Raw genomic sequence first — 57,671 nt, 5'->3', positions numbered from 1 at the left:
TACACCTACCAGTTTAATTACGGAAATGGAGGAGCTGGAAACCATACTTTCCCGGCGTGCAGAAACCCTGGGCGTTGAAATTAAACGAGGTTTTGCCTTTACGGGCTTCCATCAAAGCAGCGAAGGTGTAACGGTACAAACTGCTGGTCAATCTTTCGAAAGTAAATGGCTTGTGGGTTGCGACGGAAGCCGAAGCGTGGTGCGTAAGACTGGCGGTTTTGAATTCGCGGGTACTGAACCCGAATTTACCGGTTACTCAGCTAAAATAGACCTCGCCAATCCAGAGTTGCTTAAACCCGGACGAAACGTAACGCCAACAGGCATGTACATGCAATCGCAGCCGGGTTACCTGGCCATACAGGATTTTGATGGCGGTGCATTTCATGGTTCGGCCAAGGCCATTACGCGCGAACATTTGCAAGAGGTACTGCGCCGTGTTTCAAACACCGATGTTACCATCAGTAAGCTCCATATTGCCAGCACCTGGACCGACCGGGCAAGGCAAGCTACAAGCTACCGAAACGGACGCGTACTTTTAGCTGGCGATGCTGCGCACATTCACGCGCCTTTAGGCGGACAGGGGCTTAACCTGGGTTTGGGTGATGCCATGAACCTGGGCTGGAAACTCGCAGCCACTATCCACGGGAAAGCGCCTGAAGGTTTACTGGATAGTTATGGCACAGAACGACATCCCATTGGTGCGCAAGTACTCGATTGGTCGCGCGCCCAGGCAGCCATTATGAAACCTGAACCTAATGCCCGCGCTTTGCATGCCATTATTACTGACCTGATCAATACCACTGATGGTGCCACTTATTTTGCCGGCAGGGTGTGGGGCGTTTCTACCCAAATTAATCTCGATGGGAAGCATCAACTAATTGGCTGCAGTGTTCCTAATTTTGAATTTGAAGATGGGAGAACCATTGGTGAATTGATGCACAGTGGCCGGGGCATATTGCTCGATTTTGACCAAAATATTTCACTCAAAAAGTTGGTTAATGAATACAACGACCAGATCGATTATATTTCGGCAACTGCAAAAAATCAACTGGACCTTTGCGCGGTATTGATCCGGCCCGATGGGATTGTTGCATGGGCTACTGATCATGATATTGATTACAGCGAACTGCAAAAAGCAATGGAACAATGGTTTGTATAAAAAATCAGCATTTTGGCTAACATAAAAAGAGGACGATCATAAGTTCTAAATCTCGTCTATACTGTCACGTTGAGAATGTCGAAACGCCTTGTAAAACATTTACGCAAGTCCTTCGACAGGCTCAGGATGACAATTCATTTTCTTTGGGATATTTCAACAATCCTATTCCATCTTAAGCCAGGTATAGCCTTCTGCCTTGATTTTGATTTTAAGTTGAATTTTATTTGCCGCGTCTACTATATGGCTTGTTTTCTTTCCGGCTTCATCGGTTACAAGCACATTACGGGTTAAACCTGCATAATACAAAGGAACTGATATTACCCTTTCGATATCCTGATCTAAAGGATTATAAAGCATTAACAAACCCTTTGTTTTCAGACTTGGGTTTACATGTAAAATGCCATCCCAGTCTCTGCCATCGGCCCTGCGTAAGTGGATAATGTCGCTATTGAGAATATCACGGTATTGTTTGTACCAATTGATTACACCTTTTACAGTTTCTTTGGTGGCTTCGGTATCATACAAACGAGGCCCACGATAACAGGCCTGCACCCCTGCCCCATAATATTGCATCATCAATTGTTTATAGTCTTTCAGGTGATCGGCGAGTGGCTCGAGCACGGCTTCAGCTCCTCCTCCCTGATAGGCCGTTAGTGGCACAAAACCCCAGCCCATGCTTGGTGTTTTCTCCCAGGTACCGTCAAAAATATTCTGTCGGTTCAGGATCATCTGGTTAGCCCTTGGCAAAGAAAAGTTCACCTCACGATAGCCAATTGCAATTTTATTGGTACCGTCTAAAAAGTACCAGTCGGGTGCATTGATGTAAATTCCCCTTTCGCTTAACCAGTGGTAAAGTTCTTTTTGGATTTCCATTTGTGTCCATTGGCTATCGGCCAGCCCCTTGTGTCCCGGATGCGTGGTCGAAGCACATACATCACCAGGGTAAGGCCCGTCGTTTTCCCAGATATCGAATCCTGTTTTTTGAAAAAAGTATTTGATTTTATCGCGGTAGCTCAACCCCCATTTACTGCCAAAACATGGTGCATGACCAAAAAATGCACCTCCGGGTTTTCCCGTCAGCGGACTAATCACATCATCTTCATCACTAATTCTTCTGGAACTAAAAAGCGAATAACCGCCAATCTTTATATTTTTAGCATGGGCATATTCGGTCAGGTTTTTCCACTTTTGGATATTCGCCGCAGTAGAATCTTCCATATTCAGGTGGCTTCCAAAACTTAAAATCAGCGCTTCGTACCCGGTTGCCGCACATTGATCAATGGCGCTCTTTACCTGCTGATCGTTCTTGCTCACCAGGTGCATAAATATTGGATTTTGAGTTGTCCAGGGTGCAATCATTCTATACATTTTACGAATGGCTAAACCTCGTCTTTCCCGATCATAACCATCCATTAAAAGCTCATTGCTGCGGATAGAGCTGAAAATTTCGCCTGCGGCCAGTTCAACATTCACCCCTTTATCTGGGTATACTTCCAATAAACAAGGGGTAGTTTTATCGTAATTCACCTGGGAGGTATAAAGGCTATCGGCCTTCCAATGCGTGCTCTGGTCACTCAAACTGTACTTCATGGCGTTGTTAAAGGCAAAATTACTCTCAATATAAATACCATGTGGTGTTTTCATTTTATCGGTACTGCCCACAACAGCGCTTTCCTCTTCCACCACACCCAGGATCTCATTTACCACCTGATCAACCTTAATAGCAGCATTCGTTTTATTCTCTACGGTAATCCATTTGGTCATCAGCGGAATTCCGTCGTACAACGCATAATTTACCTTAACCAGCACACCGTTTAGTTTAGCATCTGCACTTTTATAGGTAAAAGTTAGTGTTTTGCCTGTTGGATTTTTCTGATTGGCCGTCCACATGGAGCCCGGTTTCCATTTGATAAACTGGGGCAATGCCGTGATTTTATAATCCTGGAACTGAAAATCACCTTCACTAGCTTTCAAACTTCCAAGCATGCCCGTGGTGATGTAGGCATTCTCTTTCTGGCCATATAAACCACCGATATTGTATTTTTTACCATTAATGCTTACCTGGGCTTCGGGCTTAACTGACCGGAGTAACTGCTCGCCGGTACTCAGATTGCGAAGATCGGTACAGGCCACATTTGGCGATAAACGGAATACCCGTTTAAGGAGCCCATTGCTTAAAATAAGGTCCTTTTGATCTGCACTTTTAAAAACAGCAGCAGCGTGGCCTTCCCCATGCACCAGCCAATCAACCGTGCTTAAATGATCCTGGCTGCTTTTCCAAACCGGGATCTGCTGGGCGAAGATTTCGGTACATCCAACAGTTAAAATGAATGCAAACAGCAAAATAATGGCTTTAGAAAATGTATTGGTGCTGCCCGTAGGCAATTTGGTTAGTTTTCGGGCCGTTATACTTTTCAGCCCCCTTAGTTTCAGCATATTCTTTGTTTCGGTTGTGCTAAAATATGGAAATTTTATGAGCGTTTAATGTCTGATCAACAGATCGATTGAAACGCCCAAAAGCACTAACAAAATTCCAAATATGAACATGCCCAGGCAATAAGCAATCATTGCCTTTACATAGTTTACTACTTTTTTCCCATTAAAAAACTGTGCAATAGCCCAGGTACTGTAAGCTGCCGCGGTAATACCCGAAACTTTCATTAAACTGATTTTGCTAAGTCCTTCGGCAATGGCAAAAACAGAAATGATTAACATGCCAATGCCCATTACAAAACACAGGAGGATTAATATTTCGAAAAAGTTGTAGTTATATTTTTTAAAAAACAGTTTTAACCACAGGGAAATACAAACACCCATTAAAATATTGGCATAACCATAATGGCCCTGCACCCAATCGTAAATTAAACCAATACTTGTTTTTTTTACCTCTTTAAATTCAACATAACCTTCTTCAATATGGAAGAAATGACTAATTACCGTATAAATTAACGAGCAGACAATGATAAATATAACAGGTTTCACCAATCGGCTCCGGTTATCGGCAATAAATGTCCTGATGTTTTGTCCGGGCCTGATCAGCAGTTCTTTTACCGTGAACAATATTCCTTTTTCGAAATGTAAGATATGTTGAATTTCATGCAGGATATAATGTGCATCTACCCTTTTAATTTGCATTGGCTGACCGCAATGGCCGCAAAAATTAGTGTTAACGGTTTGGTTACAATTTTTACAGTTCATGGTATTGGGTATCATAAAAAACTACTGATTGATATGTGGCATAATTTGATTTTTAAAGAAATAAATACCTGTCCAGGCGATAAACGGCTCCATTTCCGGAATAAATAAAATAAAATTTTGCCTTAAGCAGAACCAATGTGAATACGAAAACCAAACCCAATATGACGAGCACGATTAAAGCGCTCTTTAAAGCCAGTTTACACTTGTTTAGTTCTACAAGGTTTAATTCGGGGTATTTTTTCATGTTCAAAAAATGTTCACTGTAAAAGTGAGTACAAAAATATTTTCAAAGGCTACACTTTAGTGTAAATTTGCGATTAAGCCATCCCCAAAATGAAAGATCCGATTACCTCCGCTTTGCTGACTAAGAATAAGGTTGAAAAAGTATCAGCCGAAGACCTTCTCCAGCAGCAAAATTACATGGAAGCGATAAAGGCTTTTGCGCGTTTAACCTACGAAAGCGTATATGTGATCGATTACGAAAAAATGGCATTTGAGTATGTTTCAGAAAACCCCTTGTTTTTAGGTGGTTATTCGCCCGAAGAAGTATTGGGTCTGGGTTATGAATTTTATTTTAAAAATGTTCCTGAAAAGGATCTCACCTTATTGAGCCTGATTAACGAAGCCGGATTCGATTTTTTCGCAAAACTGCCTGGCGGAGAAAAAAAACACTATAGCATTACTTACGATTTTCATCTGAAAAACCAGGAAGGTAAATCCACGCTGATTAACCATAAACTGACCCCCTTATTTTTAACCAGTGAAGGGAAGTTGTGGAAAGCGATGTGTATTGTCTCCATCTCGCACCATCAGCAGGCGGGTAATATCTGTATTTACAAACAGGGTACCGATGAGCTGTGGGAACTCAATATCGAAAATAAAATCTGGCAGAAATCAGCGAAACCAAAACTAAGCCAAAGGGAAATCGAAATTTTGCAACTGCACGCCCAGGGCTTAACCATTAATCAAATTGCCGAAAAAATATTTGTTGCCCCCGATACCGTAAAATATTACAGGCGAAGGATTTTTGAACGGCTGGAAGTGAGTAATATGGTTGAAGCGCTTTCACGGGCGGTTAACAGCAAGATGATTTAATTAAGTGGCAAAGCAAACAATAATGCCTTAACCTAAAAATGCGCCCAGCAATTTAACCTGAACGCATTAATATTTAACAACGCTAAAATAATTTTAAAGATCCAGGATCGCCAGCGTTTCGCCCTTAGGAAGCTCCCTGGCTGTATATTGAAGGCTCAATTCGCGGTTGGCATTTTTCTTTTCTAATTGCAGCAGTTCTTTTACGGCTATCGTCATATTCAGATCTGAGCCGGTAGCATTGGCAAAAGCCCATTTTTTCAGGGTATTTCCTTTATCATCTTTTAAAAAGATAATCCGATCGGTACCTACACCCTTTCCGGTACAATGCCTGTAATTGATCCGCAACTGATCGCTTTCTTTAGCCGCATCCAGTTTAAGCATTCTTAAACTCAGGGGCTGGTTTACAGCCTGCTTTAAAATGAGTTTGTTGTTGAGGAAAATTTCGTAACTGTCTAACCCAAATTTAGCGGTAAAACCAAGGGTGGTAAAACACAGGGTAATCAGCGCAAACATCTTAATAAACGCCTGATTGAATTTGATTTGTTTCATGTGACACGTTTTTAGTGAAAAATTGATTCTTTCTACACAATATTAAGTTATTGGGAAGGGCAAGAGAAAAATAATAGACGAACAACCAGAATAATAGATATCAGTCTTTTTATGATTATATTCATCTACTATTTATGTCGTTTGTCGATATAATTTTGCGGGCTAAATACTTTTCGTTTCCTTTATCATCAACGGCATTAACCGTACCAACAACAGATCATTAACTAAAAAATGGACTCACTGGACAAACCGCTTAAACTGCCGTTTTCTAAACGCAGCGTTTCATTAAAATATGTTTTGATTCATGTTGCGTATTGGTTGCTCATTACAGGATTCTTTATTTATGAGAAAAAGTACCTCATCTATAAAGCCAGCATGCCCTACTTTGTGGCCTGCGTAAGTGGTAGGATTGTATTGCTGATGATCATCGCGTACCTTAATCTCCATTACTTTTTACCCAGATTTTTGCTTAAAAAACGATACTTCGCCTATTTTGGATGGGTACTCATTTCGGTAATAGGGTATTTAACCGCTCAGAGTCTGTTCGATTATTATTTATATGGCTATGTGGTAGGTCCCATGCGCAACAGCCACCTCATGGAGAGCTTATCATACAATTTTTTTAGTACACTATGGTATTTGGGTTTAATGCTCGCCCTTAAGCTAAGTATCGACTGGTATGGCCAGCAGCTTATTATCCAGCAGATAACCGTAGAGAAACTAAACGCAGAGCTTAACTTTCTCCGTGCACAGGTCAACCCGCATTTCCTGTTTAATGTATTGAATAACCTCTATGCACTAACCCTTAAAAAATCGGAGCTTGCCCCGGATGTTGTACTTAAACTATCAGAAATGATGGAATATATGTTGTACGACAGTAATGACGAAAAGGTATTGTTAGAAAAAGAGATCAGTTATCTTCATAACTATATCGAACTCGAGCGGTTAAGGTTTAGTGGAGCGGCCAATATTGTGCTGAACAGCGATGCTACCCTTAATGGAGATGAGATTGCACCACTGCTACTCCTTCCTCTCGTAGAAAATGCCTTTAAACATGGGCTCAGCAAACAAACTGAAAGCAGCTGGTTAAAGATAAATATCGGATTGACAGGGTCAACATTGTCTTTCCTGATCGAAAATGCCAAACCATCTTCAATAAGCGACAAGAGGAATGGAGGTATAGGCCTGATCAATTTGCGAAACCGGCTCGAACTACTTTACCCCAACCGACACCAACTGGAGATTGAAGATAAAAACAACATTTTCAGCGTCAAATTGATCATTGAACTGTAGATTAAACCATTGAAAAGCATGCTAAATGTTATTGTTATAGATGATGAACCTCTTGCCCTCGAAATATTAGAGGGTTATCTGAAAAGAACTGAAAATCTGTATTCGGTATCGTTATTTAGCCATGCTGGTGAAGCTTTACATTACCTGGAAAATAATAAGGCCGATGTATTGTTGCTTGATATCGAAATGCCCGAAATGACAGGAATTGAGTTCCTAAAACGTTTATCAGAGCCGCCGCTTACTATTTTTACAACTGCCTACCGCAACTATGCCTTTGAAGGATTTGAGCTTGGCGTTATCGACTTTTTACTTAAACCGATTTCCTTCCCCAGGTTTTCGGCTGCAATGGATAAAGTAAAAGATTTTCTTGCGCTTAAATTACAAGATCACAAATTGGATACGGATGCACCTGAGCCCGGATTTATCTTTGTTAAAAGCGGGGTAAAAAGGATTAAACTTTATTTCGATCAGATTACACATATTCAGGGTTTAAAAGATTATGCTATTATTCACACACCAGTAGAAAGGATTGTGATTAAAGGCTCGATAAAGATGGTACAAGAAATGTTCCCTGCTCCGCTTTTTATTCGCGTACACAAATCCTTTCTAGTTGCCCATAAGGCAATTAAACGGATAGAGCACAACAGGATCATGATCGGCACTCACCAGATCCCGATCGGGCGGAACTACCGCGAAACACTGGAGCAAAAGATTAACTTAAACAAATAAAACTTTGGCCGGGATTTGCCATCCCAACCAAAGCCTCGTTTTATTGGAAATCGCATTAAGCGTTCAATCCGCCGTCGATTGTTAAAAACGAACCAGTAATGTATCTCGCTTCTTCACTTGCAATAAAGCTCACAAATGAGGCAATATCTTCTACCGTACCATAATCTGGCAGTGCCATACGGGTTCTCAGAAAATCGGCCAATGGTGCATCAGCTGGATTCATATCCGTATTAATTGGCCCGGGCTGAACCAGGTTTACCGTAATTTTTCTGGCACCAAGGTCGCGGGCTAAACCGCGTGTAAAACCCTGAAGTGCCGATTTGCTCATGGTATACAAAGTGGTTTCAGGACCAACAGCATTATCGCCCATGTTGCTGCCAATGGTAATAATGCGACCACCTTCGGGCATAGCTTTTACGGCGGCCAAAGCAGCTACAAAAACCGCCTGTACATTAACGGCCATAATTTCGTTATAATCTTCAAGGGTATGTTCTTCAAAGGCTTTGCCAATGTAAATACCGGCATTGTTAACCAGCACATCGATACGGCCAAAATCGACAATGGTTTTAGCCACTGCACCCCTTACTTCATCAGCTATGGTACTACTTGCTTTTAATGCAACCGCAACTCCCCCGGCAGCTTCAACCTCAGCCACTACCGCCAACGCTTTTTCGGCTGAATGGGCATAAGTAAATACCACTTTAGCACCTTCTGCGGCTAACCTTTTTACAATCGCTGCGCCAATGCCACGACTTCCTCCTGTTACCAGCGCAATTTTATCTGTTAATTTTTTCATGTGTATTTTTTAATTTTTCTGCTAAAGTAAAAGAGATACTTTACATTTGCAGGTAAGCATCAAATTGTTAGGTACTAACAAAAAAGTAAGAAATGAGAAAAGAAACATCAACCAATGCTTTGAACGAAAAAATGATGATCGACAGCTGTGGCATGTCTTCATCGCTGGCCGTAATTGGCGGAAGGTGGAAACCTGCAATATTGTGCCGTCTTTCTTATGGCACCATGCGTTATGGCGAACTTAAAAAAGACATTATTGGCATTTCAGAACGGATGTTAGTGGCACAGCTAAGAGAACTGGAGAAAGACCAGATCATTACACGTGTTGTTTTTCCGGAAGTACCACCAAGGGTAGAATACCGCCTGACTGATTTGGGCCGTACCATGAAACCGATGCTGGATGCGATGTCTGACTGGGGCAACATGTATCGCGAACAGATCAACCAAATGCAAGATTTATCTGCTACAGTAGTGCTTGACAAGTAAGCGGAACCTGATGAACCTGCGATCTCTTTAAAAACTAATCCTGCTTCCCGGTTCAAAAAATTTTAATAAAAAATAACATGCTGTTTTTCGAGTGACAAACAGCTGTCATAGTGCGGATATAACTTTGTTCTATTAAATGAATATCACATTATGTCAGCAATTATGATTACTAAAAGCGAATTACTACAGCATTGGTTAGGCCACAGAAAACTAACCAGAAAAACCATTGAAAAATTTCCCGAAAAAGAATTATTCGAATTTTCGATCGGTGGAATGAGGCCTTTTTCTGCCTTAATTAAAGAGTTATTATCAATTGATGTTCCTGGTTTAAAAGAAATGGTCACCAGAGAAACATCGCCGTTTAGTCACGATCTTCCGCTGAATACCAAGGAAGAGATCCTAACAAAATGGGATGAGGATACCCCAAAAATTGTGGAATACTTTAACCAGATCTCCGAAGATCAGCTTCAAGAAACCATTAAGTTATTCGGGCAGTACGAGTTTACGATCATTAGCCACCTCTTGTATTTCATTGATAACGAAATACACCACCGCGGTCAGGGCTTTGTCTATTTAAGGGCCTTAGGTATTGAGCCTCCATTTTTCTGGGACCGTTATTAAAAAGCAAGAGACTGTATCATAAAGGCTATTTCACCTCAGATACTGTCATGTTGAGCCTGTCGAAACACCTTACGAGGTATTTAAATAAGTTCTTCGACAGGCTCAGGATGACAATTCTATATTTATGATATGGCCTCTCTGTTTTTTAATCTCTTTAAACCAGATTCCATTATCTCAACCAGTTCATTATTCAAATGGGCTGGTTCTATAATTTCGGCCACATCAACAAATTTAACAAACCAGCGTACAAAAGAAACTTCAGAAAGAGAGCAGTCGAAGTACATGACTACAAAATCATCTGAAATTTCTTCGCCTGTAAATCCGAAAATCTGTCGTTCCCAATATAAAAAATGCGCATACTTCCGGTCTACCCTGATTTCGATTTTCAGCATATTTTCGGATAGGCCTTTATCCCTGAATTCGTTAATTGGTGGGTGTGTAATGGTGAAACTCTCTTCGAGTATTGAAACTTTTTTAATCCTGTCTAATCTAAAATTGCGGTAATCTTTTCTTAAATGGCAATAGGCTAAAAGATACCAAAGACTGTGTTCGTAAAATACACCGATTGGTTCAACAGATCGGCCAACCGCATGAATATCTCCACTTTTGAGGTAATTGATATGGGTTATTTTTTTCTTTAAAGTACTATTGAGTAAAACATCGATAATATTGGGCAGATAATCTTTAGACTTTAAGTCGTTTTTAAGATGTACGGTATCTTCTAAATGTAGGAAATCTCTTTTTTGATTTACCTGAAACGAACTTTTTATTTTGATCAGCGCGGCTTCGAAATGTTTTTTAACAAAGTCGGTTTCATGTTTTTGCATCACTTTTTCGGCAACCATTAAACTGAGAATTTCTTCCTGGCTAAACCTCGATGGCTGCAGCCTAAACCCTTCCATAATCGAATAGCCAGATCCTAATTCATTTACGATCGGAATACCGGCAATCTCCAGGGCTTTTAAATCCCTGTAAATCGTTCTTAAACTGATTTCGAACCGCTTTTGTAATTCATCTGTAGTGACTACGGATTTAGATTGCAGCAGAAAAAATATCTGTAGTATCCGGTCAAATCTTTTGGTAATATCCATTTTTAAAATGTAGGTATTTACATTAACAGTAATTTAGATGGTTTGCGCTAGCGGCGAAATGGCTTTGGCAATACGTTTTCGGATGAAGAATTTACGAGTTCCAGAATTCTGTTTTGCCGGGTTTCTGTTTTTTTGGCTAGCATAATCCATTGCAGGAGGGATTTTTTAACCGATTTACTTAAGCCAAGAAAAAAAATCTTTGCGTCTTTTCTGGTTTTAAATTCTGTAGCTAAATCTTTAGGTATTTTAAGTGTTTCAGCTGCATCTAAAGCTTTCCATGAGCCGTTTTGTTTAGCTTTTTTAATGGCTTTTAAGCCGGCTTTGGTCATCAGTTCTTGTGCCAATAGGCGCTTTACCTTTTCCTTATTAATTTTCGACCAAACGCTATTGGGTTTCCGTTTACTGAAAAACTGCATAAACGTCCTCTCATCTATCGTTTTTTTTGTACTGTCTATCCAGCCGAAACAAAGGGCCTCATCTACAGCTTCACTCCAGGTAATGCTTGGCAAACCCGTGCCTTTCTTGCTATAAACGAGCCAAACCGACGATTTAAGCTCATGATGCTCAACTAACCAGTTCCGCCATTCATTAATGCTGCCCGGGCAAAAAGTTTCTATATGTTTTTCTTTGTTTTCCACCATTTCGCAAATCAATAATTTTTGATGACAGATTGCCCTTAAATTATTTTTAATGATGCGACAAATTTAGCAACCCCAGTGACAACCCTATGTCAGTGTGGATTTTAATTTTTTATAAAATTTTGGAAATAACTGATTTAAGCTTCAGCTAAAACATGCTTTAATGTTTCCAATTGCCAGATACGTTCGGCTTTTATCCGGTTTAAATCATTTTGGAAAACCAGGCCAATGGTTTTAATGGCATAATCGGCGCATACCATAGCATGTTCTCTCATGTGCCCAACAGCTACCGCCTGACCGGCAGTTCTAATCGCATTTGTCATTACTGCTGTGCTACTTGTGCGGGCAAGCGCATGAATTTTGAAACCAGCCTGTCTAACCTCATGAACACTTGCTTTTCCCGCTTGCCAACGTTTATTTATTTCGAATCCGGTTTCAATAATGGATAAATTTATATTTTCGTCCGGCACAAAGGTTAATACATTTTTGGCACAGCTGATTGCCCACTTTGCTAAAGCCACCTGATCTGTTTTCTCGTAAAGGTGATCAATTTCAGCCCTCAGTTCCCGATCATCAACTATTTTAATTTTCGATATGGTTGCCATAAATTTTTAAGGTATTAAACCATTCTTTTTTAAGCCTGAGGCAGCTCGCCTTCTTTGTCTGGATAATGCAGGTGTACATCCTGACGTGGAAAAGGAATGGAAATATTATTGGCTTTAAAGGCTTCCGAAATGGCCACAATCAGGTCGCTTCGGGTGGCATTCGCCTCACGGATGTGTTTCGCCCAGAAATAAATTCTTAAATCGATGGTACTCGAGCCAAACTGTTCGTACTGTATTACCGGGCCAGGGTTTTTGTTAATCCGCTGCTCTGCATCTAAAACTTCGCCGATTACACGTCTGCATTTCTCCAGATCGGCATCATAGGCAATTCCCAATGTTATCGATACCCTCTTCCGGTTTCCGGCCAGCGACCAATTAACGAGATGTGAATTTAAAAGATCACCGTTAGGCATCACTACATCTGCCCCATCCCAGGTAGAGATTACGCTGCTTCTGAAACCAATTGATTTCATCGTTCCTCCCTGGCCATCAACATCTACAATATCGCCCACGTTTACCGGCTTTTCAAAAGCAATGATCAGACCACTCACCAGGTTATTCACCAGCGTTTGCAAACCAAAACCAATACCAACACCAAGTGCGCCAAGTACGATGGTAATCCTGTCCATCGGGATACCTGCCGCTGCAATGGCTAAAAATAAGCCAATGCCCAGGATAAAAATCCTAACCAATAAAATCCAGCTGCCCAGTCCGCGTTTTTTTTGCTTGCTATCTTTATCAACCGCTAAATGCTCATCAGATGCGAAGAAAGAAACGATTTTAGATACCAATACCGAAATAGCCATAATGGCCACAAACAATACTAAACCATTAATACTAAAGGTATAATTACCAAGCGTTCTGTCCTGGCTAAAGAAGTTACCAAGTGGTTTTGCCAGATATTCGAAAGCAGGAAAGTTACGTCCCATTAAAATGAGCCAGCCAAATACCAGCAATGCATACAGTAGTAATGGCGCTTGTTTGCCTACGCGTTCGAAATTGAGATAAAAAAGCTTTTTGTCCTGAACGGTATATACATCAAATGCCAGTAATAAACCTTCATTAATAAACCTGACTACCCATAAAAAAAGAATAGCAACAACCACGTTAAGATAACCGCCGATAAAAAGTGTTTTTGCCAGGTTATAGCGGCCAAATATATCGGCCAGAAAGGCAAATATTTCGAGCACGACCATAAAACCGATAGAATAGGTAATCCATTTTTCTCTAAGTTCCTGTTGCTTTTTCTGGAGGAGTATGATAAAACCTGACACTACGCCTATAACAGCGGCAATTAATATCAACCAGCGTTCTGTTCTGGAAGCCTGCAAAATCAAATTATCAGCCGCCGCCAAAATAAAAAACAGCACCATAACAGTCCATACACGGAGCCAGTACTTAGAAATATATCCTTTAAAAATGATGGTTAGACAAACGCAGGAGATTAACCAGAAAATAACACTGAGGATAAATGGAGGTGATATGAAAATAAACTGAAAAAGACTAAGCACCAGTAGTATTGCAGATGCCAGCGGGTAGCGCAATACAAGCTGACCTTCAAAATCTGCTTTTAAAAGTTCCCTTGCGGTATAGATCCGTTTCAATGAACGCAGGTAAATAAACGAAATGGCCATCAGCAAAACCAAGATGAGTAGTTTGCCTGAATTATTTTCGGAATAAAAGTTTAGCGTGAGCAGACCTTTTATTTTGGAGAAACTTAATATTTCGCCAAATGGCCTGTAAAAACCCACGGGTTGCCAAATATTACCGAAATCCCGTCCAAGGACATTGTAAGCCATTTTACGTTGATAAATATCGATTTCATCCAGGCTGACCTGAAGGCTCGACACTTCTAAATTAATCTGGTTCAGAAGGGTCTGAATATTTCCGCTGGCCTGTTTAAGGGCAGTATCAATGGGTGCTATTTCATAGGCAACTACGGCGATTTTTTTTAGGTATCCCGCCAATTCCAGAGAATCTGCTGGAAACTTAAATAGCGCAGGCACGCTTGAAAGAGAATCTAAACGATAACGAAAATTATCAAGTTCCTGTTGCCGCAAATCAAGACTTGTTTTCCTTACTTTGGCTTTATTAAGCAGTTCATTTATAATTTTTGAAGTAGCAGTAAGGTTTCTAAAAGTTTGCGAGGTTCCTTTATTGGTAAAAACACCATCTCCGGCAAGCATAAAATCTGCCTTGATCTGCTCCAATTCAGTTTTTGTCCCTACAGTATCCACACTGGTTTTCAGATACATTTTTGCCTTTTGCATAACTGTTCTGATTTCATCGAAGATTTTGGTCTGCACAAGTGTAGCTTTATCGGCATCGAAGTCACTTTTACTCTTGATAGCCGACCTACGGCCAAACTCCTGCATTTTGGCCACAAAACCTTTTTTTGTAGTATCGGTTAATGCACCAAGAGGTGAACTGTCTTGTTTTTGAGCGCGAACGGCAAAACAGATCAGCAGGAAAATACCTGTCAACAGATAAATACGATAAATTTTCAAAGGCATAAATAAAATGAACTTAATCAATATTACAGAAAATGCCCCATAATTCAAACAAGATGTACAAGTTAACTATTGCCAGATTGGCTTAATAAAGAAGTAAAATAGAGCAAACTAGAGATTAAAGGAATGCATACATGTTAATAATTAAATTTCTGATAACGAATCTATCTTTATAGATGGATTGTATTAAATATATGCGATTGTTATAATAATAATCCAAATCAGGCTAAACGCCCCACCAAAATAAACCATTGGCATATGTTGCTTCAAATTTTTCTTCACTAATGCAGCATAAATAATCCATCCAAAAAAGGCAATAAAATATAGTGGAACTGCGAATAATAACATAAGATTAAAATTGGTAATTAAATATAATTAAAAGTTGATAAAACATTTGCTAATTGGCGGTTTAAATAGAGGTCATAAATAATCAACAATCTATAAAGAAATAATGAGGCCTAAATTCCAGCCTAGCCAACCTTGAGTGCCATTTTTAAATCGACGATGCCAGGCAGGAGCCACTTCCTTTTGATCTGTTTCACCAGGAATTGCCTCGCCCTTTACGTAATACGAATAAGCTGGTCCGACAAAAAAAGCAAGCCTCGACAAAACATTAAACTGCAGGTGTGTTTGTAGCCTATAGAGGGTATTTGCTTCTTCAACACGGCCAGGATATATCGACTGGATGGTGCCCTCAGCGGCGATGGAGAAGCGTTTGTTTAAGATAAAATCATGACCAAGTCCTAATCCAAAAGTAAATACCCGGGCAGTATCTGAAAAATTTTTACCCGCAATTAATAAGGTATATAAATTGGCATTTCCGGTTTTAAAAGCGATGTTGGTATTGATTAGCTCATTGCTATACACGGTTATTTTACGGTAGCCATTATCGGATAAGTTGATTAAACCGATACTGACCCCCGAGGATGAATCAGCCAGGTTAACCACTCCAAGCTGAAAACCATCCATGTTTTGAGCATGGTTAACCAATCCGGAAAGCTGCATACCCTTTAAACGTCCCGAGGTTTTATTCAATACCCCTGCCAGCTGAACGCCAGTGGTATTCTTACTCACATTAATCAATCCGGCTACCTGCGCTCCTTTAACATCTTTACCTGCGATGTTGCCTGCCCCAGCCAATTGCAACCCCCTGACTTTACTTTCTACTCTGTTTAACAAACCAGCCACCTGTACACCATCCATATTGAGGTTTACATCATTGTATGCCCCCGACAACTGCGTACCTTTTACCGATCCACCTACGACATTGAACAAACCTGCCATTTGAATCTTTTTAATATCCCCTTTGGTTAAGTTAAACACACCAGCGATTTCAAAACCATTGGTTCCGGCGGTATAACCACCAAGGATATTTAACGATGCTTTGTTCACAACACTGGAGCTCATACTACCGTGCGAGCTTAAGCCGGGCGTAAACGATGCCTGAAAAGGTGTCTGCGCTAAAAAATCGGGGATATTCAGGTTTTGGATGCGTTGCTTTGATGAAAGCAAAAAACGCCATATTCCCCTTCCGCCAAAAGTATTGGAGAAAAATGCACCTTTCTCTTTATCCGGATCTTCATATTTCCCTGGTTTTATATTGATATCAGCCAAGAAAACCAGGGCAGTATCGCGATAGGTTTCTTTACTTGCCGTTAAAATGACACCACTGTGCTCCCCCCTAAAACGTAATGTAAAATAACCGCTGTTATCTGTGAGCGCAGCCTGAAGCAGTTTTTTTTCGTAAACACTGGCCTGCTTCACTTTATTCCCTGTTCTGGTATCAACCACATAACCGCTTATCGCATATTCATTGTCACCATTAGCAATATGTTCCGCTTCTATGGTTAAATGATTTACAGCATACCGTAAAATAATGTATTCGGCATTTTCTTTATAATCTACCTTACCATCAAACAGCTGATCTAAAACCTCACGCACCGGCACATTTCTCACATTCAGGTTCACCAGACTATCCTGCCTGAACAGCACACCATTATAAGAAAAATAAAATCCGCCGGCTTTGCTTAACATCTGCAAAACAGTGCCAACCTTTTCTCGCTTAACATTCAGACTTACCCCTTTTGATAAATTCCTCCTGTAATCGACCGTGGTAACCTGCGCGCTACAATAGCCCGAAATAAAGAGCAATAAAATAATTAGTCTTGTCTTCATTATTTTTTATCAGACAACAAAATGGTGTTGCCGTTACGGGATAACTGTAAATTTAAGGTTTGGCAGATAATGTAAAGGTTCTGGTTGATCGATCCCATTTTTAGAGTGGTATTGATGGTTAAACCCTTAATCTTTTCATCCAAAGTGATGTTGCTTCTATAGGCCTCATTCAAGGCATTTACCAGTTTGGATAAAGCAATGTTATTCGCCTGGAACAGATTGCTGCGGTAATAGCTGTAAAGCTGATCGGTACTTTGTTCTTTTACCAGTTTACGGGTATTGCCATTAATGATAATTTTCTCGCCTTTATAAAGTTTAATTTCGTCATTGGCCAGACGAACCTTCACAATTCCGGTTTCTACATTAATTTCAGTATCCTCTTTAAGATGTTTAATATTGAATGAGGTACCCACTACTTCTACGCTTATCTTTTCGATATCGATTACAAAAGGATGCGTTTTATCTTTCGCTACATCAAAAAACACATCACCCTGTTCTAATTTTAGTTTTCTGTTATTTTTAAAGTTAGCGGCATAACTTATTCTGGTATTCTTGTTTAAGGTTAGTGCCGATCCATCAGGTAAGGTTTCCGTACGAACCTGAGCGGTAGCCATGAGTTCAGTATATTTTCCAGGACCATATAAACTGTAGGCAATCCATCCGCCCAGGGCAATAAACAATACCGCAGCAATCCTTAGCCACACTTTACCGGCATTTAAGGGCCTGATGTTTTCCTTCTGTGGTTTTAAATCTGCTCTTCTCGCCTTAAAACTTGTCCATGCCTGCTCTTCGTCCCTCTTGTTTTCGTTTTTTAGGGTGTTACTTACCTGCCAGATGGTTTCCATCTCCGAGAAATGTTTTTTGTTGGCTTCGGCAGCATTTAGCCACTTTTCTACCTTTTCGTTTTCTTCTTCAGTACTTTCTTTTAGAAGAACCTTTATCAATAATTCATCAGTCATGCGCTTCTTCTAATTAAAAAAATCATTAAAATACCATAGTCCGAGTAAAATAAATACCAGAAAATCAGCCAGTTTTAATCTTAAAATCCTTAACGCTTTCCCCATTTGATTTTCTACCGTTTTAATTGATAAACCTAAATGATCGGCAATTTCGCGGTATTTCAATTCTTCGAACCTGCTCATTTGAAAAATGGTGCGGCATTGCTCGGGCAAATGGTTCAAGGCATCTCTTAAATGCTGCTGCAGCTCAGTAAATTCTACTTTTGCAGCGGCAGGTTCATGTTCTGTATTCATGCTGTGTACCGTAAATTCCTGATATTTGCTTTTGGTTTTTTCCTGTTTAATGTAGTTTAAACTATCGTTGTAAACACATTTGTAGAGATATGCTTTTATAGATTGTATTTTAAGGCTTTCCCTTTTTTCCCAAAACTTTAAGAACATTCCCTGAACAATTTCTTCTGCAACATCTTCATCTTTTAAAATCACCTGAGCATAAGCGTGCAGCGCATGGTAATGCGTTTTGAACAAATGCTCAAATGCGGCATCATCATGGTATTGATCTGTAATTCCGGAAGCTATTGCTGTTAATTCCACGGGTTTAATTGTAGTCAAATATATGTTTATTAATTTTTGAATTTTGAATAAGGGAATGACTGAAGGATGGAATGATAGAATGACCGAATGTTAACTCGTGCACCAATTCAATCATTCAAATCTCACTCATTCAATCATTTATCTTAAAAACTAATTGCCAAACCACCTGTATAACCTAAAAACAGGGCATGTAAAGTATTGTCTTTTCTGTCCCAACTTTTTACGTAGTGTTTCTGTAAGGTTTTTCCTTCTTCTGTATTGGTTGATACAAAATTGAACGACGGACCCGCAAATATTTCTAAATTAGGACCTATCCTAAGTGAAGGCAATAATTGAAAGGTAGATTTGAAATAATTGCCCCGTTTAAAGTTTTGCAATGAGCCGGCGGTAAGTTCTGCATTTAACCTAAAGTGTTCTGACTGAAAAAAATGAGCACCTAAACCGGCTTCGAAAGCGTAAACTTCTTCCTTATTCTTAAAATTATAACCTGCACCAATAATACCATACAATACCTTCCCTCCCGATCTGAATGTGGCCATGGTAGTTAAATTCTGGTTGGTGGTTAAGGCTATACTTTTCTCGCCATTTTTAACAATATTGATAATCCCAATCGGATAATCGCTGCTATCGGCCACGTTAATAAAACCCGCAAGCTGTACGCCTTTCACTTTCTTAGCCACATTGATAAAACCTGCAATTTGCGATCCTTTTACATCACCCGCTTTATTCATAAAACCTCCAACCTGTACGGCTGAAACATTTTTCGAAGTCCAGTTCATAAAACCAGCCAGCTGGGCACCACTGTTTTCTTTTGAGATATTGGCAAAGCCTGCAATTGCAGCCTCATTTCCACCACCATAAGTATTAATAAAACCGGCAAACTGTGCCCCACTTGCTTGTCCACCAATGTGGTTAGAAAAACCGGCGAACTGTGTTCCGCTTGCATTTTTACGCACAATATTAGAGAGACCTGCAAAGGAGAGCCCTTTTTCTGCTGCTGAAACGCCAACCAAAGCATTTAAAGAAAATACATTTGTATCCAGCGCCGCGTGGGTTCCGTTCGTACTTACAGGATATACCAAACCAATATTTACTTTATTTTTTTTGCCTTCTTGTGCAAAACCATTTAATCCTGTGCTTAATAGTATGGCTAAACCTAATGCTTTAATACCAGATGCTTTTTTGAAACGGATGCTGGCCGCAAAGCTGTTTTTAATTTTTGTCGAAGTTGTATTCATTTCTGTCTAATTTTAAAATGAGACAACCAATACAACACTTACCCCTACGTGCCGCAAAAAAATATTTCCGTACCCATCAATACCTTTGCTGATTCGCACATGAAACCTGTTTAAACAAAATAAAAAAGCCTTGAAAATACATTTCAAGGCTTCTGTTTTTATTGGAAAATTATTTCGGTTTATGATTTGATAAAAGCCAACAGGTCTTTATTTATGGTTGCCGCTTCGGTGGTTGGCATGCCATGAGGAAAACCAGGATAAGAGATCAATGTTCCATTTTTTAAGAGTTTTACGGCTTTTTCCCCTGTAAGCGGGAAAGGAACAATCTGATCGTCTTCGCCATGCATCACCAATACTGGAACATCTACACTTTTAAGGTCTTCAGTAAAATCAGTTTCTGAAAAAGCTTTAATACAATCGTAATGTGCTTTTACACCACCCATCATACCCTGGCGCCACCAGTTATCTCTAACGCCCTGCGATATTTTTGCGCCTTCGCGGTTATATCCATAAAAGGGTATGGTAAAATCCTGAAAATATTGCGGTCTGTTAAAAGCTGTACCTTCACGTATTTCATCAAATACAGCAAGTGGAATACCATCAGGATTATTTTCGTTCTGCACCATTATTGGCGTAACCGCACTAATTAACACAGCTTTGGCGACACGGCCTTTCCCATGTTTGGCCACATAACGAATCACTTCTCCGCCACCGGTAGAGTGTCCAATGTGTATGGCATCTTTTAAATCAAGTGCCTGGGTAAGCTCAGCCACATCCGCGGCATAAGTATCCATTTCATGCCCTTCGGCCGTTTGGCTGGATCTTCCATGCCCGCGGCGATCGTGTGCAATAACCCTGTAACCCTGTTTAAGGAAAAACATCATCTGTCCATCCCAATCATCACCAGATAATGGCCAACCGTGGTGAAAAAAAAGTGGTTGTCCGGTTCCCCAGTCTTTGTAATAAATTTCGGTTCCGTCTTTTACTGTAATCTTACTCATTGCTTTTGATTTTAGTAGTTAAAAAATTCTGGATTTGCACGTTAAAATGATTCTTGAATGAGTCACCCCATGAAAACTGAGGCGTAATATTAAAACCTAAAAATAATAAATTAAAAGCTCATTAGCCTAATATGATCCCGTAAATCATCCCTAACCGATTACAATATCGATCTTACTAAGCCGCCTTCTACCCTAATGGCAGCGCCATTGGTTCCGGAGGCTAATGGACTTACATAAAAAGTAACGGCGTTTGCTATCTCACTCACATCAAGAAAGCGTTGCAACAATGAAGTAGGCCTCATGTTCTTAAAGAAATCGGCTTCTACCTCAGCGATGGAGATGTTTCCATTTTTGGCTAAATCTTCAATAAAACCACCAACGCCTTTTGATTTGGTAGGCCCGGGCAAAATTGAATTGACGGTTACCTCCGTACCCTGGGTTAATTCTGCCAGGCCACGGCTAATCGCCAGCTGTGCAGTTTTAGTCATACCATAGTGGATCATTTCGTCCGGAATAAACACGGCTGATTCGCTGGAAATAAAAATAATCCTGCCCCAGTTTTTCTTTAACATTTTAGGGAAAAACTGTCGCGATAACCTGATCCCGCTCATCACATTGACTTCGAAAAACCTGAACCAATCTTCATCACTGATATCTTCAAAAGCTTTAGGTTCAAAAATGCCCGCATTATTAATCAGGATATCGATCTCCGGAAGCTGAGTAATCAGGTTGCTTACTTCATCTGCTTTAGAAAAATCGGCGGCTATGCCTGAAATAAATTCGTTTCCGGCAATACCTTGCAACGATTTCACGGCATCATCTACACTGCTTTGCGACCGCCCATTGATGATTACTTTTACCCCTTCTTTTAATAAACTTTCGGCAATTGCAAACCCGATACCTGCAGTAGAGCCACTTATAAAAGCTGTTTTATTCTTTAACTGTAAATCCATTTTTTGATTTTTAAATAATGTTTACGATAAAATTTCAATCGCCCTATGGGTTATACAAACTGAACAATTTTCTGGTTAAAAAGTGTCATAGAAATATGCTAAAAATGAAGCCAGGCAAGGGCAAAAGTAAATTACTGCAGCATGTTAATGATTTTACGATCAGCCTCAGGTTTGTTCAATAAATGGTTTCATCAATTCACCTTTTACTTTAGGGTTTTAAGCTGAGTAGCCAATATTACCCCTCCGAGCGCAGCTGTGAGAAAAACGCCTTCTAAAATCAGTAACCTTTTTTTCTTTTTAAAACCGCGGTAAAAGGTATGGGCTGCAATAACGCCCAGGCCAACAAACTCGATACGCTGTTGTACCCTTTTAGACGAATCTTTGTTTTTAATCAGCGCAATGCACAGTAATTCATCAATTAAACTAATGTTTTTAGAAACACCCTTCCTAATCTGAGCCTTACTTGCCGAAGCACCCAGTTTTTTGGCCGCACTTTGCAATCCAGTAGTGGTAATCTCATTAATCAAACGTGTTTGAGTATCTTTTTTTTCCATATCGCTTTCCATAAGTTCTATTATTTCAACCCCGCATAAAGGGATATGGTTTTGATTAATTTGAGAATGATGTAACCAGCCCTTATTATTTTAAGAAAGGATAACCAGGTCGATATCTTTCATCGCCAGATTTTTCAGCAAACCATTAAAAACTGCGGTACGCAGGATGACCTGAAAAATATTAAGATGGGGTTTGCCGATGCAAATGGTGGTAATTTCCTTTTCGATAGCCACATCGATAATGGTTTTGGTGATGCCATTACTTTTTACTTTGATCACTTCGGCCCCAAGCTCGGTAGCCAGTTTAAAATGATTGATCAGATGACGTTGTTTATCAAGTTTTATGCGTTCCATACTTTCACTATCGCTCTGCACATACAGTACAATCCATGGCGATCGGTAATAGGAAGCCAATCTTGCTGTTTTCCGGATTACTACCCCTGCGGTTTCGGCGTTAGAAGAAATGCAGGCTAAAAAACGTTCTGGCCGGAGTTTAATTGATTTTGGAATTTCAGTCTGGATTTTCCGTTCAACCTGGTGCACCACCTCTTTTAAGGCCAGTTCGCGCAATTGAAGGATTTTATCAGACTGGAAAAAATTGCCGAGTGCCCTTTCGATTTTTGATTGATCGTAAATTTTGCCTTCTTTAAGGCGGGTAACCAATTCGTCTGCTGTAAGGTCGATGTTTACGATTTCATCAGCTATCTCCAGTATCTTATCCGGAATACGTTCCGTTACCGCTATTCCGGTAATCTGCTCAATTTCTTCATTAATGCTTTCCAGGTGCTGGATATTTACGGCCGAAATGACGCTGATCCCTGCTTCAAGCAAGTCGAAAACATCCTGCCAGCGTTTGGTATTTTTGCTGCCTTCGGCATTGGTATGGGCCAATTCATCAACAATAACAATCTCGGGATGGCGGTTCATGATCCCCTTGAGATCCATTTCCTCTATTTCTTTGCCCCGATAAAAGATTTTCCGCCGCGGAATAATGGGAAGACCAACAACAAGCGCTTCTGTTTCTGCTCTTTTGTGGGTTTCAACATAACCAATGCAAATGTCTACGCCATTTCGCAGCAAGGCATGCGATTCCTGGAGCATACGGTAAGTTTTGCCCACACCGGCACTCATGCCAATATAAATCTTGAGCTTTCCACGCCTGGATTTTTTAACCAGATCCAAAAAGTGCCTGACCGATTCTTCTTTTTGTTCCTCTTCCATGATCTTTACCAGGTAACGGTCATTATTCTTTTTTCTATCAATATGCTAACGGCGATCACCATCATAAGCGTAAACAATACCAACATAAATTTAAGTGAAATCTTCCTGGAAAGCAGCTTGTTCTGCTTTTCTGTTGCATAACTTCTTTTGATTTTGCTACTCCTGCTGTTTTTCAAAGCATTAAGCTTTCTGATCATCAACGTGCCCAGTATAGCCAAAAAAATGCTGAACAGGATTTCTATGTACGGATGCATTGTTTTATAATTAAAAGATTGATTTCGATTCGAATTTGTCATGTTGAGCCTGTCGAAACATTTCACCAGGCATTTTTGTTAGTCCTTCGACAGGCTCAGGATGACAAAGTGACTAATTCATGCCCCTATCTCCTTTCAAAGGGGGAACTAAAACGATACGGCGATACTGGCCGTAAGGGTGGCATTGGCATTTACCGCTGCTGCATCCCTTGCAAAGATTTTGTCCTTGCTATCGTAGGCTTTTCCTTCTATCCTGATCACCGCATTTGATATTGGTGCATAATCAAGGTTTAACGAATAGCCTTTTGTCTTGAAGCCATTGGGCGTTCCGGTAGCGATAAAGATTCCGTTTTTATCTTCATAATATTCAAATCTTCCGGCAACAGCCCATTTCGGTGCAAATTTATACTGCAGGATTGCTACAGGTGAGATCACCTCGTTTTTATCATCACTTCCTTTTTGTTTTTGCTGGGTTCCATAGTCAAATCCAACAGTTACGCCAAATTTATCGGTAAGCTGGAAAATCCCATAAATGTTGTGGTAAAATCTGTTTACCCTAACCGAATCAACGCCTTCTGTTCCAAGATAATTGCTGTAGTTTACGGTGATCTTATCTGTTGGTTTCCAGCTCAGCTGAAGTCCACCTGCAGGTTTATCATTTCCATTCTGGCGGGTAATGCGCTGCCACCCATTGAGGTACAGTGCTGTTGCTGTAAATTTGCCATCTTTAGTTCCATAGCTAATTTTCGCACCTGATTCGTAATAAGGGGTGTTCTCTGAAGAGATATTTCTGGTGAGTACCCAGCAGTCTTTTGAAACCGCACCTTCAAAACCGATGTGTGAAGAAAAGATTCCGGCATCAATCCAAAGGTTTTCCGATTTCGATAATTTCAGGCCTGCGTTGGCTTCAAAAATATTTTTTAATACGCCTGGCTCCGCAGCAAGGTTTGCATTGGCATAGGTTCCGGCCATTACCGCTAAATTGGCGCGGATATTTCCACTATCGTAGGCCGCTTTAATAAAACCAAGATTTAAATTTACCTCGTTCGCACGGTTGTGCGAATAAATAAAACCCGGGCGGTTATGATCGGCAGGTTTGTTAAAATCATATCCGTAATAGGCTTCAAGGTAACCGCTTACTTTAATTTTTGGTTCTTCCTGTGCTTTCGCGAAGAATGTAGTGGTAACTGCAGCGGCTAGTAATAATAATTTTTTCATCTGTATTTTCTATTTATTTTATCTGATTGTTTTTATTGGGTAAAGCATGAGGCCCTTTTGTTATGTTTTGGACCAAATGCATCGCTATTGTTATTGTTTTGGGATATTGTTTTGTTAAAGCTCCCCCGTTTTCGTCATTGCGAGGAAGAATGACGAAGCAATCTCTTTTGCTATCATAAGCTTTCAATAAAGATTGCTTCAACCAATGAAAAATTGGTTTCGCAATGACGACTTTGGGAGGAAAGCTTCAATTAAAGTTCATCAAGGGCAAGGTTTAGTTTCAACACATTTACCGATGATGGACCGAACATGCCCATAAAGGGTTTTAGGGTATTCATGGCAATTAGTTCTTTTACTTTTTTCTCTTCTATTTTCCTTGCCTTAGCCACTCTTGCCACCTGCAGGGCAGCGCCCTGTTCAGAAATATTTGGATCAAGCCCGCTTCCTGAGGCAGTAACCATATCGGCAGGGATATCCGATTTTTTGATGCCCGGATTGTATTTCAATAAAGTATCGATACGCGACTGCACCTCTTTTAAATAATCAGGATTAGACGGGCCTTTGTTAGAACCTGCAGAACCTGCTGCATTGTAAGCCACTGCTGATGGCCTTCCCCAGAAATATTCTGGTTTGGTAAAAGACTGACCCAGCAGCGCATAACCAACTGTTTTACCATTTTTGGTGATTTTTTCTCCTCCACCGTTTCCTTTAGACATTTTACCAATAAAGGCCACACTGATGGGATATACTACGCATAACAGTACCAATAGTACAAGCGTTAAGCGGATGGATTGAATGATATACTTTTTCATTTTATTTTTATTTTTATTCCTTCTTGTTCGATTCGTCACTCCCAATCAAACTGGAAATAACTTCCTTTTTTTTAATCTGTCATCCTGAGCTTGTCGAAGGACTTTTGTTACTGCGTTTCGACGGGCTCAACGTGACAGGATTCTTTACACAAATAAGCCTACCAATAAATCGATTATTTTAATGCCTATAAATGGAGCAACTACCCCACCAATGCCATATATGAATAGATTTCTACGCAATAAAGCGGTTGCACCGATCGGTTTATAAGCCACACCTTTCAGGGCCAGCGGGATCAGGATCGGAATAATGATGGCATTAAAAATCACGGCCGACATGATGGCCGATTCTGGTGAATGCAGTCCCATAATATTCAGGCTTTGCAAGGCAGGAATTGAAGCGATAAATAAAGCCGGAACGATGGCAAAATACTTAGCTACATCATTCGCAATGGAAAAAGTAGTCAGCGTACCTCGTGTAATGAGCAGTTGTTTCCCGATTTCTACAATCTCGATGAGTTTAGTAGGGTCGTTATCTAAATCGACCATATTACCGGCCTCTTTTGCAGCCTGTGTTCCACTGTTCATGGCTACACCAACATCGGCCTGGGCCAAGGCGGGCGCATCGTTAGTACCATCCCCCATCATGGCGACCAGCTTGCCGAGCGCCTGTTCATCCTTGATGTAGTTCATTTTATCCTCTGGTTTGGCCTCAGCGATAAAATCATCCACACCTGCTTTCTCCGCAATATATTTAGCCGTTAACGGATTATCACCGGTAACCATGACGGTTTTTACACCCATTTTCCTGAGGCGTTCGAAACGCTCGCTGATTCCGGGTTTAATGATATCCTGCAATTCGATTACGCCAAGGGCTTTCTCATTTTCAGATACCACAAGTGGTGTTCCTCCATTGGTCGCAATAGCCTTTACATGGTTTTCGATATCGGAAGGGAAAATATTCCCAGCTTTTTCTACCATATTCCTGATCGAATCGAAAGCACCTTTTCTAATCCTTCTTCCGTCGGCCGTATCTAAACCGCTTGAGCGGGTTTCGGCGGTAAATTTGATGAACGTAGATCCCTGTGGTGTTCCGGTAGATTTGATGCCCTGCTCAGCGGCTAACTCGATGATTGATTTCCCCTCTGGGGTTTCATCAGCTAATGAGCTCAGTAAGCAGGCATCTGTAAAAGCTTTAATGTTTACGCCAGCAGTTGGATAAAAATTAGTGGCTTTACGGTTACCAATCGTGATGGTTCCGGTTTTATCTAAAAGCAGTACATCAATGTCGCCTGCAGTTTCTACGGCTTTACCCGATTTAGTGATTACGTTAGCTCTCAATGCCCTGTCCATTCCGGCGATACCAATCGCTGATAGTAATCCACCAATAGTGGTTGGAATTAAACAAACGAAAAGAGAGATCAGTGCCGCAATGGTAATTGGTGTATTGGCATAATCGGCAAATGGTTTTAAGGTTACGCAAACAATAATGAATACAAGCGTAAAACTGGCCAGCAAAATGGTTAAGGCGATCTCATTTGGTGTTTTCTGACGCGATGCACCTTCAACCAAAGCAATCATTTTGTCTAAAAAGCTTTCGCCGGGAGCAGTGCTCACCTGAACCTTAATCTCATCAGATAAAACTTTTGTTCCACCAGTTACCGATGATTTATCACCTCCAGATTCACGGATTACGGGGGCAGATTCTCCGGTAATGGCCGATTCGTCGATAGTAGCAATGCCTTCGATGATCTCTCCATCAGTTGGGATGGTGTCTCCTGCTTCGCAAACAAATACATCGCCTTTTTTTAACTGGTTGGATGAACGGATTTCGATGGTTCCATTGGCCAAAAGCACTTTGGCTGGTGTTTCTTCTCTTGTTTTACGGAGACTATCGGCCTGTGCCTTACCCCTTGCCTCAGCAATGGCTTCGGCAAAATTTGCAAACAGCACAGTAAGCAATAAAACTAAAAAGATGAAGAAATTGTATAATGGCGATCCTTGTCCGTCATGGCTGAAAGAATACACTGTAACATAAGCCATAACCAGTGTTCCAATCTCAACGGTAAACATAACCGGGTTGCGAACCATTACCCGTGGATCGAGTTTGATGAAAGATTGTTTTAGTGCGGTCTGCACCAGGGCAGGTTCGAACAATTTATTATTGGGTTTCATTTTCTTTATTTATTATGTGATTTCACAGATTTAATTGATTTCACAGATTTATAGCGTGTTTGTCATCCTGAGCTTGTCGAAGGACTTTTGATGACTGCATTTCGACTACTTGTCCCGATTTTTTATTCGGGAGGCTCAATGTGACAACTCTCATTTATTTAAGCATGGTAAAATATTCTGCCAAGGGGCCTAAAGCCAGGGCAGGGAAATAAGAAAGTGCATTTAATACGATGATTACCGCAAAAGTCATCAGTGCAAAGGTTTTGGTATCGGTTTTAAGTGTACCGGCAGATTCAGGAATGAATTTTTTGGCACCTAATAATCCAGCGATCGCAACAGGTCCGATAATCGGTAAGAAGCGGCCTAAGAAAATCACAATACCAGTAGATAGATTCCAAAAGATATTGTTATCGCCCAGTCCTTCAAACCCCGATCCATTGTTGGCATTAGATGAAGTCATTTCATACAACATCTCAGAGAAACCGTGAAAACCAGGATTATTGAGCCAGTTTTTAGGCTGTACCGCCCAGGCGGCATCGCCATGACTGGTAAAGATGTAACTCGCAATTGCAGTTCCGGCGAGGATCAAAAACGGACTCAACAGCGTAATAATGGCTGCAATTTTGATCTCCCGGGCTTCAACCTTATGTCCAAGAAATTCCGGCGTTCTGCCCACCATCAAGCCTGAAATAAATACAGCAACAATCAGATAAATAAAGTAATTCAATAAACCTACACCACAACCGCCGTAAAAGGAGTTGATCATCATGGCCAATAATTGCCATAATCCTGTTAAAGGCATTGTACTATCATGCATTCCGTTTACCGATCCGGTAGAGATTACCGTGGTAAGTGTACTCCAATAGGCGGTGGCCGCAGGCCCGAAACGCACTTCTTTACCTTCCATTGCCCCGGTAGTTTGGGAGATACCCATTTTGGCCAGGGCCGGATTACCGCCCAATTCTGAACTTAAAGTGGGTAAAAGCAGCATGAACAAACCAATGGTCATTACACCAAAAATGGTCCAGGCTAATTTTTTCCTGCGGATGAAGTAACCAAAGGCGATGATCATCGCTAAAGGGATAATCGTTTGCGCCATCATTTCCACCATGTTGGTTAAGTAGCTTGGGTTTTCAAAAGGATGTGCTGAATTAGCCCCAAAATAACCACCACCATTTGTACCTAAATGTTTAATGGCAATCATTTGAGCTGCTGGTCCTCTCGAAACATGAACAGTATCGCCTTGCAGCGAAATAAACTGATCTTTGCCCTCATAACTTGCAGGTGTGCCGTTAAAAGTTAAAATTAAGGCAATTACAAGTGATAATGGCAATAATAAACGGGTGATTGATTTGACAAAGAATTCCCAGAAGTTACCCAGTTCGGTAGTTGTTTTATCTCTAAAGGCTTTAAAAAGGACTACTGCAGCGGCGATACCGGTTGCCGCACTTACAAACTGAAGAAACATCAATACGTATTGCTGGGTGAGGTAACTTACGCCACTCTCGCCTGAGTAATGCTGAAGGTTACAGTTCGCAACAAAACTGATAATCGTGTTAAAGGCCAGATCCGGAGTCATCCCGGGATTTCCATCCGGATTGAATGGAAGTTTATCCTGGAAGATGAGTACAAAAAAGCCGTAAAACAACCATAGTATATTAATGGTAAGCAGTGCTTTTAACTGCTGTTTCCAGTTCATCTGTTCTTTAATGTTGATTCCGGAAAGCTTGTAAATACCCGTTTCCAATGGTTTTAAAAAATCTGTCCAGACTTTTTCTCCTGCAAAAACCTTAGCCAGGTATTTACCCAATGGTATTGCGATGACCAGGGTGAGCAGGAATGTGGCAATAATGCCTGTTAATTCAGTGTTCATTTTTTGATTTGTTAATTGCGCTCCCTAAAGGAGACAGGATTAAAATTTTTCGGGTTTGATCAGCACGTAGATCATATAGATAAATACGGCGATGGCGATAATGAATAATGCGATCATAATGTTAGATTTTTTCGAACCAGTCGATTGATTTGTAAGTAGCCCAGCAGAGCAGGATGAGGATTAAAAAAATTAGTATTGTCATGATTGTAATGATTTTGTATGCCCTTAGCCAACTCTTGTACCATAAAAGAGAAAATGAATTTAATCAATTGATTTACAATTAATTACACACATAAGATATTATTATAGAAAAATCAGGCATTAAAAAACCCTTCCATTTTGGAAAGGTTTTTTTCATTGTGGGAAAACTGAATTCGTCATTGCGAGGAGGAACGACAGCCCGTCCCGACCTTTCGGGGAAGCAATCTTTAAGAGTTTGAAAATAGCAATCGTTGTAAGATTGCTTCGTCGGCTGAAAAAGCCTTCTTGCAATGACGGACTATTCTTATCCTCGTCTTAACATCTAGTTAAGACCTACCATTAATTCCGTGTTCTCCGAGTCTCCGTGGCAAAAACACCTCACCATGTAATTCCATATTTTCTGAATCTCCGTGGCAAAAAAACAAAAGTCTTAGCGCGACGCTAAGACTAAATAGGGCGAGTCGTCACCCTGAACTTGTTTCAGGGTCTTTTATGCAAGATTAGATCTCTCCATTTCACTGCGTTTCAGTCGAGATGACGTTCCTTTTAGAGAGGGGGGTAGCAAAAAAATTAGTCTTAGCGAGACGCTAAGACTAGCAGTAGTAGAGTCGTCACCCTGAACTTGTTTCAGGGTCTTTTATGCAAGATTAGATCTCATCGTGCAATCACATATTTTCTGAATCTCCGTGTCAAAAAAACAAAAGTCTTAGCGCGACGCTAAGACTAGTAGACTAAATCCGTTCAGGATGACAATTACAGCTTCAGCCCTTCAAGCAAACTGATGTAAATATCAATCCCCTCTTCTATTTCTTCAATACCGATAAATTCATCGGCGGTATGAGAACGTGCAGAATTACCTGGCCCCATTTTAACCGATGGCATATCCAGCCAGCCCTGATCTGAGCTTGTTGGCGAAAGGTAAGTTTTCCTGCCTAGTGACAGTCCGCTTACTACCACCGGATGTAACATATCGATAAATGATGGTTTTAATACATTTGGCCGCACCGTAAAATGGCATGAGGTATGGTTAATAATGGTATTTACGATTTCTCTTTCGTTATAGTTATGATCGAAACGGATATCTACCGTAAAGCTGCACTCGGCCGGAACAATATTGTGTTGGATACCCGCCCTGATCTCAGTTACCGTCATTTTCACAGGCTGCGGTTGATCATCCATGATGGGAAACAGATAACTTTTAAACCAATCGATATCTTTAAGCGCATGGTAAATGGCATTATCACCTTCTTCCCTTGCTGCATGACCTGAGCGACCTTTCGAAACGCAGTCGATTACCATCGAGCCTTTTTCGGCAATAGCCATGTGCATGCCTGTGGGTTCGCCTACAATGGCAAAAGATATTTCTTTTAGATCAGGTAATATGCTGCGGATACCCAATTCTCCTGAGGTTTCTTCTTCGGCAGTTGCCGCCAGACAAAGGTTAAACGAAAGGTCTTTTCGTTCAAAGAAGTACAGGAAGGTGGCGGTTAAAGCAACCAGCGGTCCTCCGGCATCGTTACTACCCAACCCGTATATTTTTTCGTCCTCTATAATCGGACTGAAAGGATCTCTGGTATATTGTTCATTGGGCCTAACGGTATCGTGGTGAGAGTTTAACAGAATGGTTGGCTTTGAAGCGTCCATATATTTATTGTAACACCAGATGTTGTTGTGTTTCCTAAAAGTATTAATGCCCTGAAGGTTTAAGAAAGATTCGATCAGATCGGCGGTCAGCATTTCATCGCCACTGATGGAAGGAATAGAGATTAATGAGGAAAGGAGTTCGAGTGATTCCTGATAGAGGTGGTTAAGATCAGGACCTTCGGTAAGTTTTATTTTACTGATCGTATTCATAACAATGTGCTTAGGTGTTTTAAGAATAAGTGATTTCCTGGTAGATTTCAGCATGCTGATAAACTACGGGCTGTGCATCAGAAAAGTATTCGGGATCGAAAAGCATCGCGGTACAGAGACAATTGCATTTTTTCTTGCGTGTTAAAATATCGTAGTTCACACAGCTTTTGCAACCTTCCCAGAAATGCTCGTCATGGGTGATCTCGGCAAAACTTACCGGAAGAAAACCAAGTTTGGCATTCATCCGCATAATTGCAGGGCCAGAGGTAATGCTAAAGATTTTTGAATGAGGATACAATCTTCTCGACATTTTGAAGATTCTGTTTTTGATGGACCTGGCTACCCCTGAATTTCTGAATTTGGGTGCAACAATAAGTCCTGAGTTGGAAACGAAGCGTTCATCTTCCCAGGTTTCGAGGTACGAAAAACCTACCCACTCGCCTGTATTGGTTAAGGCAATAACCGCCTTGCCGGCAGCCATTTTCTCAATTACCGATGCTAAGGTTCTTTTGGCAATACCTGAACCCCTTGCAATGGCCGATTGTTCTGTTTCCTGTATAATTTCTTCTGCGTAATGTGCATCGTCTTGATCGGCAATGCGCACAAAAATGATGTGGTTATCCATTATGATTTAAATTTCATGCCAGGCCAATCACAAAGGAAATGCCCCAAACCAGTATGAATACCTAAATAGCAGTTTAAACAATCATAGGGGGCATTATTTTTTTTCTTCGGGTACCGTATAGGATTGGCACCTTACCAAAATGGAAGGATTAATTTCATTATGGCAATCTATCGCCCCATTTTGCCATCCGGCGCATTAACAATGCTAAAAAACTTTGTTGCTGCATTAAACGTATGTCCATTAAAATTAAACAGATATACCATGAGAAAAGGCACAATAATACAAATCGATCAATCGGTTGGCCTTGGATTTATACGAGATGAAAATGAACAGGAAATCGCATTTTGTTTAGCAACCCTTAATGAAAATATTAATATCGGCGACCTGGTAGAATTTAAAATCGAAAAAATGACGCATGGACTTACCGCAACCAATCTTCATGTATTATTACTTATTTAAATGCAGGTATTCAGATTATTTTGTATATTATGAAATAGCAAGTGGTTATTTATCTTAAAAAGATCCCTCTCTGAACCTAAAAGTTTATAACATTATGCTCAATTCTAGCACCAGTTCTTTTGTACGGCCCCTTATCCAGTATATGGAACAATACCATAAGCTTTCTGGCGGCCTTATTGCACAGTATGAAAAACATTGCACATTGGTAAGCATTAGGAAGAATAAACACATTGTTTCTCCTGTTGATAGTAATGCAGCACTTTACTTTGTAAATAGTGGTATTGTTCGCGGTTTTGTAAAAGATGGTACTAAAGATATTACCACCTGGTTTTGCTTTGGGAATAATATTGTAGGGGCTATCCGCCATCCTGATTTACAAGCTAAGCACTCTGTAGAATATTTACAGGCACTGGAAGATTGTGAACTGATTCGCATTCCCTATACATTAATCGATTATGCGTACTCCCATTTCGAAGAAGCCAATATTATAGGGAGGAAACTGCTGGCCGTACACTATTACGCGGCATCCGAAAGATCGATACTGGCCAGAATACCCAATGCATTGCGACGGTACCAAAAGTTGGCAGAGAGCAGAAAAGTAGACTTAAACAAAATACCGCTCCGTTATCTGGCAAGCTATTTAGGAATGAGATTGGAAACCTTAAGCAGGATCAGAAGCAAAGCGCTACATAAAACCGAAAAGCGCGACATTCGGGTATCCATAGAAAATGGTTAAATCCAGTAATTTAGATTGGAATCAAAATACTTCAAAAAAAGAAACCCCGTACAGTTGTTTGTACAGGGTTAAAAATCAGGTAAATTAAAGGTTTAACCTTTTTTTATCATATCAATCATCATCGAAATTTCGTCTACTGCAGCTTCATTGCTACCATCAAAACCCATAAGGTTAAATCTGATGTTTCCCGCAGGATCAATCACGAATTTGGAAGGAATTCCCGACACTTTATAATCGGTAACCACCTTGTTCACTTTCGAATCAGGATCTTTGATATCCATTAGCACCTCGAAATTATATTTTTGCGAGTTAATATAATCGCTCGCATCCTGGGTGGGTGTGGCTGTTTTTTCCCAGGTATGAATAAATAAAAATTTCACGTTTGGATCTTCCTTATATTTATTAACAGCCATTTGCATGGCAGGAAAAGAAGCCTTACATGGCCCACACCAGGTAGCCCAAAAATCAAGGATGACCACCTTACCCTTTAAACTGCTGAGGGTAACTTTATTTCCTTTAATATCGGTTAATGTAAAATCTACAGCAGGTTTATTGATAATTTCTTTATTGAGCTTTTGCTGTAGATTGGCCAGAATCCCTTTCCTGATTTCAGCGGCATAGGCATCAAAACCAGCATCACTGCCCTTCACCTTGATATAAAGTGTTTTAAAGGTGTTACTCATTTCATCATTGGCTTTGCCCGATTTTACAGCCTCTTCCAATTTAGCATATGCCTCCTGGTTTTTATTTAAGACCATTAATATTTTGGCGTATTGGAAATTCGATCTCGGAGAAGCTGTTTTTGGATTTTTAGCAGCCAGATCAGCATATACCAGCGCTTCGTTATACTTTTTTTGCTCATAAAGAATACCTGCATAGGTCATGGTTAAACCTGGGTAACCCGATGCGGCAAATTTCGATGAGTTTTCGTTAGGCAATTTACCATCATAATAAACTTTGGCACTTTCCATCGCTTTTTTATAGTATACCGCTGCATTTTTTAAATCGCCGGTTTTGTAAAAGGTTTCAGCGATACCACCATATCCATTTCCTTTCCAAAAGTCTACCTGAAGTTTACTGATGTATTCAATGGCCTTTGCTGCATTTTTCTCTTTTGCATATTCAGAAGCGATAGCCGATACCGCATAATCGTACACAATCAATTCTTCTCCAGAACCTGAAACCGGGAATTTTTTAATCCAGATTTTATAGGCATTTTCTTTACCCACTGCCGTCTTCTCATCATAAATTTTGCTGGCTTCCTGTCCCCTCGCCCTTGCGCCTGTAGGGAATTTTTGCAACTCCACCTGAACCAGCGAATCGGAAGCTTTTACATTTTTCAACCGGTAATAGTAGTTAATCGCCAGGTCAACATCTTTTTCCTGATCCGCAGCGGCTAGCTTTTGCAATTTGGCTGCCAGCAGTGCTTTATCGGCAGGTTCTTTCGAGGCCACCAGTTTGTCTAGATATATCCTGGTTGTATCAACAGCTTTGGTCTGCGCTTTTAAACCACTCATACTTCCTAAAATGATGAGAGAAAGTAATCCTAACATTTTGTTATTCATATTTAATGTGCTCATGTGATTAATCTTTAAATAGGTTTGACAATGTATTGTTCAATTCTTCTCCACGTAAATCTTTTGCAAGCACTTTTCCATCCTTATCCAATAAAAAGCTAGCGGGAACCGATTTTACGCCATATAATGCTGCAGCAGTATTCGACCAGCCTTTAAGTTCAGAAACATGTTTCCAGGTTAAACCGTCATCATTAATTGCTTTCAGCCAGGCTTCTTTTTTGCTATCTAACGATACCCCTAAAATTTCGAAGCCTTTATCATGGTATTTTTTGTAGGCTGCCACCACATTCGGATTTTCTTTACGGCAGGGGCCGCACCAGCTTGCCCAAAAATCGACTAAAACATATTTCCCGCGAAGTGCCGAAAGTTTAAGTGGTTTTCCATCCACATCATTCATTACAAAATCGGGAGCCAGTTTTCCCGGAGCAGTTTTATTGGTTAATGCTAAACTGGCTTCAATGGCTTTTCCATAATATGAAGCCTTAACTGCCGGATCAAATAAAGCATACATGGCTGCTGCCTGTTCCGGATATGGATAATTAATAAAGCGGTCTTCTACAATTGCAGCAACTGCTATTGAAGAGGCATGTGCCTTTACATAAGTTCTTACTGCATTTTGATTAAGTACATCCAGTGCTTTAAATTCATCATCAAATGATTTTCGCTGTTCCGGACTTAAGGTTACTTTACCTTTTTGATTTGCACTATCCAAACGGCGGTAAATATCACCAGCTTTTGATGTTATCGATTTCCATGGACCATTATAAAAACCAAAATAAATATCAGTTTCAGGCGAACCGGTCACTTTGGCCATAAACAATGAATCTTTGTCTCCAACTATTGAGATGCTTTTATTTTCTAAAAAGAAGTTTTTTTGTTGCTTCCCTCCCTTAAGTTTTAAGGTATACATTTTAACCTCTGGTACTGTACCACTAAAGGCAAAACCCCCATTGGTAATAACAGCAGAATCTTTAATTTCCTGATCTCCAATATTGTGCGAAAGATAAATTAATCCTTTATCTATCCCTTTTATCTTACCCGTTAACTTATATCCTCTTTGTGGACTAAAAGCAGTTGCAACCAAAAGAACTAAGGCAGCTGTTGCTATTAATTTTATTGTCTTTTTCATGATTGATATTGTTATGGGAGCCAAACAGGCTCCCAATAATTAATTTTGATAACCTGGATTTTGTGTTAACGAAGGATTAACAAGAATCTGTGTCTGCGGAATTGGGAATAAAATGGAAGTTGATTTCCAGGTTGGTTTTAATGCGCTAATTACTGCATTTGCACGACCAGTTCTTTTTAAATCTAACCAGCGATGTCCCCACTCGCCAAAAAACTCTACTTTTCGTTCCTGTTCAATAGCGGTTAACATCTGTGACTGATCTAAAGCCGCACTTACACCTGCTAATCCTGCTCTGGTTCTCACCATATCGATATCTGTTTTTGCTCCTGATAGGTTGTTTTGCTGTGCGCGGGCCTCTGCGCGGATTAAATAAAGCTCCGCAAACCTTAAAGCAACATTATACTCGTTGCCACTACCCGTTCCGACTTTATACTTGCTGATGCCATAGTAGGTTTTTCCTGAAATGGTTTTTGGTGTAGCCCAGGCGGTTCTTCGTAAGTCAGTAATGGATTCAAAACTTTGATAAGTTGCATCTGCCAGTGAAAATGCGGGAACTACTGTTGCTGTTGTCACATAAACACCACCATAAATCGAAACACCTGTTGTATTTGCAATTTGCCAGATAATTTCATTGCTATTATTTACAAAGGCAGCATCAGGCGTTGGTAAGCTATAAACACCGGCACTAATTACCTGAGTAGCCTGAGCCTCTGCATTAACATAATCTTTTTGATAAATGTAAACACGTGCTAAAAGAGTGGTTGCAGCATACTTATTAATTCGCGCCCTAAATGTTCCGGTATAGGCAGGAGGCAATAAACTTTGTGCATCGGTTAAATCTTTCACAATCTGTGCATAAACCTGAGCTGAGGCTGTTCTGGGTAAGGTTGCATTTTCGAAAGCTGAATAATCGTCCTTTAACGGTAAGGGTACATCGCCATATAAGTTTACCAGATAAAAATAGGCAAGGGCACGCATAAATTTTGCTTCACCCAATAACTGGTTTTTAACACCTGGGGTTAAACTTGTTGAAGCGGTTAGGCCACTAATTGCATTATTACAATTTTTAATAAAACCATAATACGATGCCCAAAAGTTGGCTACCGTACTATTCGTGTTGGTTAATGCATTATTCGCAAATTCCTGTAAAACAGGATCAGTAGAATTATACTGAAGATCATCTGCAGACAGGCCTGAAAGTACAGTTGAATTTAAAATAATACCTGTTGCCGATGTACCGGAAGAATATAAGCCCAATATGGTACTCTGTGCAGATGCATCTGTTTTAAATGCATCCTCAAATAAAATTTGTGTAGGCGGAGCACCCAATTCTACGAATTTTTTACAGGATGAAACAGTTAAAACTGTTCCGATCATTAACATTTTATAAAAGAAATTTTTATATATTTTTTTCATGATTTTATCAGTTAAAATGAACAGTTAACACCAAAAACAATTGTTCTTAATGGAGGCAAAACCTGACCAATTGTACCGGTACCTAAACCTGAAGGTCCGCCTTGAACGGTGGTTTCAGTATCAAGAATATATTTGTTTTTCGACCAGGTATAGAGGTTCTGTCCCTGAACAAATACACTGCAACCAGACATCTTGATATGCTTAAGCCATTCGGCTGGTAACGAATACGATAAATTAACCGACCTCAGTTTTAAGTAAGAAGCATCACCGTAAACCGCATCAGACGAAGTATAATTATTGTATGAGGCATAAATGGCTGTACCTGGCGTAGCAGAAGCACCTGGAATATCACTGCTGGTGTTGGTAGGCGACCATCTGCCGGCCCAATAATCATTCTGGTTTACCAATGCGCCTGGTCTCGTATTCAAAATTTTGGTTACCCCAAAGCGGTGGTTAAACTGGAAAAATATACCCAGCTCGAAATTCTTGTAAGTAAACGTGTTGTTAAATCCTCCAAAGAATGGCGTACCCAAATCAGCTACGTAACGATCGTTCGTCGTAATACTTCCATCCCCATCTCTATCTTCAAACATGGCGGTTCCATTGGCTGGATTTACACCCAGGTAATGGTAAAGGCGGATCAGATTAATGGATTCGCCAACTACATAAGTTGAAGCATAAAACGACTTATCGAGACCTGGAAAATCTAATAATTTGTTATCGGTGAAGGTAATGTTTGCCGAAGTTTTCCACGAAAAATTGCTTGATACCATATTAGTTGAGTTAAGCTCCAATTCTAAACCTTTATTCTGAATAGACGCCGGAAGGTTGGTGGTATAACTGTTGTATCCGCTTTGTGTTGGCAAGGCATTAAATGTAATCTGATCAGATGATCGGTTTCTGTAATAATTGGCAGTAAATGAAATACGATCTTTTAGGAAACCCAAATCAATGGCAAATTCTAATTTTTTAGTGGTTTCCCATTTAATATCTTCATTTGGAAGTGTCGCTATACTTGTAGCCGCATTACCCAGATAAGCTGTGGTGCTCGAGTATAAAGGCAGATAAATAAAGTTAGAAATCTGATCGTTACCTGTTGTTCCGTAACTTCCCCTCAATTTACCGAAGCTAAGAAAGGGTAGGTTATCTTTTACAAAATCTTCCTGAGAGAATACCCAGCCTGCACCAACTGCTCCGAAATTACCAAAACGGTTAACCGGACCAAATCTTGAAGAACCATCTCTTCTAAATGTAGCATTGAAAAGGTATTTTTCTTTCCATTCGTAATTTAGTTTGGCAAAAACAGCATCATATTTATACTTAATAATATTGTTGTACAATACCGTAGTGGTACCTGCAGCTCCTAATGTGCCCAATAGCGCCTCGTTACTATAGTTGGTTCCGGAAAGATAAAGCCCATTTGAGGTATTTTGCTGAAAACTTGTTCCGATAAGCGCGGTTAATGTGCCCTCCCCGATGTTTTTTACATAATCTAAAGTAGGTTCCACAATCCAGTTCTGCGCGTTAAGGTTAGTAAAATTGGCAGAACTTGTTGGGTTGTTGGCCGGATTTTGAGATGATGCAGGTGTAGTGGCAACCTGCTCGAGCCTGGTATTGGTATAACCAAAATTAGTTTTAGCCGTTAAACCTGGTAAAATGGTATATTTAAGATTGGCATTGGCGATTAAATTATTCGTTACCCCATTATATCTTCTTAATAAACTGGCCAAAGGATTTGTAAAACCAGTAGCCCAGAATAATTTACCTGCAGCATCATAAAGTGGCAGATTTGGCGGCAGATTATATACCGATGATACATCAGAGGTTGGTATGTTGGTATTATCGTTACTATAGCTTACCGAAAATGAAGCATTGAATTTCTTATTTAGAGAGCTATGATCTAAGTTTAGTCTCGACGAGAATCTTTTATCGCTATTGTCGCCTAAAAAAACGGTACTTTCTCTGCGGTATGCCGAGTTAAAGAAAAAACGGGTTTGCTCGTTACCACCCGACATTGATCCCTGAACATCGGTAATGTGGCCCCGGTTTCCAATGAGCAGTTTTTGAAAATCGGTAGAATTGTTCTGGTCCCAAACGGTTAAATCGGGTGCATTGGTAGCCGTAGGGGTAACACCATCATTTTTAAAGGCCTCTTTTCTTAACGCCAGGTATTGCTGCAAGTCTAACGTAGGTATAAAGCGGTTAAGCTCAGTAAAACCTGAACTAAAATTCACGCCAACTTTTACTTTTCCCGATTTTCCTTTTTTAGTCGTAATTAAAACTACGCCATTTGCACCTCTTGATCCATAAATTGAAGTCGCATCAGCATCTTTCAAAATATCGATACGCTCAATATCAGAAGGGTTGATCATACTAAAAGGACTTACACCTCCACTCGCCCCCGAAGTTCCAAAAGCATTTAAGTTATCTGTTGCAGGCGAACCTCCATTAAAATTGGTAAAGGGAACGCCATCAATCACATACAAGGGAATCCCTCCCGAGCTAAGCGAATTCTGGCCCCTGATCTGTACCTGAACAGCTCCACCAGGAACACCATTATTCTGCGCAATCAATACGCCCGACATTCTGCCAGATAGTGCGGCTAATGGATTACCAACAGGTTGTTTTTCAAGCTCTTTTGCCGTAATAGAAGCAATAGATCCTGTACTCGTTTTTCTGGTTGTTGTACCGTAACCAATAATCTGCACCTCATTCAGGCTACCTACCGAAGGTTTCATTACAATCTTATACGAATTTTCTGCGCCAATCACCTGTTCTGTATTCTGATAGCCGATACAAGTAAAAAGCAGCACTTTGGTTCCTTCATCGGGAAGATTAATTCCAAACTGGCCGTTTCTGTCAGTCGCTGTGCTTGCTTTATTGTTTTGTTTCAGTATTATTGATACGCCGGGAATGGGAACGCCATCTTCATCCACCACAATACCTGAAATCCGGATATCAACCGGCAGAGCTTTAACTTCCGGTTTAATCGAAGAAATTAAAATCCTGTTATTTAACTGGGTTATTTTAAAACGTTTGGAGTTAAACAGCACATCGAGCAGTTCCTGAACGGTACGTTTTTGAACCGGGATATTGATTTCCTTTAACTCTTTAAGATCGGTATTTCTATAAATAAAGATAAAAGGTGTTTGCTTTTGAATTTTTTCAATAGCAGAAAATACACTCTCATGATTTAATCCAAGTATAACTTCTGTATTGGCGATCGATTGACCTTTGGTATAAGAAGCAAAGATTAATGAAGAGGTGGTAAAGGTTATTATAGCTAGTACAAAGCTTAAACGCATAATCTGACGAATTAGATATCGTGATTTTTTAGAAGCGAAAAATTTCTTACAGGGATTCCCGCCCTCTGCTGATTGTGCAGAAAATTTCATAATTTTAAATGTTTTAAATGATGCCTAAATTGTTTAATACATGCTGTTCCAATTCCAGCTGGAACAGTGCAAATTTTATCTCTCTGTCTCGCAAGGACAGGGAGATTTTTTCATCAAATGTGGAAATAGTAGAGTTCTTTCATGTAGTTTGGTTTGTTTGGTTTTAGTTGATATTGATTATTTAATTATTGCAATCCTTACCCGAAATAAAAATCTCATTGGCTTTGGTTGCGTATGTTGCATTATTAAAGGAAGTTATTACCTGCAAAATCTCCTCTAAACTTTCTCCTTTCTGAAAAGTTGTGGTAAAGCGACAGTTTTTACCATGATCATCTACAAAAGTAATTTTGGTTCCGAAGCGTTTAGCCAATACTTCAATAGCATCCTTCATCGTGATATCTTCAAAGAAAATATCTTTTGCCTGCCAGTCTACAACCTCTTGCGAGATCACTTTGGTCAAACTTGGCATTTTTCTTTTCTCATCAAAGGTGAGCTGTTGATTAGGCGTAAGTACCCCTAAAAGCGTTTGATGATCCTGTACACTTACTTTTCCACGGGTTACCGTGATCACAACTTTCTGCCCCTCAATAGCCTTAATATTAAAAGCAGTACCTAAAACGGTTGTTTTCACTTTTCCAGCATAAACAATAAATGGCTTAGCCTGATCATGAACAATATCAAAATAGCCTTCACCCTTTAGGGTAACCTCTCTGGTATTTCCATCAAAATGTTTGGGATACAGCAACACTGCCCCATTGTTTAATATCACGGTACTCCCATCTGGTAATACAATTTTTTTATGCTCCGTTTCTGCCACCACATTAACAACTGCTACATTAGCTTTAGCCGTTATTTTTTGCGTTGCAGGCTTTAAAAAATAAAAAGTAGAAAAACCTGCAATCAATAATACAGCAGCCCAACCTATCCAGGCAAAATTTAATTTAAATGACTTTTTTTCTTCCTCACCAACAATTTCATTAAAAATTGTATTGGCCTTACTTTCTGCTATAGTTTCGTTCGATTGGAATAAATCCCAATCTTTTTCCATGAAGCGTTTTTCAAATTCAACATTGTTTGAGGCGTTAAGATGATTAAATAAAACGCTCTTTTCTTCTTCGGAGATAGTATTTTGAGCATACTTCTCCAGAAGTTCACTTATTTCTTCATTTTTCATACAAATGGCGATATAGAAAAGATATTATTTTGTTCGTTTTAAGGGTTGACGTTTGAAAAGCATAAAAAGGGGTAGTCAAAAAATATTTTTTTTTAAAATATTTTAAAATTCCAACCACATTTAAAAGAAGAGCGATATAAACAGGAATGGATTACATTATTTTAGCAATCCGATAAAAACGAAAGATATAAGCGGTATGGTATTATTTTTATCTACCATGGTACGTAATGTTTTTAGGGCTTCTCTTAAATGAACCTTAACAGTAGCGGGCGCAATATGGAGTATTTCTGCAACTTCTTTTTGTTTCATCCCTTCAATATGGCACATCCGGTAAACCAGTCCTTGCTGTTTGGGTAGCTTATCCAGTAATTGATCAACATAACTTTCCGCATCTTTTCGCATAATGGCATCTTCGGTTCCGGTGTCCTGTTCCATCCAAACTACTTTCTGTAAGTCTGTTGTTTTGTTTTCAGCAGCAATAGCCCTTAGGGAGTCTAAAGTAAGATTAACGGCTATTCTTCGAATGTATCCGCCAAAGTTTTCAATTGTGCCCAGACTTTCTCTCTTTAACCAGATTTTAAGGAAGGTTTCCTGAACGACCTCTTCGGCTCTTTCTTTAGATTTCAGGTACCGGTTGGCGTATGAAAAAACTTTATTTTTATAAGCATCAAAGATCAAGCGAAAGGCCTGTTGATCGCCAACAGCTATTTTGAGCATTAAATCTCGTTCCTCTCCCAATTCCTTAATTTGCATATACTAATATAATATTTTCAAAGCAGGTTTTCCAGGTTGATGAAGCATTTTTGGCTTGCAAAAAGGTAACCTGCAATGGTTTCAGTTACATCTTCTATTTGAAGCTATAATTTTGGTAAGACTACAAAAAAATCTGATTATTTATACCAATCAGGATGCAATTTGACAATAAAACCCTAAATACAGCACTTTAAATTAAATAAAACAGGATTTATTTACATCATTGTTCAAATGCAACCAAAATTCAACCAATCAGGAAACAGGAAAGCTGTTTTAATTGCGTGAAGTAATAAGAATTAAAAATGATGGCGGTTAAAACGTAAAAAAGCCGCGATGAACACATCGTGGCTTTTATTAATCAACTAAACCTTATAAATACTAACCAAATATTTATAGTTCAAAAGTACATCAGGTATATTAATTGCAAATCAAGTTAGGGTTAAATGAAAGAGAAGAATTTATCATTATCGAAAAAGCGATCAATTAAAATCAAGTACAAGGGCTAGAACGCCCTTGTATTGATTGCGCTATCATCCCTAAACGACGCTCACTAGATATCCCTAATATCCAATTGGTGTGCAATTATAAGTGCTCTCCATCATAATTCATAATTTAAGCTTATCCAGTACCCATCCAAAAATATGTACACATAAAGACCTAATAATCAGAATAATAAAAACACTTGTTATATACTGCAATTTTAATCTTTATTACCAATAAGTAAACGTTACCGTCGATTGGCAGTCTTTATTTGCAGTTGCCCTTACCCAGTGTGCACTAAAACCATCAGGGAATGTATAATTAACGGTTTCTCCGGCTTTTAGCGTGAAGGTTTTATAAGGGTAAAAGCCTGTTAAATCGAAGTCAACTTCAAGTGTAATTTTCACCTCTTTATCGGCGGTAATGCTTACTTTTTTCTGGTCATAGCCAGTCATTAAATAGGGTAATGAAGGATCATTTGCTTGAACAGCGGTATTTTTCCATACGCCTCCTTTACCTGTTGGCTTGCCCATTTTCCATAAATCATCAATTCCTCCATACCATAGGCCGTTATCCTGGTCGCCAAAATAATGTCCGTCTGCTTGAGCATTTTTCTTGGTTCCACTCAATACCAATAAACCTCTCCAGGTACAAAAGTCTGTTATTTTTTTATGGTGTGTGGTAACCGGACGAATGGCATTAAAGCCCGACTCGCGGCCAACCTCATAAAAAGTACCTTGCACATTTAACATAAATCGCTCTGATTCCACTTCCCGTTTATCCCGATAAGGGAAAAGTTCATAGTCATCAGATCCTTTTGGCAAACGGAAAGTTCCGGTTTTATCTTTGATGATAATCGATGCCTCATCAACCTCATAACTTTTTTTAAGGGCCAGAAGTTTCTCCATTTGTGCGGTACTATCGTCAGTAGGGTTTAAAAACGACAATTTTTCGTTCACTTCCTGATATTGTTTTTTGCCATTTGAGATGTTCAAAACCTGAAGGTTTTTATTGTAGCCCGAAGGACGGATCAGGCTCTCATTAATCGGCGTTTTTTCGCTTATCCCGGCTAAACTATTAAACATATTGTCTTTACTTTCGTGCATTTTACCTGTAAAATGAAAAAACGCGGAAGCATTACAATCTTTGTTTGTTTTAAAGCGAACCCAGGTTGCCTTAAAATCAGCAGGAAAGATAAAATACTGGTAGGCATTGGCTGCAAGCGTTATGGTTTTATAATTTTCCCATTTGTTATTGCCTGTTTTATCGATCTGGATCGTAAAACTAACGGCCTGATTTGATTTTTGAGAAAGGTGCAATACCTTTTTGTTAAAACCACTGATCAAAAATGCATCAGAAGGTGTATTTGCCTTCACCTGGTCATTATCCCAGGGGCCACCCCAACCTGTTGCACCGCCCCAGTTCTTAAGATCGCTCCATTGTCCGAACCACAGATTAGACTGTGACCTGCCGGCCATGGGGTTTTCCAGCACAGTTGTTTCATCAGTAGCGATTACAATCTGATTATTCCAGCTGCAAAAATCGGGAATATAGCGCAAATGACTGTTTACCGCTTGAATACCGCCACTGTTTGCCCGTGAAAATGTTTTAGGAAAATCGTACATCATGCCGTGCATATCCATCAGCATTTTGCCATTGCCAACCTCACGGATGCGCGGCCACTCGGTATACCAACCTCCTCTATGATCGTAAGTATGGGCAGCTTTGGGTAAACGATAGGTATACCATTGCCCTCCATCTAATAATTTCAGCATCACCGAGCGTTTATCCCATCCAATGCTCCACAAAGGGCTTTTATCCGTTGGCGAACCATAAATACCGCCCGGACCTGTAACATCAGTAAACTGTCTGCGTTCGATAATTTTCCATGTTTTGCCATCCCAGCTAGCCAGAACGCCCTTTTCCTCCTCATTTTTTGGTAAGTCTCCTGCTTCGAGCATGTCTTTTGTAAGCTTAAAAACGGCTTCCTCTCCATTGTTGGCAACCACCAGTTGCTTCTGTGCAGTATAGGCGCCTTTACCATGCCAGCCTGGAACAGGTTTGTTAAATAGTTTTTTTACGGCCAGTGTATGTACATTGGTTTCGTACAACATGCCTTCCATATCGTAAAAATAAACCATATTGCCCGGATCACTCAGGTGGCGTGTGGTTGCAGTCATCCTGCCCGGCATTACCGAGAATGGGATAACCCTCACTTTTCCTTTATCATCGATAAAATAGTTGCTGGTAATTAACTGGTTCGATTCTTTATGGATCATCCGGTTTGCCGGTGTGCCGCCAATACTTTCCGGATGGATGGTCACATTAAGGTTATTGTCGATACTGTACAACTTATCAGAACTTCCTTTGGGCATGTGTGGCGAGTAAGTTACCATCCAAAGTTTACCGGCCCAGGGTGTAATGGCACCAATACCGTTTTCGCCCCCGTCGCCATAACTTTTGGTTGCTCCCTGTTTTAACCAGTTTTGCTTCTCCCAGTTTTCGTTAAATGTGGCTAAATGCGGGTAAATCCCACTCACTTGTAAAGGTTTTTGTTGTGCATGGGCCAAATGGGCCGTGAAGATGGCAGCGCTTATTAAAGTGCTACATTTTAATATCAGGTTTCTTTTCATGTGCATGGATTAAAGCAGCCGAAAGGGTTTACTTCCGGCTGTGAGCTATTAGTAATTCGGGTTTTGTGTTAATTTTGGATTCGCCCTTACCTCAACAGCTGGTAATGGCCATAGGTATTGTTTCGATTTGTCGAAATTGCGCTGAAATAAAATTTTAACATCTGCACCAAAACCACTATAATCGGCAATACCATCGTCATCTATTGGTGTAACGCCCGGGAAAGGCCATTTCGCTCTATTTTGGTTTACCGGATCTGGTAAGCCAATAACAGGACGTGTGAGTGCTTTTTCTGCTAATTTCCATCTAATCAGATCCATGTAACGCAGGCCTTCAAAAGCAAACTCAACCCTACGCTCTCTTCTTAGCACATTTTTTAGTTGTGTTAAATCTAAAGTAGTAATCGCCGGGTAAGAGGCTGTTTGGCTAACAGGTACACCATAAGCCCTTGCCCTAACCTTGTTAATGGCATCAAGTACTGTAGCATCAGCCTGTCCCAATTCAATTTTTGCCTCCGCATAAGTAAGTAGTATTTCTGCAAAACGGATAATGATGGCATCATTATCTTCTTTATGAGTGTCAGACCAGTTTTGAGCTACACCTTTTTTAAATACAAAACCGGTGAAACTTGCAAAAGGTGCCACAGCGCGCGTATCATTATTAGTTACTTTTCGGCCTAACTTATTGCTCCATACCTGTGCAGAATCGGGGTGTGGATTATAATTATAGCCTAACCAATAACTCGTCCGCGGTACGACTGTTGAAGGGGAGTTATTATAAAATGGAACTATCGTAGCAATTAATCGTGGATCGCGGTTTGTGAAAGGATCTAGTGGATTGTACAAAGGAGATTCATCAATTGGTTTTCCATCTGTACATTCGAATGCATCTACCAATTCGCGGGTTGGCAAGGTAGCGCCAAAACCGCCAGCGTTACGTGTTAAAATATCATCCGGCACACTAAATACCTGTTGTGTTTGATCTCTGGGTATGCTGAATATAATTTCTGCACTCTGTTCCCCAGCTAATTGGAAAAGGTTATCGTAAGAAGCATTCAAAGTATAAGCTCCAACTCCTGTTAAATTCATTACTGCTAATGATGCTGTTCTGGCCGTTTCCCAATCAGCCATGTATAAAGCAGTACGAGCCTCTAGGGCTAATGCAGCACCTTTGGTTAGTCTTTTTACGGCAGTACCGTAAGTTTGAGGGAGATTTTGTGCGGCAAACTCATATTCTCCTTTTAAAAAAGTATAAATATCAGCTTTACTGGTTTTATTTACATTTTTGGCCTCTTCTATGGTTAGCGTTTTGGTATTTAAAGGCACATCGCCAAAGTGGGTTATTAATTTGGTATATTGATATGCCCTGATCAATCGCATTTCTGCTTCCAATCTGGTGATAATGGCCGCAGGAGTATTTGCTGCTGCCCGGTCTTTATTTTCCAGGAAGGTATTTACCCTCGCAATGGCCTTATAACAGTTTAAATAGTAGGTTTGTACATTGGCATTATCAGAAGCCAGGCTACCTGCTATAACAGGATTACCGCCTGATCCTCCTCTATAAAAACAATTATCGGAGAAAAATTCTTCCCATGTACCGGTTGCAGTCTTAGCTGAGGTCCAAAAATCTATCCGATATAAATCATTCACCGCCAGTTCCAGTTCATTTTGATTCGTATAAAAGCTACCCGTAGCCGGACTAGATGGATCCGATAAATCAAGTTTTTTGCATGACGATGCCGTAACAAAGCCTATCGCCAAAAATGCATATATAATGGTCTTATTCATTTTGTATAGATTAAAATTTAACACTTATACCACTTAAAAATGTAGTAACGATAGGATAGCTTGCATTGCCTGATTCAGGATCGGCATATTTAGGATATTTACTACTGGTTAAGAAATCGTTAGCAGAAATATACAATCGCACCGATTTAAGCCCTAATTTTTGAAAAACATTATATTTATCGAAAGTATAACCAAGCGTAACATTTTTTAACCTGAAATAAGAACCATCGAACAACCAAAAATCTGATGAAGCGTAGTTATTAGTGGCGTTGGTATTGGTTAACCTGGGCAAAGTTGCCGCCAGGTTTTGCTCAGGCGTATTGGTTTTGCTCCAAAAATTGCCTTCTAAATAAGTTGGAAAATTACCAAACTGTTCCTGGAAAGGCCTAACGATATCATTGTTCAATCGGCTTACTTTTTTGCCTACTCCCTGAAAAGTAATACCAAAATCAAAGCCTTTATAACCTAAATTTATATTACCACCGTATTGGTAACGAGGCAAGGAGCCGCCCAATAACACCCTATCGTCAGCATTAATTATTCCATTCCCATCGATATCTTGATAGCCAATATCGCCAGCAGTTACAGCAGCACTGGTTTTTGCGGTACCTGCTATCGGGGCAGTTTGGTAAATACCTGTACTCAAATAACCATACCATTCGTTAAACTGGCTTCCTTCCTTATTAACTAAAGTACTGCCACTTTCCTGGCGTGTACCACTCATGTTTTTTATATTACTTTTAGCATCAGAAATATTAAAACTGGCACTATAAGTAAAATCGTTAATTTTATCTTTCCAGTTTAGGCCCAATTCCCAACCGCTTACATCGAGTATGCCCGCATTTTGTTGTGGCTTATCGTAGCCCATGTTTAATGGGATGTCCAACTGCAATAAAATATCTTTAGTGCTTTTTTTGAAATAATCAGCAGTAACGTTTAATCTATTGTTTAAAAACGTAGCATCTAACCCCACATCTGTCGAACGGGTTGTTTCCCATCGGATATCATTTACCGCATAAACTGTCTGGCTTCCAGAACTTAACGGAACTAATACACCGTTTTGGTAGAATAAAACATTTCGAAGATCGATATTGGCCTGGTAGGGGTAATAAACTTGGACATCATTGTTATTTCGATCAATTATGCGTTGGTTTCCAACCTCGCCGTATGATGCCCGCAGTTTTAAGAAATTAATCCATTTTGCTTCTTTTATAAAGTTTTCTTCTGAAAGCACCCAGCCTGCTGAGAAGGAAGGATAGGTTGCACTTCTAAAACCTGGAGCAAACCTTGAAGACTGATCTAACCTTAAATTTGCCTGAAAAAGATACTTACCCATAAAATCATAACCCACACGTCCAAATACCGAATGTAAACTTTCCTCAGTTGCGCCGCCAGCATTATCACGTAATGCAGTTGAGCCAACGGTTAAATATGGAAAATCTAACAAAGGGAAACCATCTCTGCTTGCGCTAAGTGATTCAGCATTAGAATAAATGCTTTCATAACCTGCAAGAGCGCTAAAATTATGTTTGTTGTTAAAGGTTTTGGTGTAATTAGCTAAAAACTGTCCGGTAATTTGATAAATTTCATCCCTATTCTCTTTTAATGTGGTCAGTGATGTATTGCTTGCCGCACTCGGGCTACCATCGGGATTGGTATAAGCAATTTTCTTTGAAAATGCCTTGCTCTTGTTAAAGTCGAAAGTTGGCGCAACAATCGCAGTCAGTGTTAAATGATCAACCGGTTTAAAGTTTAACGCTAACCTGGCTTGAAGCTGGTTAGATTTTGAAGTCGTTGTGCCTCCTTCATTTAACTGCGCTAAGGGGTTTCTTCCGTCTTTGGCAAGGGCATAAGCGCCATTTGTATAATAAGCGGCATATACCGGAGGCATCACCCTGGCTTCGTAAATGGGCGTTTGACCACTGAAAGGGTTAGTAACAGGAGAAAGGTTATTTAAACGCCGAAAGGCCAAATCTGCAGTTGCACTAAATTTATTGCTGATTTTAATGTCGTTGTTTACCCTAAATTGATAACGTTCGTAATTATAGTTGTCATAAAATGCCCCTACATCCTGATAACCCAGCGAAACTTTTGTTTTTAACTTTTCTGTTCCAGAGGTAAATACCAAATCATGTTGCTTTCTTGGTGCATACTTATTGGTCATGATTAAGTCCTGCCAATCAGTATCAGCAAAAGGAAATTTATCCGGAGTGGCTGATCTGTTTTTATCGAAATTGTCGATCGCATCCTGTGCATATGGACCTGTTGCGGCACCATCATTAACAGCCTGCTCGTTAAAGTAGCGCATGTATTTTGGAGAATTTACATATTCAGGCAGGGCTGTTGGTTTTTGCAAGGCATACTCGAAATTATAATCAATACTCGAAGCCCCCGTGGCGCCACGCTTAGTTGTAATTAAAATTACACCTGCAGCACCCCTGGAACCGTATATTGCGGCTGAAGCTGCGTCCTTTAGTACACTCAATGATTCAATATCATTTGGGTTAACCAAATCCATACTGCTCACTGGTATTCCATCAACAACCACTAAAGGACCGTTGGTATTAAGCGTAGTTACCCCTCTGATTTGTACCGTAGCGCCAGCGCCGGGTGCCGAATTGTTCCGCGTAACACTTACACCAGGAACTGCCCCCTGCAAAGCCTCTGATACTTGCAAAGTTTGACGGTTTGTAATGTCTTGTCCGCTAACCGTTGCTATTGCACCGGTTAAATCTTTTTTCTTCTGCGTACCATAACCTACAACTACTACATCATTTAAGTTTTTGATATCGGTAGCTAAACTAATGGTCATATTCGTCTCTGTAATTGAAACAGTTTGTTCCTGATATCCGATATAGCTAACCAACAGTTTATTGGTACCAGTCGGAACGTTTAGGCTAAACTGCCCGTTTGCATCAGTGGTTGTACCTGTTTTTGTACCCGGTATACTTACCGTTACACCTGTAAGGCTTTCTTTGGTACCTGCATCAATCACCTTCCCGGTAACCGACCTGGTTTGTGCTTTTAATGCATAACAGGTACACAAAAACAACACAAATAAGAGTAGTTTTTTTTTCATTAAATTTGGTTAGTTTTATAAAAAATAGTTTGTTTTGCAGCAAATGGTTCTTAACCTGTGATTTGCTTTTATAAACTTAGGCAATGATTTATATCACAAAACATTAACCGTCTATACAAATGTTTACCAATATTATTGACAGCACAACAAACTAAAAACCAGACAATTACCCCAAATGAACAATGAGTTTGTACAAGCCGAAAATTCTGTTTTTTTTAAGCAGCTGGATATTTGCTGTAAAAAAGTAGCGCAGGAAGTTGGCGAAAAAAACATTTCGGACTGGAAGAACAGTGATTACATCAGATTAAGTAGCCTGCTTCACCGGAAAACAAAGGTTCATTTAAGTGAAAATACCCTCAAACGCATATTTGGAAAACTTAAAACGCCTGTGCGCTATTATCCACAAAAAGCCACAAGGGATGCTTTGGCTCAATTTATTGGTTACCGGGATTGGTACGAATTTGAACTGTTGCATCCTGTAAGTGAAAAGGATGTATCGATCCTTAATTCTACAACTCCTGATGCTCAACCAAAAGAAGTACCTGGTAAAAAGAAAAACCACATATACCTGGTGTTGTTACTGATCATTACCATATCCACTATCGGCTTTTTCTACTTTATACATAACAATAATGAGCTAACTAATGTGAAGCTGAACTGTTTAAATCCTGAAGGGAAGAGTCCGCATTCTGCAATCTTTAAATTGGCTGTTAAAGGTAATCTGCCTGACGATTCATCAACTTTTTTCATCGACTTTGGAGATGGCAAAACCAAAAGATCAGCAACTACAAATGCAGCAGTAAACCATTATTATGAAACACCCGGAAGATATTTCCCGGTACTATACCACAAAAATACACCGATAGATACGGCCTATGTATATCTTCAAAGCAAAGGATGGGATGTTATTGCCACCATGTTGTATGATACAACAAGGGTATACCCGATTTTAAAGAAAATTGCAAATGAAAGTGACTATCACATAACCGCTAAAGAACTATCAACGGCAGGTGTTGATACCAACAAAACCTTTTTTGTATCTTATAGTAATGTGAGACCCACAAATATCAGTGCCGATAATTTCGAATTCAATGCAGATATTATCACTTCCGCAGAACGGGCCGGAGTACGCTGCTCGCAAGTTGATATTGCAGTTTTTGGTGATAGAGACAGTCATAACCTGAGTATAATGAAACCCGAATGTACGGCCTGGAGCTCATATAAATTTTCGGAAATGGCGAGAAGGGGAGAAAAGGATGATTTAAGACAGCTCGGCTACGATCTTACCGGAGGTGGCAAGGTTAAACTCCGCATCAGGAATCAACACGTGTCACTTATCATCAATAATAAAGAGATCTTTAAAACTCAATATAACCATGCTGTTGGAAAATTAATGGGTTTCAAAATCATGTTTGCAGGAATTGGTTCTTTTAAAAACTTAAGTCTTTACGACCTTAAAACCAATGAAAGGTTTTAATCAAGGACAAGTACAGGTATAATTGTATTGTACCAGTTCGTAATTCAATCGCTAAACCAAAGCATTTAAAAGAATAGATGATTAGGCAAACTCATAAAATGGTTATATTGCGGCAAAATGAACAGTTTAAAAAACGCTAATCTTACTAAACTTTGGTCATTTCTCTTAAAAAAGGAATGTGTTATTGTCATCTATCTCCTGCTGGCAATAGTTGCTGGATTTAAGCAGTATCATCACCACGCTTATAACAATTACCTGATATTCAAGTATGTTTACTGGCATACCACAGATCTTCAAAATTTATATCATAATTATCCCGAATACCTAGATAGCAACCATTACGGCCCTGTATTTTCGGTTTTTATTGCTCCGTTTGCACTATTACCCGATGGTGTAGGTTGTATTCTTTGGAATATGGCCAATGTATCGATACTGCTCTGGGGAATTTACAGTCTCCCGATTTCGTTAAACAAAAGGACTATTATTGCCTGGATATGTGCACATGAGGCCTTAACTGCACTCTTCAGTTTTCAGTTTAACATTGCACTGACGGGATTAATATTGCTCAGTTTCTCTTACCTGATTAAAAAGAAAGAAGTACAATCGGCTTTTTTTATTGCCATCGGCACATTGGTAAAACTTTACGGGATTGTTGGACTGGCATTTTTCTTCTTCACTAAAAATAAGTTAAAATTTATCATAGGCTGCCTCATTGCTTTTACGGTATTGTTCGCTTTGCCCATGGTGATTTCGTCTCCCGCATTTGTAATTCAATCCTATCGAGACTGGTATCATTCCCTTGCTCATAAAAACGACCTAAATGCATCATTAACTTCTTTTCAGGATATTTCTCTGATGGGAATTGTAAGAAGGGCAACAGGAGATATCAGCATTCCGAACGCGCCGTTTTTACTGGTTGGCCTCATCCTGTTTGGTTTACCCTATTTACGGATTAAACAATATAAACATATTGGCTTTAGGTTAATGTTACTGGCCTCTACACTTATTTTTACGGTTATATTTAGCAGTGGTTCTGAATCGCCAACCTATATTATTGCTTTTGCAGGTGTTGCCATTTGGTTTATGGTGCAGCAAAATCCTAAAAAAGGATGGATAATAGCCTTGTTTATTTTTGCTTTTATCTTAACCAGCCTCTCGCCAACCGATATTTTTCCAAGGCCGGTTAAAGAATTTATTCGTCTATATTCGCTTAAAGCCCTACCTTGCGTGATCATTTGGCTAACCATAATTTATCAAATGATGAAAGAAGATTTTGAGTCTTATCTGATTGCCGATAAATGAATAAACTAGTTTCTATAGTAATCCCTGCTTACAACGAAGCCGATAATATTTTTGTAATAGCCGAAAGTATTAAAAAAGTTTTTTCGACCATCAATTATGATTATGAAATTATCCTGGTGGATGATGGGAGTGCCGATCATACCCTCGAAAAAATAAAGGATTATGCCTCAACAGCAAATAATATATTTTTCCTCGAGTTTTCGAAAAACTTTGGTCACCAGTTGGCGGTTAAAGCAGGCATGGACCATGCTTTTGGCGATTGTGTAATTTCTATGGACTGCGATATGCAGCATCCTCCCGAGTTGATTCCGGAAATGTTACAGAAATGGCAGGAAGGTTTCGAAGTGGTATATACCATCAGAGAAGAAGATAAAAATCTATCTAAAGGAAAAAGAAGCTCCTCAAACTTATTCTATAAAACCTTAAACTGGTTATCGGATATTGACCTGGAACCAGGCGCAGCCGATTTCCGCTTACTTGATCAAAAAGTGGTTAGTGTTTTCAGGAATTTCCATGAAAATGAGCCATTTTTACGTGGTTTGGTCAAATGGCTTGGTTTTAAGCAGTTTGCTATTCGATATAATCCGGCTGCACGTTTTTCGGGAAATAGCAAATATACCTTTAAAAAGATGTTGAGGCTGGCACTGCATGGTGTTACCTCTTTCAGCATAAAACCATTGTATTCGGCCGTTTATCTGGGTTTCATTCTTTCGTTTGCCTCTGTACTGTATATTCCCTACATTATTTACGCTTTTGTCAATCATGTAGAGGTTTCAGGCTGGGCATCAGTAATCATGACCATTGTCTTTTTTGGAGGATTACAGCTCATTATCCTGGGCATTATAGGTATTTATGTAGGTAAAATGTTTATGCAATCTAAAAACCGCCCTAATTATATTATCCGTTCAACCAATATTCAGCAAAAATAAATGGTACTGCTAAGTTTTGATATTGAAGAGTTTGATATGCCTTTTGAATATGGAAAAGAAATTTCTTTCGAAGATCAGATTGCCATTTCGAGAGCAGGTACAATCGCCATTTTAGATATTTTGGATAAATACGAAGTTAAAGCCACTTTTTTCTGTACCGTTACCTTTGCCGAAAATATTCCCGATCTCATTAAACGGATTACCGAAACAGGACACGAACTTGCCTCACACGGTTATTATCATTCAGATTTTAAACCCGAACATTTACTGCAATCTAAATTAAAGCTCGAAGAACTTTCGGGCAAGGAAATTACCGGTTACCGCATGGCCAGGATGATGCCAGTTGACGAAAGGGAAATTGAAAAGGCTGGGTATACTTATAATACGTCCATTAACCCAACCTATTTGCCCGGGCGGTACAACAATTTCAACATTTCCAGAACACACTTCATTAAAAACAATGTGTTACAGATTCCGGCGTCAGTAAGCCCCTTAATTAGGTTCCCGCTGTTTTGGTTGTCGTTTCACAATCTGCCTTTAACTCTTTATAAAACACTAGCCAGCTGGACTTATAAAAAAGATAAATACCTGAATATTTATTTTCACCCCTGGGAATTTACCGATTTAGAAGATTTTGATCGCTTTGGTTTTCCAGGTTACGTCAGAAAAAATACAGGTACAAAAATGGTAAAACGCATGGAAGATCTTATTTCGTGGATGAAGGCTAAAAAATATCCCTTTGGCACTTTTCAGGAGTTTATCCGTACAATTTCTGCAAACTGAAAACTGTAAACAGATAACTATTTATACGTTTCAGCCAATTTTAGGGCATTATAGGCATTAACAATACCTCCGCTTACACATATTTCGCTGAAAAGGGTTCTAACATTCTCACCCCTTTCATTTTTGTATTTTACCTTGTGCGCCACTTTCGAAACAGATTTCATGATTATTTCTCTTATCTGTGCTGGTTTTAACTCCGGGTAGTAGCTTAAAATTAATGCCGCTAAGCCAGCCACAACAGGCGAGGCCATACTCGTTCCATCAGCCTCCTCATATTTGTTATCAGGAATGGTTGAGTTAATTAAAAATCCAGGGGCAAAAACATCTACATTATATTTGCCATAATTAGAAAAATCGGCTTTCAGATTGTCATCATCTTTATAGGCACTTGCACCTACTTCGATCCAGTTACTGGCATGAGGCAGCTTAAATTTTGCGGAGTCGATGGGTACAGGTTTTACTAATGCAGATCGGTCATAAGGTGGTCTCATTCCCATGCCATTATTTTGTGTCATGGGCCTTGGTGGGGTAAAATCTGGTTTGCTGGGTTTTTTATTCGCTTCTTTATAAGCTTCAGCCTCTTTACTGTCAAAAAACTTATTAGGGTAATTCTCTTCCAGATCGTTATTTTGGTTATCGTTTCCGGCTGCGTGTACCAGTAATACCCCTTTTAGTTCCGCGTATTTTACTGCCGAGTCTACTGCTTTTTTATCCCATTTGTAGCTTTTACCAAAACTCATGTTGATTATTTTAGCACCATTATCAACCGCGTACCTGATGCCGTTGGCCACATCTTTGTCACGTTCATCTCCTGTGGGTACCACCCTGATGGCCATAATACTTACATGATTGGCTACGCCCAAAATACCTGTTGAATTTGTACGATCTGCTCCAATAATTCCGGATACGTGTGTACCGTGAAAGGCATCAGGGCCTTTTACATCATTGTTCCCATAATCTTTTTGGTAAGAATTACTGTAATCATCGCCCACCAGTTCTGCACGCCTATCATATTTGGGGTTTAAGTTATACTTCAGCATTGCATCGTATTGCTTGTAACCTTCCTTTATGCTCTTATAAAATTTCTCAAAACTACCATCTTCCTTAGCACCCTTTCTGATGATTGTTTTTACCTGCTCTTCCGTTTCATCATCAGGTTTATATTGATCAACATCTTCCATCGTCGGGATTTCTTTTTTATTGATCTTCGCTACAGAATCTAAAACTTTGTTAATGGCAATCAGAACAGAAAAAGTATTGCTGGCATCTTCGTATTTCTTACCGAAATCGCCAACCATTTTCTTATACAGTTTAAATTCTTCTTTTTGGGCACTGTCTAAAGGTGTTAAATTGGTTGTTGATTGATATTTTGGGGTGTAAATCCTTAACAGGCGCACCAATTCCAAATTGTCAAATTCAAGATTTCCTTTCTTAGAACCAATAAAATTCCAGCCATGGATATCATCGATATAGCCATTACCATCATCGTCTATTCCATTTCCCGGAATTTCTTTTTTATTTGTCCATAAAACAGATTGTAAATCAGGGTGATTGGTATCTACCCCACCATCAATTACTGCTACAATAATATTTTGTTTAGGTTTTTTATCTTTTAAAAGTTCGCGATAAGCTTTCTCCGTACTGATACCAAAATATCCGTTTTCTAATAAATCTAAATTAAACCAATTGGCAGGGAGTTGTACATTTTTACTTTGAGCAAAAACGCCAAAGTTTATACATAAAATAAAAGCAAGAAAGGTTAATTTCTTCAGGTTCACATTCATCATCATAATATGTACGTAATACTACAATAATACGGTTTTATTACCTTGAGGCTGAAAGATTTTACATTTTTTAACATGCGTAAAATAATCATTTTTGAATAGCTATCGTTGAGCACAATCAGATGATTAATTTTCTGATGATCTGGAGCGCAATTTCTCCCCATGTAGGTCGGGTCCTGTCCTGCTGTGCGCTGCAATCCTTTTGGATAGCTGTGTGATCAACAATATAGCTGTAACCAAAAGGGATTTCCGCTGCCATCAGGGCTATTGAACCTGGGCTGGAGCTATAACAAGGATGATGGCATAT

Annotated in this window: 48 protein-coding genes (1 of these 48 running past the window's edge); 12 read left to right on the top strand and 36 right to left on the bottom strand. The window is 39.8% G+C overall.

Translation table 11 applies throughout. The features are described from left to right. On the top strand, positions 1 to 1,159 hold the 3' portion of the coding sequence (locus tag AC04QZ_RS14860; protein WP_478358390.1) for an FAD-dependent monooxygenase. It extends 383 nt beyond the left edge of the window; 1,159 of the gene's 1,542 nt are visible here — the last part of the coding sequence; the start codon falls outside the window, past its left edge; its stop codon occupies positions 1,157 to 1,159. Positions 1,160 to 1,321: 162 nt separating this feature from the next. Here AC04QZ_RS14860 and AC04QZ_RS14855 read toward each other — a convergent pair whose 3' ends face one another. From AC04QZ_RS14855 to AC04QZ_RS14845, 3 genes are all read right to left on the bottom strand, one after another. After that, positions 1,322 to 3,595: an alpha-galactosidase gene (locus AC04QZ_RS14855; protein WP_478358389.1), complete on the bottom strand. Its 2,274-nt coding sequence runs from the start codon at positions 3,593 to 3,595 to the stop codon at positions 1,322 to 1,324. Between the two features lie 45 nt (positions 3,596 to 3,640). Next, positions 3,641 to 4,294, bottom strand: coding sequence for a DUF3667 domain-containing protein (locus AC04QZ_RS14850; protein ID WP_478358388.1), 654 nt, complete (start codon positions 4,292 to 4,294; stop codon positions 3,641 to 3,643). 115 nt (positions 4,295 to 4,409) lie between these two features. Beyond that, positions 4,410 to 4,601 (bottom strand): hypothetical protein, encoded by a 192-nt coding sequence (locus tag AC04QZ_RS14845; RefSeq protein WP_478358387.1) that lies wholly within the window; start codon positions 4,599 to 4,601, stop codon positions 4,410 to 4,412. An 89-nt stretch (positions 4,602 to 4,690) separates the two neighbouring features. Here AC04QZ_RS14845 and AC04QZ_RS14840 point away from each other — a divergent pair, with 89 nt between their 5' ends. Next, positions 4,691 to 5,452 (top strand): response regulator transcription factor, encoded by a 762-nt coding sequence (locus AC04QZ_RS14840; protein WP_086544710.1) that lies wholly within the window; start codon positions 4,691 to 4,693, stop codon positions 5,450 to 5,452. 93 nt (positions 5,453 to 5,545) lie between these two features. On the opposite strand, the gene AC04QZ_RS14835 is transcribed toward AC04QZ_RS14840, so the two are convergent. Continuing rightward, on the bottom strand, positions 5,546 to 6,001 hold the full coding sequence (locus AC04QZ_RS14835; protein ID WP_086544709.1) for a hypothetical protein: 456 nt from the start codon (positions 5,999 to 6,001) through the stop codon (positions 5,546 to 5,548). Positions 6,002 to 6,232: 231 nt separating this feature from the next. On the opposite strand from AC04QZ_RS14835, the gene AC04QZ_RS14830 reads away from it, so the two are divergent. Together AC04QZ_RS14830 and AC04QZ_RS14825 are read left to right on the top strand one after the other, a co-directional pair. Then, positions 6,233 to 7,294, top strand: coding sequence for a sensor histidine kinase (locus AC04QZ_RS14830; RefSeq protein ID WP_478358386.1), 1,062 nt, complete (start codon positions 6,233 to 6,235; stop codon positions 7,292 to 7,294). Between the two features lie 18 nt (positions 7,295 to 7,312). After that, positions 7,313 to 8,023, top strand: coding sequence for a LytR/AlgR family response regulator transcription factor (locus tag AC04QZ_RS14825; RefSeq protein ID WP_478358385.1), 711 nt, complete (start codon positions 7,313 to 7,315; stop codon positions 8,021 to 8,023). Between the two features lie 55 nt (positions 8,024 to 8,078). Here the strand turns inward: AC04QZ_RS14825 and AC04QZ_RS14820 are convergent, their stop codons facing one another. Beyond that, positions 8,079 to 8,819, bottom strand: a complete 741-nt coding sequence (locus AC04QZ_RS14820; RefSeq protein ID WP_478358384.1) for an SDR family NAD(P)-dependent oxidoreductase — start codon at positions 8,817 to 8,819, stop codon at positions 8,079 to 8,081. A gap of 92 nt (positions 8,820 to 8,911) precedes the next feature. Here AC04QZ_RS14820 and AC04QZ_RS14815 point away from each other — a divergent pair, with 92 nt between their 5' ends. Next, positions 8,912 to 9,304, top strand: coding sequence for a winged helix-turn-helix transcriptional regulator (locus AC04QZ_RS14815; RefSeq protein ID WP_478358383.1), 393 nt, complete (start codon positions 8,912 to 8,914; stop codon positions 9,302 to 9,304). Between the two features lie 150 nt (positions 9,305 to 9,454). Beyond that, positions 9,455 to 9,925: a DinB family protein gene (locus tag AC04QZ_RS14810; RefSeq protein WP_478358382.1), complete on the top strand. Its 471-nt coding sequence runs from the start codon at positions 9,455 to 9,457 to the stop codon at positions 9,923 to 9,925. A gap of 122 nt (positions 9,926 to 10,047) precedes the next feature. On the opposite strand, the gene AC04QZ_RS14805 is transcribed toward AC04QZ_RS14810, so the two are convergent. The 20 genes from AC04QZ_RS14805 to AC04QZ_RS14710 all read right to left on the bottom strand — a co-directional run bounded on the left by AC04QZ_RS14805 (position 10,048) and on the right by AC04QZ_RS14710 (position 32,473). Beyond that, positions 10,048 to 11,016 (bottom strand): helix-turn-helix transcriptional regulator, encoded by a 969-nt coding sequence (locus tag AC04QZ_RS14805; protein WP_478358381.1) that lies wholly within the window; start codon positions 11,014 to 11,016, stop codon positions 10,048 to 10,050. A 47-nt stretch (positions 11,017 to 11,063) separates the two neighbouring features. Then, positions 11,064 to 11,657: a YdeI/OmpD-associated family protein gene (locus AC04QZ_RS14800; RefSeq protein WP_478358380.1), complete on the bottom strand. Its 594-nt coding sequence runs from the start codon at positions 11,655 to 11,657 to the stop codon at positions 11,064 to 11,066. Positions 11,658 to 11,791: 134 nt separating this feature from the next. Then, positions 11,792 to 12,259, bottom strand: a complete 468-nt coding sequence (locus AC04QZ_RS14795) for a putative immunity protein (protein ID WP_478358379.1) — start codon at positions 12,257 to 12,259, stop codon at positions 11,792 to 11,794. A 29-nt stretch (positions 12,260 to 12,288) separates the two neighbouring features. Continuing rightward, positions 12,289 to 14,772, bottom strand: coding sequence for a mechanosensitive ion channel family protein (locus AC04QZ_RS14790; RefSeq protein ID WP_478358378.1), 2,484 nt, complete (start codon positions 14,770 to 14,772; stop codon positions 12,289 to 12,291). 435 nt (positions 14,773 to 15,207) lie between these two features. Then, entirely contained in the window at positions 15,208 to 16,944 is a 1,737-nt protein-coding gene (locus tag AC04QZ_RS14785; RefSeq protein WP_478358377.1) for an STN and carboxypeptidase regulatory-like domain-containing protein, read from the bottom strand. After that, complete coding sequence (locus tag AC04QZ_RS14780; protein WP_478358376.1) at positions 16,944 to 17,903, bottom strand: FecR family protein; 960 nt, start codon at positions 17,901 to 17,903, stop codon at positions 16,944 to 16,946. Before AC04QZ_RS14780 ends, AC04QZ_RS14785 begins: the two co-directional genes overlap by 1 nt. Positions 17,904 to 17,912: 9 nt before the next feature. Then, complete coding sequence (locus AC04QZ_RS14775) at positions 17,913 to 18,497, bottom strand: RNA polymerase sigma-70 factor (protein WP_478358375.1); 585 nt, start codon at positions 18,495 to 18,497, stop codon at positions 17,913 to 17,915. 143 nt (positions 18,498 to 18,640) lie between these two features. Next, a complete protein-coding gene (locus AC04QZ_RS14770) occupies positions 18,641 to 19,735 on the bottom strand; it encodes a hypothetical protein (protein ID WP_478358374.1) in 1,095 nt (364 codons plus the stop codon). Between the two features lie 179 nt (positions 19,736 to 19,914). Next, positions 19,915 to 20,736 carry an alpha/beta fold hydrolase gene (locus tag AC04QZ_RS14765; RefSeq protein WP_478358373.1) on the bottom strand — a complete coding sequence of 274 codons (822 nt, stop codon included), beginning with the start codon at positions 20,734 to 20,736 and terminating at the stop codon, positions 19,915 to 19,917. A 158-nt stretch (positions 20,737 to 20,894) separates the two neighbouring features. Then, positions 20,895 to 21,689, bottom strand: coding sequence for an SDR family NAD(P)-dependent oxidoreductase (locus AC04QZ_RS14760; protein ID WP_478358372.1), 795 nt, complete (start codon positions 21,687 to 21,689; stop codon positions 20,895 to 20,897). 203 nt (positions 21,690 to 21,892) lie between these two features. After that, entirely contained in the window at positions 21,893 to 22,243 is a 351-nt protein-coding gene (locus AC04QZ_RS14755; RefSeq protein ID WP_478358371.1) for a hypothetical protein, read from the bottom strand. A gap of 90 nt (positions 22,244 to 22,333) precedes the next feature. Beyond that, positions 22,334 to 23,464, bottom strand: a complete 1,131-nt coding sequence (locus AC04QZ_RS14750; protein WP_478358370.1) for a sensor protein KdpD — start codon at positions 23,462 to 23,464, stop codon at positions 22,334 to 22,336. Positions 23,465 to 23,469: 5 nt separating this feature from the next. Beyond that, a complete protein-coding gene (locus AC04QZ_RS14745) occupies positions 23,470 to 23,718 on the bottom strand; it encodes a hypothetical protein (protein ID WP_478358369.1) in 249 nt (82 codons plus the stop codon). A gap of 147 nt (positions 23,719 to 23,865) precedes the next feature. Continuing rightward, the gene (locus AC04QZ_RS14740) at positions 23,866 to 24,936 is read right to left on the bottom strand and encodes a porin (protein ID WP_478358368.1); all 1,071 of its coding nucleotides are present in this window, start codon (positions 24,934 to 24,936) and stop codon (positions 23,866 to 23,868) included. 251 nt (positions 24,937 to 25,187) lie between these two features. Then, entirely contained in the window at positions 25,188 to 25,748 is a 561-nt protein-coding gene (locus AC04QZ_RS14735) for a K(+)-transporting ATPase subunit C (protein ID WP_086544691.1), read from the bottom strand. Positions 25,749 to 25,892: 144 nt separating this feature from the next. Further along, complete coding sequence (gene kdpB, locus AC04QZ_RS14730) at positions 25,893 to 27,920, bottom strand: potassium-transporting ATPase subunit KdpB (RefSeq protein ID WP_478358367.1); 2,028 nt, start codon at positions 27,918 to 27,920, stop codon at positions 25,893 to 25,895. Between the two features lie 154 nt (positions 27,921 to 28,074). Further along, the gene (kdpA, locus tag AC04QZ_RS14725; protein WP_478358366.1) at positions 28,075 to 29,793 is read right to left on the bottom strand and encodes a potassium-transporting ATPase subunit KdpA; all 1,719 of its coding nucleotides are present in this window, start codon (positions 29,791 to 29,793) and stop codon (positions 28,075 to 28,077) included. 39 nt (positions 29,794 to 29,832) lie between these two features. After that, on the bottom strand, positions 29,833 to 29,910 hold the full coding sequence (locus AC04QZ_RS14720; protein ID WP_082035969.1) for a potassium-transporting ATPase subunit F: 78 nt from the start codon (positions 29,908 to 29,910) through the stop codon (positions 29,833 to 29,835). 837 nt (positions 29,911 to 30,747) lie between these two features. After that, positions 30,748 to 31,848 (bottom strand): M20/M25/M40 family metallo-hydrolase, encoded by a 1,101-nt coding sequence (locus AC04QZ_RS14715; RefSeq protein ID WP_478358365.1) that lies wholly within the window; start codon positions 31,846 to 31,848, stop codon positions 30,748 to 30,750. A 19-nt stretch (positions 31,849 to 31,867) separates the two neighbouring features. Further along, a complete protein-coding gene (locus AC04QZ_RS14710) occupies positions 31,868 to 32,473 on the bottom strand; it encodes an N-acetyltransferase (protein ID WP_086544687.1) in 606 nt (201 codons plus the stop codon). Between the two features lie 261 nt (positions 32,474 to 32,734). Here AC04QZ_RS14710 and AC04QZ_RS14705 point away from each other — a divergent pair, with 261 nt between their 5' ends. Together AC04QZ_RS14705 and AC04QZ_RS14700 are read left to right on the top strand one after the other, a co-directional pair. Further along, entirely contained in the window at positions 32,735 to 32,932 is a 198-nt protein-coding gene (locus tag AC04QZ_RS14705) for a cold-shock protein (protein WP_478358364.1), read from the top strand. A gap of 94 nt (positions 32,933 to 33,026) precedes the next feature. Next, complete coding sequence (locus AC04QZ_RS14700; RefSeq protein WP_478358363.1) at positions 33,027 to 33,668, top strand: Crp/Fnr family transcriptional regulator; 642 nt, start codon at positions 33,027 to 33,029, stop codon at positions 33,666 to 33,668. A 92-nt stretch (positions 33,669 to 33,760) separates the two neighbouring features. On the opposite strand, the gene AC04QZ_RS14695 is transcribed toward AC04QZ_RS14700, so the two are convergent. From AC04QZ_RS14695 to AC04QZ_RS14655, 9 genes are all read right to left on the bottom strand, one after another. Next, the gene (locus AC04QZ_RS14695; protein WP_478358362.1) at positions 33,761 to 35,248 is read right to left on the bottom strand and encodes a redoxin domain-containing protein; all 1,488 of its coding nucleotides are present in this window, start codon (positions 35,246 to 35,248) and stop codon (positions 33,761 to 33,763) included. 4 nt (positions 35,249 to 35,252) lie between these two features. After that, positions 35,253 to 36,374, bottom strand: a complete 1,122-nt coding sequence (locus AC04QZ_RS14690; RefSeq protein WP_478358361.1) for a redoxin domain-containing protein — start codon at positions 36,372 to 36,374, stop codon at positions 35,253 to 35,255. Positions 36,375 to 36,413: 39 nt separating this feature from the next. Then, positions 36,414 to 37,790, bottom strand: coding sequence for a RagB/SusD family nutrient uptake outer membrane protein (locus AC04QZ_RS14685; protein WP_478358360.1), 1,377 nt, complete (start codon positions 37,788 to 37,790; stop codon positions 36,414 to 36,416). 11 nt (positions 37,791 to 37,801) lie between these two features. After that, positions 37,802 to 41,185 carry a SusC/RagA family TonB-linked outer membrane protein gene (locus AC04QZ_RS14680; protein ID WP_478358359.1) on the bottom strand — a complete coding sequence of 1,128 codons (3,384 nt, stop codon included), beginning with the start codon at positions 41,183 to 41,185 and terminating at the stop codon, positions 37,802 to 37,804. A gap of 181 nt (positions 41,186 to 41,366) precedes the next feature. Further along, the gene (locus AC04QZ_RS14675) at positions 41,367 to 42,359 is read right to left on the bottom strand and encodes a FecR family protein (protein WP_478358358.1); all 993 of its coding nucleotides are present in this window, start codon (positions 42,357 to 42,359) and stop codon (positions 41,367 to 41,369) included. Positions 42,360 to 42,515: 156 nt separating this feature from the next. Further along, positions 42,516 to 43,112 (bottom strand): RNA polymerase sigma factor, encoded by a 597-nt coding sequence (locus AC04QZ_RS14670; protein ID WP_478358357.1) that lies wholly within the window; start codon positions 43,110 to 43,112, stop codon positions 42,516 to 42,518. Positions 43,113 to 43,822: 710 nt separating this feature from the next. Beyond that, positions 43,823 to 46,225, bottom strand: coding sequence for a hypothetical protein (locus AC04QZ_RS14665; protein ID WP_478358355.1), 2,403 nt, complete (start codon positions 46,223 to 46,225; stop codon positions 43,823 to 43,825). A 48-nt stretch (positions 46,226 to 46,273) separates the two neighbouring features. Beyond that, on the bottom strand, positions 46,274 to 48,010 hold the full coding sequence (locus tag AC04QZ_RS14660; RefSeq protein ID WP_478358354.1) for a RagB/SusD family nutrient uptake outer membrane protein: 1,737 nt from the start codon (positions 48,008 to 48,010) through the stop codon (positions 46,274 to 46,276). A 10-nt stretch (positions 48,011 to 48,020) separates the two neighbouring features. Continuing rightward, a complete protein-coding gene (locus tag AC04QZ_RS14655; RefSeq protein ID WP_478358353.1) occupies positions 48,021 to 51,089 on the bottom strand; it encodes a SusC/RagA family TonB-linked outer membrane protein in 3,069 nt (1,022 codons plus the stop codon). Positions 51,090 to 51,264: 175 nt separating this feature from the next. Here AC04QZ_RS14655 and AC04QZ_RS14650 point away from each other — a divergent pair, with 175 nt between their 5' ends. The 4 genes from AC04QZ_RS14650 to AC04QZ_RS14635 all read left to right on the top strand — a co-directional run bounded on the left by AC04QZ_RS14650 (position 51,265) and on the right by AC04QZ_RS14635 (position 55,580). After that, positions 51,265 to 52,566: a hypothetical protein gene (locus AC04QZ_RS14650; protein WP_478358352.1), complete on the top strand. Its 1,302-nt coding sequence runs from the start codon at positions 51,265 to 51,267 to the stop codon at positions 52,564 to 52,566. A 117-nt stretch (positions 52,567 to 52,683) separates the two neighbouring features. Next, complete coding sequence (locus AC04QZ_RS14645) at positions 52,684 to 53,868, top strand: glycosyltransferase family 87 protein (protein WP_478358351.1); 1,185 nt, start codon at positions 52,684 to 52,686, stop codon at positions 53,866 to 53,868. Next, on the top strand, positions 53,865 to 54,797 hold the full coding sequence (locus AC04QZ_RS14640) for a glycosyltransferase family 2 protein (protein ID WP_086544673.1): 933 nt from the start codon (positions 53,865 to 53,867) through the stop codon (positions 54,795 to 54,797). The genes AC04QZ_RS14645 and AC04QZ_RS14640 overlap by 4 nt, the downstream gene beginning before the upstream one ends. After that, on the top strand, positions 54,798 to 55,580 hold the full coding sequence (locus AC04QZ_RS14635) for a polysaccharide deacetylase family protein (protein WP_478358350.1): 783 nt from the start codon (positions 54,798 to 54,800) through the stop codon (positions 55,578 to 55,580). A gap of 17 nt (positions 55,581 to 55,597) precedes the next feature. Here the strand turns inward: AC04QZ_RS14635 and AC04QZ_RS14630 are convergent, their stop codons facing one another. Together AC04QZ_RS14630 and AC04QZ_RS14625 are read right to left on the bottom strand one after the other, a co-directional pair. Next, complete coding sequence (locus AC04QZ_RS14630; RefSeq protein ID WP_478359149.1) at positions 55,598 to 57,364, bottom strand: S8 family peptidase; 1,767 nt, start codon at positions 57,362 to 57,364, stop codon at positions 55,598 to 55,600. A 118-nt stretch (positions 57,365 to 57,482) separates the two neighbouring features. Further along, positions 57,483 to 57,671 (bottom strand): hypothetical protein (locus AC04QZ_RS14625; protein ID WP_478358349.1); only part of this gene is annotated, 189 nt, incomplete at its 5' end.

Source organism: Pedobacter folensis (assembly GCF_056490665.1).
This window is presented reverse-complemented; position numbering and strand designations above follow the sequence as displayed.

Coding starts and splice junctions, on each gene's coding strand:
- AC04QZ_RS14685 (WP_478358360.1), bottom strand. CDS start 37,790: ATGAAAAAAATATATAAAAATTTCTTTTATAAAATGTTAATGATCGGA.
- kdpA (WP_478358366.1), bottom strand. CDS start 29,793: ATGAACACTGAATTAACAGGCATTATTGCCACATTCCTGCTCACCCTG.
- AC04QZ_RS14735 (WP_086544691.1), bottom strand. CDS start 25,748: ATGAAAAAGTATATCATTCAATCCATCCGCTTAACGCTTGTACTATTG.
- AC04QZ_RS14810 (WP_478358382.1), top strand. CDS start 9,455: ATGTCAGCAATTATGATTACTAAAAGCGAATTACTACAGCATTGGTTA.
- AC04QZ_RS14655 (WP_478358353.1), bottom strand. CDS start 51,089: ATGAAAAAAAAACTACTCTTATTTGTGTTGTTTTTGTGTACCTGTTAT.
- AC04QZ_RS14820 (WP_478358384.1), bottom strand. CDS start 8,819: ATGAAAAAATTAACAGATAAAATTGCGCTGGTAACAGGAGGAAGTCGT.
- AC04QZ_RS14665 (WP_478358355.1), bottom strand. CDS start 46,225: ATGAAAAGAAACCTGATATTAAAATGTAGCACTTTAATAAGCGCTGCC.
- AC04QZ_RS14705 (WP_478358364.1), top strand. CDS start 32,735: ATGAGAAAAGGCACAATAATACAAATCGATCAATCGGTTGGCCTTGGA.
- AC04QZ_RS14750 (WP_478358370.1), bottom strand. CDS start 23,464: ATGGAAGAGGAACAAAAAGAAGAATCGGTCAGGCACTTTTTGGATCTG.
- AC04QZ_RS14840 (WP_086544710.1), top strand. CDS start 4,691: ATGAAAGATCCGATTACCTCCGCTTTGCTGACTAAGAATAAGGTTGAA.
- AC04QZ_RS14675 (WP_478358358.1), bottom strand. CDS start 42,359: ATGAAAAATGAAGAAATAAGTGAACTTCTGGAGAAGTATGCTCAAAAT.
- AC04QZ_RS14805 (WP_478358381.1), bottom strand. CDS start 11,016: ATGGATATTACCAAAAGATTTGACCGGATACTACAGATATTTTTTCTG.
- AC04QZ_RS14645 (WP_478358351.1), top strand. CDS start 52,684: ATGAACAGTTTAAAAAACGCTAATCTTACTAAACTTTGGTCATTTCTC.
- AC04QZ_RS14770 (WP_478358374.1), bottom strand. CDS start 19,735: ATGAATACAACTTCGACAAAAATTAAAAACAGCTTTGCGGCCAGCATC.
- kdpB (WP_478358367.1), bottom strand. CDS start 27,920: ATGAAACCCAATAATAAATTGTTCGAACCTGCCCTGGTGCAGACCGCA.
- AC04QZ_RS14740 (WP_478358368.1), bottom strand. CDS start 24,936: ATGAAAAAATTATTATTACTAGCCGCTGCAGTTACCACTACATTCTTC.
- AC04QZ_RS14800 (WP_478358380.1), bottom strand. CDS start 11,657: ATGGTGGAAAACAAAGAAAAACATATAGAAACTTTTTGCCCGGGCAGC.
- AC04QZ_RS14680 (WP_478358359.1), bottom strand. CDS start 41,185: ATGAAATTTTCTGCACAATCAGCAGAGGGCGGGAATCCCTGTAAGAAA.
- AC04QZ_RS14710 (WP_086544687.1), bottom strand. CDS start 32,473: ATGGATAACCACATCATTTTTGTGCGCATTGCCGATCAAGACGATGCA.
- AC04QZ_RS14715 (WP_478358365.1), bottom strand. CDS start 31,848: ATGAATACGATCAGTAAAATAAAACTTACCGAAGGTCCTGATCTTAAC.
- AC04QZ_RS14780 (WP_478358376.1), bottom strand. CDS start 17,903: ATGACTGATGAATTATTGATAAAGGTTCTTCTAAAAGAAAGTACTGAA.
- AC04QZ_RS14755 (WP_478358371.1), bottom strand. CDS start 22,243: ATGGAAAAAAAAGATACTCAAACACGTTTGATTAATGAGATTACCACT.
- AC04QZ_RS14670 (WP_478358357.1), bottom strand. CDS start 43,112: ATGCAAATTAAGGAATTGGGAGAGGAACGAGATTTAATGCTCAAAATA.
- AC04QZ_RS14830 (WP_478358386.1), top strand. CDS start 6,233: ATGGACTCACTGGACAAACCGCTTAAACTGCCGTTTTCTAAACGCAGC.
- AC04QZ_RS14630 (WP_478359149.1), bottom strand. CDS start 57,364: ATGAATGTGAACCTGAAGAAATTAACCTTTCTTGCTTTTATTTTATGT.
- AC04QZ_RS14660 (WP_478358354.1), bottom strand. CDS start 48,010: ATGAATAAGACCATTATATATGCATTTTTGGCGATAGGCTTTGTTACG.
- AC04QZ_RS14825 (WP_478358385.1), top strand. CDS start 7,313: ATGCTAAATGTTATTGTTATAGATGATGAACCTCTTGCCCTCGAAATA.
- AC04QZ_RS14795 (WP_478358379.1), bottom strand. CDS start 12,259: ATGGCAACCATATCGAAAATTAAAATAGTTGATGATCGGGAACTGAGG.
- AC04QZ_RS14700 (WP_478358363.1), top strand. CDS start 33,027: ATGCTCAATTCTAGCACCAGTTCTTTTGTACGGCCCCTTATCCAGTAT.
- AC04QZ_RS14815 (WP_478358383.1), top strand. CDS start 8,912: ATGAGAAAAGAAACATCAACCAATGCTTTGAACGAAAAAATGATGATC.
- AC04QZ_RS14835 (WP_086544709.1), bottom strand. CDS start 6,001: ATGAAACAAATCAAATTCAATCAGGCGTTTATTAAGATGTTTGCGCTG.
- AC04QZ_RS14640 (WP_086544673.1), top strand. CDS start 53,865: ATGAATAAACTAGTTTCTATAGTAATCCCTGCTTACAACGAAGCCGAT.
- AC04QZ_RS14850 (WP_478358388.1), bottom strand. CDS start 4,294: ATGCAAATTAAAAGGGTAGATGCACATTATATCCTGCATGAAATTCAA.
- AC04QZ_RS14785 (WP_478358377.1), bottom strand. CDS start 16,944: ATGAAGACAAGACTAATTATTTTATTGCTCTTTATTTCGGGCTATTGT.
- AC04QZ_RS14635 (WP_478358350.1), top strand. CDS start 54,798: ATGGTACTGCTAAGTTTTGATATTGAAGAGTTTGATATGCCTTTTGAA.
- AC04QZ_RS14745 (WP_478358369.1), bottom strand. CDS start 23,718: ATGCATCCGTACATAGAAATCCTGTTCAGCATTTTTTTGGCTATACTG.
- AC04QZ_RS14695 (WP_478358362.1), bottom strand. CDS start 35,248: ATGAGCACATTAAATATGAATAACAAAATGTTAGGATTACTTTCTCTC.
- AC04QZ_RS14690 (WP_478358361.1), bottom strand. CDS start 36,374: ATGAAAAAGACAATAAAATTAATAGCAACAGCTGCCTTAGTTCTTTTG.
- AC04QZ_RS14760 (WP_478358372.1), bottom strand. CDS start 21,689: ATGGATTTACAGTTAAAGAATAAAACAGCTTTTATAAGTGGCTCTACT.
- AC04QZ_RS14790 (WP_478358378.1), bottom strand. CDS start 14,772: ATGCCTTTGAAAATTTATCGTATTTATCTGTTGACAGGTATTTTCCTG.
- AC04QZ_RS14765 (WP_478358373.1), bottom strand. CDS start 20,736: ATGAGTAAGATTACAGTAAAAGACGGAACCGAAATTTATTACAAAGAC.
- AC04QZ_RS14720 (WP_082035969.1), bottom strand. CDS start 29,910: ATGATCGCATTATTCATTATCGCCATCGCCGTATTTATCTATATGATC.
- AC04QZ_RS14650 (WP_478358352.1), top strand. CDS start 51,265: ATGAACAATGAGTTTGTACAAGCCGAAAATTCTGTTTTTTTTAAGCAG.
- AC04QZ_RS14845 (WP_478358387.1), bottom strand. CDS start 4,601: ATGAAAAAATACCCCGAATTAAACCTTGTAGAACTAAACAAGTGTAAA.
- AC04QZ_RS14855 (WP_478358389.1), bottom strand. CDS start 3,595: ATGCTGAAACTAAGGGGGCTGAAAAGTATAACGGCCCGAAAACTAACC.